Genomic DNA, 56022 nt, shown 5'->3' on the forward strand with positions numbered 1-56022 from the left:
GTTCCCGGTCCTGCTCGCCCCCGGGGCGACCTGGAACTCGGACGCGGTGGCCGACTGCGCCCAGGAGTTCTTCGCCGCCAAGGGGCCGGCGGTGACCGCTGCGCTGCTCGCCCAGGTGACCGACGTCGCGTCGATGGCCCGCTACCTCCGCCGGTCGGTCCGGCACTTCTTGGTGGATTGCGCGCGCGACACCGACCTCGGAGCGATCCGCCGCAAGATCGAAGATCTCCTCTCGGCGACGGAGGCGTTCACCCGGGTCCCGCTGGGTGCTCCGGGCGCCGGGTGGTGGCAGCTCGCCGGTGACCCGCTGCCGCCCTACGGCGGAGACCTGCAGCCCCTCGTCGCCGCGGCGTACGCGGTGCCCGACGTGCAGGCCGTCCGCTGGTCGGGGCCCCGACGGAGCCCGCTGGCCAGCGACGCCTCCCTGGTGGAAATCCTCCGGGCCGTCCTGAGCGCGGCCGCCGGCTCGTTGGAGGTGGCCCAGCTGACCGCCGTGCTGGTGCGGCGCTTCCCCGCCGCGGTCGAGTACGCCGACGCCAGCCTCGAGGAGCAGACGTTCGAGGCGGCCGTCGCGCGGCTCGAGGACCGCCCCGACGTGATGCTCGAGGTCAGCGACAGAGCCCAGGAGGTCTACGCCCAACTGGCGCCGGCGCAGCGCGCGCTGCTGCCGCACCTCGACAAGCCGATCGGCGAGCAGGCGCAGATTCTGGGCCTGGGCCGCAGCCAGACCTACGCCGCGAGCGGCAAGCTCAAGGCGGTACTGGTCGAGCTGGTGCCCGATGACTGTCTGCGCGCTGAGGTGACGCTTGAGCTGTACCGGCTCTGCGTGGTGAACCCGTGAACGGCCGCCCGGACGATCGGCGCGGGTTCGGCGTCAACCGAGGTGCGGCCCCTTGGCCGCGCGTACCGGAAGAGGAGGCCGCCGTGATGCCCGCCGAGAGCGGCGCTGTGCCGCAGGAGCTGCTGGCGCTGGCCGAGAAGGCCGCCGCGCCACAGTTGAAGGAGACGGCGCTGGACCGGCGCTTCGGGCCACGGTCCAGCTGGGTTCCGGCTGCAGGTCAGCTGTGGCGAGCCGTCCGCGAGGACGTCACCGCGCTGGTGGTGCTCATCGCTGTCGACGTCGAGTCGGTGACCGCGGTGCCCGCGTCGGTCGACAGCGGAGGCGAGGAAGCCGATGCCGACGCGCTGGTTCTGGACGACACGGTGCTGGGCGTGCCCGTCACCGTCTGGGTCGGGTTGCGCCGCGCCTTGCCGGTGAGCGTGCTGGACCGGCCTGTGGACGACCTGGGTGCCGCGGTGCTGAGCCGCATTGCCGATCGGGCCCGCGCGGCCAAAACCGCGAGCACCGCCCTACTCGACGTCGAGGTTCGTGCTGAGCTCGCCGACGACCTCGATCTGCTGGCCGAGCCGGCGGTCCACACCGCTCCCGTCCCGGCAGACGCCGACGACGCCCCCGCCGGTGCCCCGGCCGCGATCGACCTCGCCGCCGTGGATCCCGCAGATCTGGACGAGGCCGCCGCGCGCCTCGGGCTACCCCTGCCCGTCGTCCTGGACCTCATCGACGGCAAGCGGCCCCCGACACCGGCCGAGGCTGACGTGCTCCGCGAGGTGCTGGGCGCCGCACCGGAAGCCGCACCGCCACCCCTGGCCCTGGTCGTGGAGCTGGCTCAACCACGGTGGCGAAGCCTGGTTCGCCAACATCGCCGCCGCCGCGAGCTGACCGAGACCGCGGCGCGCACGGCCCTGGCCTACGACATCGGCGCGATGGCGGCCCGCCAGACGGGCGAGCGAGAGCCCTCCTGGTCCGACCGCATCCGCCTCTGGGCACAGGGCGAGCAGCTGGACCCGGACGCCGACGCATGAACGTGATCCGGGTCGACGTCGTCAAGCAGGCGCGGCTGATGCTGGAGCGGCTCGAGGCCGCCCATCCGGGCGTTGCCCAGCGGCTGCACACCGACGCCCTCATCGAGCTGGAGAGCTGGACCGAGGTGCAGGTGCGCAGGGTGCCCGACGCCGAGGCGCAGGCGCGGTGCTCGGTGGCCGGCGGCTACGTGCACTCCACAGTCCCGCCGACGCTGACGGTCACCCAGTCGTTGAGTCCCCGCCGGCGGCAGTTCACCGCCCTGCACGAGCTCGGCCATCACCTACAGAAGCACGACTCCCGGCTCGCGATCGCCGTCCGTCGTCAGCCGGCGGACAGGGAGGCGTTCGAGGACGCCGCCTGCGACATGTTCGCGTCCTTCGTCCTCATTCCCGACGAGGTGCTCTCCCCACGGGCCGATGGCCGCTCCCCGAGTGCCGCCGATGTCGTGGGCCTCTTCGAGCGGACTCAGGCCTCCCGCGCCGCCTGCTGCGTCCGGATCGCCGAGCAGCTGGGCACCCACGGCGTCGTCACGGTCCTCGACTCCGGCGGCACGGTATCCTTCGCGGCCGCCCACGGTGACGAGGTCTTCCCGCCGGCTCGAGGCACCAGCCAAGCCCACACCCCGCTGGTCGCCGCCGCGCTCCGCCAGGGACGAAGCGCCCGAGTCGACGACACGTACGTGCAGTACCGCGGCGAGCACAAGAGCGACTTGCTCTACGGCGACGCCGCCTGGGCCGGCGAGCACCTGATCACCATCACCGTGCTCGACCGGCCCGGATGGAAGGCCTTCGCGCCGCCGCGCACCGGCACCCGGCAGTTCGTGCCGCGCACCTGGACGTGCGAGATGTGCGAGGAGGAGTTCACGCCGGACGGGGCCTGCGCCAAGTGCGGCACCCCGCGCTGCAGCAGTGGCCACTGCGCCTGCACATCAGCCGCCGAGCGCACGTGCCAGCGGTGCTGGTCGGTCCTGGCCCCCAGCCGGTTCCCGAGCCGGACCGCGAAGATCTGCCGGGACTGCGCCGGCTGACCGGACGGCTCGGCGAGGTTCGGCGTCATACCGGTGTGAGAGGGCGACCACCGCCCGCAACACACCTGGAGGACCGGCCATGGGCCACACCGACGACTACCTGAACACCATCCGCGGCAAGATCGCGGCCGACGACACCGTGCTGGCCGAGGCCCGCGACCGTCTCGCGCTCGTCCGCGAGATCGCCATGGACTTCCCCGGCGCGCTGCGCACCTACCCCTCCGGCTCCCTCGCCCAGTTCACCGTGAACCACCCGGTGACCGACGGCGACGGCGGCCTGGTCCTCAACCGGGTTCACTACCCCGACCTCGGACCCGAGGGCGGCGGGAAGACGCCCAACGACATCGCCGACGAGCTGTGCGCGCTGCTCGGTCCGGAGATCCGCCAGACCTACCCCCGCGCGCGCTGCGGCAAGTCCAAGCGCGGGCCGAAGATCACCTTCGGCGAGCCGATCAAAGGGCAGGACCCCTCGGTGGACCTCGTCGTCGCGCTCACCCGCCGCGAGGGCAGCGGCCTGTGGATCCCGAACCTGGACATGCGCCGCTGGGAGGCCTCCGACCCGGAGCAGCATGTGGCGCTGCTCAACGGCGGCACGGAGTCCCTGCGGCGCACCCGGCGGCGGGCCATCCGCCTGCTGAAGGCCTGGAACAAGCAGTGGTCGAGCCCGGCGTTCTCCAGCTTCCACGTCTCGGCCATGGCGCTGGAGTACATCGTGGCCGGCATGGGTCTCGCCGCCGCCCTGCACGCCGTCTTCGACGGCGGGGCGACGTTCCTCGCCACCGGCTGCAACACCCCCGACCCGGCCGGGGTCTCTAAGCCGCTGAAGCTGGTCGACGGCATCTCCCGCGAGGTGGCCGTCCAGCGGCTGCGCGGCGCGGCCACCGCCATGGCCGAGGCGATCGAGCACGACGACGACGAGATCAAGGTGCAGTCGGCCCTCCACCGCGTCTTCCGGGACTACGTCGACACCCCTATGGCGGCCAAGCTCGCCTCGGCGGTCGCCGTGCTGCGCACCGGCCGGCCGGTCACCACCGTGGCGCTCGGCCTCGGCGGGACCGCGGCCGCGGTCCCGGCGACCCGGGCCTACGGCGGTCCCCGGCCGCAGTGACCCGCCGACCCGCCCACCGGCACCCCGCCTGGTTCGACCGGCCCGCCAACCGCCTGCGGCTCATCGCCGAGCTGCAGGCGGTCGGCGCGGACGTCGCCGTCATCCGGCCGGGACGTCGTCGCCGTGGCGGCTTCGCCGTGCGGATCGTTCTGACCCCGGCCGGTCTTGAGCCGCAGCGCGTGACCATCGAGTTCGGCCCGAACACCCCGGACACCCCGGCCATCTACGTGCCCGGCCCGGGCTCCAAGCACCGCTACGACGACGGCAGCCTGTGCATCTGGTACCCCTACGACCCGCCGGAGCGGCGGTGGACCTGGCGCGACGGCGGCGCCGTCCTCGCCGGGCACATCTGCGCCCACCTCATCCGCGAGGCCTGGTGGCGTCAGACCGGCGAGTGGCCCGGGGAGGAAGCACCGCACGACCCGCCAGACCCGCCCATCGCTCCCCGAGCCGCACGAAGGACGTCCCCGTGACGAGCCCCACGCCGACGCCGGCCGCGCCGGCCTCGCCGACGGACCCGATCCCCTCGCTGGTCCCGCCGGCGGCGACGACGACCAGCACCACACCCACCCCGGCGCCGGCGACCAACGACGCGCCGGCAGGCTCGGGTGGCGGGCTCACCACCGCGGTGCTGTCGGCGGCGGTCGTCGCAGCCATCGTCAGCGGCTCGATCACCACCGCCCTGGCCCGGCGCGCCACCCGCCTCGAGGAGCGGGCCCGCGTTCGCACCACTCTCGCCGAGGCGTACCAGGCCTACGCCGACTACAAGGAGTTCCCCTACGCCATCCGGCGGCGTCGTGACGACCTGGACGCCGAGGAGCGGATCCGCCTGTCCGAGGAGGTGCGCCGGGTGCAGTCCCGCCTGTCCTTCTTCCAGGCATGGACCCGGGCGGAGGACCCGACGACCGGCGCCGCCTACAACGACCTCGTCGGCCAGCTCCGCAGGGTCGCCGGCGCCTCGATGCGCGCAGCGTGGCTCGAGCCACCTCTGGACAACGACGCCGGCATGAATATCGGCCCGGACCGCGTCGACCTGAGCGAGCTCCGGACGGCCGAGGAGGCGTTCCTCAAGGCCGCTGAGAACCACGTCCAGGCCCTCACGAGGCCCTGGTGGCGCCGGAGCCCGAAGCCGGCCACCGCAGGCCCGCAAGAGTAGTCAATGCACTGGGCAGGTAAGCGGCGCGGGCGTCATGCTGGCGACGGATCGCTTGCCGAGTCGCGAAAGCGAGCGATCTGTAAGTCCACCGAGCTCTCGGAGGGAGGGACCCGAGGCGTATTCGTAGACGATTGTCAGCGCTTGGGCAGGGCCCTGAGACCCCGTCCGCAGTGCCGACATCTGCCACATGTGCCTCGGGCTGTGGCGCGCCACAGCTCCCTGGAGAAGTCACGATCGACGACCGCCACACGTCTTGCATCTGAGGTAGCGGGACTCGTTGTGACGGATCGGCGAGCAGCCGCTGCAACCGGTTCACCCGGCCCTCGTCCGCTCCGTCCCCCGTCGCCGCGTTCCTGTACCAGCAAGCTGCCGATGTCCGCGACGCCCAGATTGCCCGCGCCATCGTCGCCATGCTCAGCGCGGCCACGAGTCACCCACCGACGATCTGGAACTCTCTGGACTGCAGCTGTAGGACGCGATAGGGCACGTGTGTCAGGAGCAGACCTCCAGGGAGCGCAAAGGCGGCTGACCGGCAGAGACCGATCCGACCTTTCAAGCTGGCCATGCCGGTTCGATCCCGGTCACTCGCTCCACGCGGAAACCGCAGGTCAAGTGGCCTGTTAGGTGTGCTGGAGGAGTGCTGCAGGACTCAGTGGAAGACCCGATATGACCAATGTTGACCCCTGTTCTCCGCTGCGTGGGTCATGAATGGGTCACGCCCGGCGGCTGGATACGGCCGGCTGAAGGCCCTGATCGCTCCACCGAATCGCCTCCCGGTGGCCACGGCTGGTCACGCGGTGAGCGTGAGGCCCTGCCGAACGGCGATCCGCCCAGCGGTCTCCTGGAACGGGACCTTGATGCGCCCGGCTGCGGCACGGCCGTAGATGACGACGGCGAGGACGGCGTACTGCCACAATGGTGTCTGCCACCAGCTGGCGTCACTGGCAAGATCCGGCTGCAGGCCGCCGCGCATGCAGGCGGCGGCGTAGAGCGCGTACTGGCTTTGCGCTGCTCGATCCGGCCTCGGAACGTCACCTCGGGCCGTCACCGGGGCCTGCCGCCTGGGAAAGTGGAAGGCCGCACGCTGGAGCGATAAACGGTCCAAGACTCGCGCCCTTGCGATGGGCCGACCCAAGCGCGAGAGCCAACACATACCAAAGAGCATCAATCCGCGACGGTAGGAATGGTGCCCTTTACGAAGCGTCCCGGATCCTCCTCAGCTGTCTGGGCAACGTTGGCCGAAAATTGAATAACCTGATCCTCCAGGTAACCAGGAAGGTGCTGGTAGTTAACGACGTCGATCTCGAAGCGGCCCTTGATTGTCTTGGTCTCGAGTTGTCGGATCACTTTGCCCCATGGGACTTCCGCTATGGAGGACTCGGGGTGTGTTGCGTCGACACGGTAGAGGGGGGCGCTGGTCACTACCACCGGGAAGTGTAAAGCGACATTGTTCCAACTGTCGTTGCGTCGCGCTGGGGTCGGCCAGTCTGCTGACGCGTATTGCTTCTGCGCTGCCCTCAAAGCTTTGGCCAGCGGGAACACGAGCGAGTTAAAGATGCCGGAGTTGTTGGCAGTCCAATTCTTGCCGCGATCAAGGCGCACCAGTTGTGATGCTCGGAAGACTTCCAGGGATGGACTGCCAGGTGTCTTGTCTAGGCCGAGCTTGCTCCAGGCTGGCGCGTAGCGGATGCTCTCGCCCGTACCTGGGAGACTGTTCTGAGCGATCAGATTGTTATATCGGAGGGTGTGCTGTGCGGGGTGGCGCTTGCGCAGCCACTCCTCGTGCTCACGGCCTATCAAGACATAGGGAGTGCCGCTCTGCTTACACTCCGCCAATACGCGCGCGGAGACCGTCAAACGGTGCTCATCGCTGTGGAAGAACCTTCTGTAACCCATCACGTCAACTTCGCGCGAGTTGGTGGCGTCATCAGGGTCCTCGTAAGCCCAGCCGAGTTGCGTCTTGAGACGCAGTTCCTCCATCGCCCTGGCCGTGTCCTGCTCCAAGAGCCATCCAGCGTCTCGAACTGCCGTCAAGATCTCATCTGGTGTCGGCTGGCTCACTGTGACGTCCACCTTCGTAGTTCCCGTAACCACACAACCAGACCCCTAAGCCGGGCAGCCTCAGGCCAGCCGCCTCATCTGTATCGTCGCGTCGAGCGGCAGCGGACCTCCTGGCACAAGGGAGCCACCGCTGGTGAACGACGACAGGAAACCGCCAGCGTCGATCGCCTGCTGAACTTCGCCCATGACCTTCATCAGCTCGCGGCGGTCGCACGCCACCGCCTCGCCCGAGAGCCATCTCTCGGCGAGATCCCCGACCTCAGCAACGACCAATTGGGACGCGATCTGACCAGGACTAATGCCCTGGAAGCGGAAATCGCGGACTCGAACACGCGCGACGAGGTAGCGGTTCTCGGCGACAGCCACATAGGCGTGCGCCTGAACCATCCCGTTGGCCTTGACGGCCGTTGTCCAGGTATCAGGCAGCGCCGTTGGAAGCCGCCTCGCGTTGTAATGCGCCCAAAGCCGGTCGATTGCGTCAGTGTCGAAGGCGTAGAAGCTTGAGCGGCCGTCATCGTCCTGAACGATCACGCTCTCGATCATGAACGGCTCGTCCCAGGGCACGTGCCCAGCCTGCTGGGCCGCGTAGAAACCCTCGGACATGTAGAAGGCATCAACGAGGTAGCTGAGCACCCGCCAGCGCCCGCGCCGGTGTGTGAAGTCGCTCGTGATACGCGCGAGGGGCAGACCTGCCCCTTCGCACAACGCGTCCTTCATGCGATCTCGCTCGCGCTGGCGCGCGTCGTTCCAGTGCTGAGCGCCGTCAAGCTCCACAGCGAAGCGAGGAATGGATGTCTCGGCTTCAACCATCAAGAAGTCAAAGTGAGCACTCAGCGCATAGCCCTTGAGCCTACCGGTCAGGTGATCGACGTTTAGGACGTCAGCGACTCGGACCTTGGTCAGCAAACGATCACCGTTGTCGGCGGCCTCCGATGTCAGCAGACGGTCCGTCACCTTCTCGTAGTGGTTGACGAGAACCGGCTTCACGCCCCCGCCTTTGCTCACCACGGCACAAGTCCTATCAGGGGCCGCTGACATCCCCGCCCGCGCACCGCTCAGCGTGACCGGGCACCGGGCACCGGGCACCGGGCACCGGGCACCGGGCACCGGGCACCGGGTTCCCACATGCGCGCGCCTGGAGCAGGGGCCGGTCCGCCCATCGGGCATCCTGATCGATGCCGAGCCGACCTGCACCTTGATCTCCACCCGGTCGCATGCGCTCTCGTCTGCTTACGATGGTTCCGCCGTTCCGCGCACGCCTCGTGAGCGCTCGAGGCGGTGGCTTCACCCGAGCCAGAAGTCCAGGATCCGCGTGAGGCGTGGACGGCGAAACGGATGCGAGGGATGCTCGACACATGGCCAGGACCTTCCGGCCCACGCCCAGCGGCCATTCCCGCCAGCTCGCGGAGGCGTTCGACCGCAGCCAGCGGGTCGGGGATGTCGTCATCCAAGATCGATGACACTTGACGGGCGACGACGGCCTTGGCTACCCAGAGCTTCGACCAGGTCGACGGAGGACGCACGAAACGAGTACGTGGTCAGCCCGACGGCGGGCACGCGGACCAAGTACGACCCCTCGACCGCTCTGATCTAGACCGGGGGCCTCAAAGCTAATCCGGCCCAGGTCGACAAGACACTGATGCCTTCGGGTCGGACCAAAAGAGCGATGCGGCGCGAGAGGACCAAGAACACAACGAGCGCGAACAGCGAGATGCTGCAGGTTCCGGTACCCAGCCCCCGGGACGGCGCACTTCTCTGCTCCGGTCACCGCGGCCTCTCGGCTGTCCATCAAGGTCAGCGACGTCGTCGAGTGACCTCGCCCGCCGCCGCGAGAGCAGCGACGAGGGCGATCAGAGCGCGAACGACGTCAGGGACCGAGTCGGCCTTTCTCGTGACGAGGATGACGGTGATCAGGACACCGGCGACCATCACGGCGAGGGCGCACGTGGTCACCACCGGCCTCCAGTCACTCGACCGTGCGGGTGGCCTGTGGGCCTCGGAAGTTGACTTGCTTGTCGTAGCGGGCATCCTGAAGTCCTCCGGGCTGGGGCCGTGTTCGCATCCGCGTCCACGGCTCTCTGCATCGACACGGAGACCAGGACGGCCCGGCGTCGCGAGCGCCGGGTCGTCTGCTGTCCGCAGCCCGACTACGCCGTCCTGTTCCCCGTGACGAGCATGCAGATGTCACGGCCTGCGCGGTAGTGACCCCGGGGTCAGTAAACCTCCTTTGACCTGGGTCAATGCACTGGAATGCACTCAGCCCGTGTACGCACTGACCTCCGTGTACCGAAGGCCTAAAGCCCGGCGCAGCGGTCGATGACGTGCACGAAAGAAACTTGCGACACGCCGGGCCGACACGCCGTACGTACGACCGCCGGGCTACTCGTCGGGTGTCTCAGCGGCTCCGGCGGCCAGCGCATGCGTACCTCGCTGGCCCGCCGCCCACCCGGACCCGGCGTGCGCACGCAGACGGTCACCGACGCCTTGCCCACATCCAGCCCGGCGACCCGCTTGGAACAGCACCTCCATGGCCGATCCCCTCCCACTGTCGACACCAATAGGCGTCGCCCGGAGGGCCCTCTGCCAGGACACAGACCCACGTGCTCGCAGCAACAATCACAGGCACCGGAGGACCCCGAGCCATACACCTCAACGGGCTCACCCGCGCCAGTGTGTGTCGACGTCGCCGGACGACCCGACCATTCTCATCAGCACGGGCGGCGATCAAGATCGCAAGCGGTTACACCTCCTGCATCTAGGGTCTGGGAGCTGGTGGTGACGGGTTACAGGAGGATTGGCAGCAAACTGAGGGCATGGGAACCAGCGGCACCCCTGAGTACCGGCCACGACGGCGGGCAGGTGAGCAACAACGCCGTCAGCGCCACCAGGAGACCGCAGTGAAGCGCCCCCGTCGGGACCCGGCCGGCCCTGCGGCGGACGGGCCCCAACGCCGGACCGCCGCGACGACCTGCGGATGGTGCGGCGGACCGATCACCCCGCGCAGGCGCGGACCGATCCCGAAGTGGTGCTCGGCCACCTGCCGGCATCGAGCTTGGGAACAGAGCCGCGCAGCGACCTCCGGCCGGACGGCAGTGCAGGTGGTCGAGCGGCGGGTCGAGATCCGTGTACCCCTCGAGCCGACCCGTCGAGACTGGCCGCGGTTGCTCGGCGAGCTGGCCGCTCAATTGGATGACGGCCGCGTTTACGACCGGGACCTGCCTGCGCTCGGCCGGGCACTGGACCCGGTCCTGCGGTCCTACCGGCGACGGGCGCGCTGGAGCGGCGTACCTGACCTCCCCTGAGCGCCCGGAGGCGGAGCTCTCTTATTGCTCCTGTCGGGCACCGGCGTCGACGGTGACGTCGGGACAGTTGTCGTGGAGCGGGAGCCAACCGGGGTGACGTAGGTGACGGGGCGGTGACGACCCGACCGGCCCGACGTCACCCCAACCGGCCGGCCGCTGGCCCTCGCTGCGACGTGACTCCCGGCCCTGCGGGACGGCAGGGCCCTCTCGCCGGGCAGCACGCCCCCGCCGCGCGGCGCACCGATCCCGTGGGAGGGGTAGCGCGCGCCGGTGACGCCCGCGCGGTATGCCGCTCGGGAGCTGAGCGCCCCTCTGTCACCCCGTCGTCGGTTACTCGTCACAACGGATTGCGCAGTCCTGGATGCATAAGGTGTGTCGGCTCGTGATCTTGTCCGATCGGGCAGCGGAGAGGGTGCCGCGGGCGAAACTCGACCAAGCAGCCGGGGGTCGACGGTGCGGCGCTGGTGAGTCTCATGACAGGCCTCAGATTGCGCTGCCGCGGGCGCGACTTCGCCGAGGACGTGTCAGGACCTTGGACCAGGACGTGTCCGAGGCGCCCGACCGGTCGACGACACCCCCGGGGCTCGTGGACGCCGGACCCCGTCCGCGTGGCCCCGGAACGAGCGCGGGTCCGCCGCTATTGAAGACGGCGGATACGCAGCAGGCCGCGCTGCGCGACGGTGACCGTGCCGGCGAGCGTGGTCAGGTCGTGACCGGCGACCACCTCCGCGAGCGCAGCGGCCACGGTCCGCGCCGACTGGTCAGACGGGCGCAGCACCAGGATGCCGGCATGGCTACCCGGCGGGTACGCCCGGATGTCGCCCAGTCCGCGATCGAGGGTGATCAACAATCTTCCGTCAGCGGCTGCAGCGGCCACGACCTGCGGATCCGACGCACCGCCAAGGTCCTCGTCGACGACGGTGTCGACATCGTGTCCGGCGGCGATAAGCACCTGGCGAGCTGAACGAGGGATGTTCTCGTCGAGCTTGACCCTCACTCGGGGCCCAGCGGGACCAGTTCCTCACGGGCCAGCAGCGCCCCGTACGCGGCGGCCGCCTGCACGCCTTCCGAGGTCAGGGTCGGATACTCCGCCACGATCTCTGCGGGGCTCATTCCGGCGGCAATGCAGTCGAGCACCACGCTGACGGGCACGCGGGTGCCGGCGATCACCGCCTGGCCGCTCAGCACGGCCGGATCGGTGGTGATCAACGCCAGGCGGTCGGAACTCATGCGCCCAGTCTGCCCGTGCCCGCCAACCAAGCTCAGCACGCCGAGCCCCGGACCGCGCGGACCTCGTCGAGCACGACGCCGTCGATGCCTCCGCTGCGAACGGCGAACCGGCTCAACTCGCTGCGACCGCGTGACACCGCCCGGAGCCGTCGCCGTACTGGACGAAAACCGGAGACGCGCCGGAGCAGGTCAGGAGGCCGAGCAACTCGACGGACGTCGGCCCCAGGAGATCAGGAGCTCGTACAGCAGGGACTGGAGACAATCAGGAATTTCGCCGGGCACTGTCACGAACCGGCCGGAAATGGCGCCTTCTCCAGGTGGGCGTGCGGCGCCGGACGCCGGCGCACGAGGCCACACGACGAGGAGGGCGAGATGAGCGACGCGCAGCGACCTCAGGAGCCGGTGCCCGGTGACCCGCTGCTGCTCACACCGGAGGAGGCCGCCACGGTGCTCCGCCTCGGGCGCACGACGGTCTACGCGCTGATGAAGGCCGGCGACCTGCGCCCCGTCCACATCGGCCGGAGCTGCCGCCTCTCCCGCAGCGAGCTCGAACGTTACGTTCGCGGCCTGGAAGCTCCCCGCACCGCTCCTCGTGCGCTGCGCCGAGCCGGGACCACCACGGACCCGCGCGGACTCTTCGAGCTCGGCCCGACGTCGCCCGATGCCGCGTGAGTCCACAACCGCTCCGCCGGGGTCGGACCGCTCGGCCAGACTGAACCTCCAGCCCACGACCCAGGGGTGACCGATGGCGGGACGCGCCTCGAACGGCGAGTCGACGATCTACCAGGGCGCCGACGGCCGCTGGCACGGCTACGTCTCCGTCGGGTTTACGCTCGACGGCAAGCTGGACCGCCGGCACGTCAGCAGCAAGAGCCGCGGCGTCGTGGTCGCGAAGGTCAGGGAACTCGAACGCAAGCGCGACTCCGGGACGGTCGGCGAGACGTCGACCCCGACCGTCGCCTGGTGGCTCGAGCACTGGCTGACCACCATCGCCCCGCGCCGGGTGCGACAGCGGACCCTGGAGAGCTATGAGTCGGCGGTCCGCAGGCACCTGATCCCCGGTATCGGCCGCCACCGGATGGACCGGCTGCGCCCCGAGCACCTCGACCAGCTCTACACCGCGCTCCTCGACGCCGGCTACTCCCCCGCCACCGTGCTGCGCCACCACCGCATCCTGTCCCGGGCCCTGACCGTCGCCGTCCAGCGCGGCCACGTCCCCCGCAACGTCGCCGCGCTCGTCGACCCGCCCGCGCAGCGGCCGAGCGACATCGCCACCGCCCTCGACCTCGGCGAGGCCCGCGCTGTGCTGCACGCGGCGACCGGCGTCCGAAACTCCGCTCGCTGGACCGTCGCCCTGGCCCTCGGCCTACGGCAGTCCGAGGCCCTGGCACTGCAGTGGAAGGACGTCGATCTGCTCAGCAACACGCTGACCGTGCGGCGCAGCATCCACCGGGTCCGCGGTGGCGGGCTGATCTACGAGGAACCCAAGACCCGCCGCAGCCAGCGCACCCTCGCGCTGCCGATGCCCCTCGTCGCCGAGCTGCACCGGCACAAGGCCGTCCAGCTCGGCGAGCGGATGCTGGCCGGCTCCGAATGGCACGACGAGGACCTGGTCTTCGCCCAGCCCAACGGCCGCCCGATCGACAAGAAGACCGACTACGACGACTGGACGCGCCTTCTGCAGAAGGCCGGCGTCCGCCACGTCCGCCTGCACGACGGCCGGCACACCGCCGCCACGCTCTTGCTGACCGAGAACGTCCACCCGCGGGTCGTCATGGAGCTGCTCGGCCACAGCCAGATGCGCACGACGATGGACATCTACAGCCACGTCATGCCGGCCCTGGCCCGCGAGGCGGCCGACAGGATGGGCACCCTGCTGCTGCCAGGTAAGGGCAGGCAAACTGCAACCACAACTGCAACCAGAGACGACACAGGCCGCCCTCCAGAAGGAGAACGGCCTGGTCATCGGGGTGGAGCTGAGGGGACTCGAACCCCTGACCCCCACACTGCCAGTGTGGTGCGCTACCAGCTGCGCCACAGCCCCGTGCCCGGCCCGGTCTGGTGCGTCCGAGCCGGGAGCAACTGTACAGGCCGGATGGAGCACGGCCGCGCAGGGGTGGCGACGCCGCACGTCGCGCCGCCACACCCCGACGGTGGTCTCAGGTCTGCTTCATCTGGGCGATGCGGATGTGGTTGCCGAACGGGTCGCGTAGGCCGAAGTCGATGCCGTAGGGCTGGTCGACCGGCTCCTCGTCGATCTCGACTCCCGTGGCCTTGAGCTCGGCGTGGGTCTTGTAGGCGTCGTCGCAGGCGAAGAACAGGTGCCCGCCGGCGACCCCCTTGGCGATCGCCTCGCGCACCTGCGCGGCGGTCTCCTCGCTCATCGACGGCGCACCCGGCTTCTCGAGCAGGACGGCGCGGTCGGGCTGGCCGGGGAGGTTGACGGTCAGCCACCGCATGGGGCCGAAGTTCATGTCGGACTGGACCTCGAAACCGAGCTTTCCGACGTAGAAGTCGAGCGCCTGGTCCTGGTCGGGGACGTAGATCTGGGTGATGGTGATGGCGGTCAGCATGGGCCGAACGCTAGGGAGGGTCACTCCCCCGCTGCTTCTCCAGAACTGCTCGATCTGGCGGAACCGCCCGGGCGGGCCCAGGCCATCGCGAAGCAGGTCGGCACCGGCGGCAACGGGCCCCGTCGCCGGTACACCGACGGCGGCTCGCCCACGATGTCGCGGAACACCCGGCTGAACGTGCCGAGGCTGCTGAAGCCCACGTCCATGCAGATGTCGGTGACGCTCCGCTCCCCCGAGCGCAGCAGGAACATGGCGCGTTCCACCCTGCGCCGCTGCAGGTAGCGGTTGGGCGTCTCGCCGAACGTGGCACGGAACGTCCGGATGAAGTGCGCTTCGGAGACGTGCGCGATGCGGGCCAGGGTCGGCACGTCCAGGGGCTCGGCATACCGGCGGTCCATCGCATCGCGCGCCCGGAGCATCCGCCGGTTCGAGTCCTCCGCGGTCCTGCTCATGCCGGGATCAGATCACGCCCGCCGGCGGAGGGTCAGACCTGGACGCCGCGCTCGGCCAGCCAGGTGACCGGGTTGATCCGTGGCCCGTCCTCGCCGCCCTGGTGCACCTCGAAGTGCAGGTGGGGGCCGGTCGACTGCCCGCGGTTGCCCAGCAGCGCGATGGTCTGGCCGGCGTCCACGTACTCCCCCGGCTCGACGAGGATGGAGTCCATGTGGCCGTAGACGGTGACGTCGCCGTTCTCGTGGAGGATGTAGACGGCGAGGCCGAAACCGCTCGCGGGGCCGGCCCGCAGCACGACGCCGTCACCTGCCGCGTACTCCGGCGTGCGCATAGGCGCCGCGAGGTCGATGCCGTAGTGGAAGGTGCCCCACCGGCTGCCGTAGCCACTGGTGAGGCGGGCACCGTCCACCGGCAGGACGAACTTGGGGCGGGCGGCCTCGCGCGCGGCGGCCTCCGCCTCGGCGCGGGCGGCACGCGAGGCGGCGACCTCCTGCAGCCGGGCCTGTGCCTCCGCGACCGTGACCGACGCACGGGGCATGACCTCGAGGCCCTCGTCACTGGCCAGCAGCGCCTGGTGGGCCTCCAGCACCGAGGTCGGCTCCGCCGACGCGGCCGGGGCTCCGTGCAGGCCGAGGACTGCGGCGACCACTCCACCGGTCAGCAGCGCACTGAGCAGGAGGGCCGGCCGGCGGGTGCTCGCGGGCGTCGCGCGGCGGGCGTGCCGGGACACTCCGGAACGGGCATGAGGACGAACCGTCGTCAGGAGGTCGGTGGGGGCCTCCTGGCCGATACGTGCGCGCATGCACCTGCCCGATCGTTGGTTCGCGAGAGGCCGAAGGGGGAGTCCGACCGCTCGCCATCCAAACACTCCGTGACCCTCTCGTGACCGGGCGTCCGGCGCGTCGCCCGGGACACGCCGCGCGACCTGCCTCACACGTCCCACGAGTCGCACCCTCTACTGACAGCGGTGTAACTCTGCCGGCGCCTCGGCGCGACACCGGACCGTTTCGCCGGAAGCCAGATCGGGCATGATGGCCCTTCCGGCGCCGTCCCCGGCCCGGGCCCCTACGCCTGTCAACGTGTCACCGGGGATGTGGCGGAGCACGCCGGAACGTCGGTCGTCCCGCAGGTCGTCGCCGGCTCCCATACTGGCCGGCCTGCGATTCGTCGCACCTGAACACGAGAAGAGGATGCGTTGACGCCGTACGGATGCCTGCGAGTCATTGTCGCCGGAACCTCGCAGTGAGGATTGTCTACTACACCTTCCGCGGCCAGTTCGCCGACAGCCCTCGGGCTCTCTACCGAGCTCTCGCGACGCGCCTCGGGCCGGACATCCGCCACACCTGGCTGTGCACCGCCGAGACGGAGCACACCTTTCCCACCACGGTCGAGACCGTTCCCATGCGCACCCCCGAGGCGGTCGCCGCCCTCGAGTCGGCCGACGTGGTGATCGCGAACGACTGCATCTCCATGCCGTGGAGGAAGCGACCCGGCACGGTCTACCTGCAGACCTGGCACGGCACTCCGCTCAAGCGCATCCACCACGACGTCGCCGACGCGCCCGAGGGATGGCTCACGCAGGCCGATCTGGACGTGGCGCGGTGGGACCACCTCCTGTCCCCCAACATCGTCACCTCCGAGCGGTTGCGACGCGCCTTCGGTTATCGCGGCCCGGTGCACGAGACCGGCCTGCCGCGGAACGACCTCTTGAACGGCACTGAACGAGCGAGCGTCCGCGCCAGGGTCCGCGCCGCTCTCGGGATCGCCGACCATCAGACGGCCGTCCTCTACACCCCGACCTGGCGGGACGATCTCGTCTTCCACCGCTCCGAGGGCCGCGACTTCGAGCTGGCCATCGACCTGGAGGACTTCCACGAGCGACTGGGGTCCGACCACGTCCTGCTGCTGCGCCTGCACCACATGGTGTCCGACCGGTTGTCCGCTGCAGAGTCGACGATCGCCCGCGACGTGTCCCGCCATCCGGACGTCGGCGAGCTCTACCTGGCCGCCGACATCATGGTCACCGACTACTCGTCGACCATGTTCGACTTCGCCGTCACCGGAAAGCCGTTGCTGCTCTACACCTACGACTACGAGCGATTCCGGGACCAACTCCGCGGCTTCTACTTCGACCTCGAAGCAGTCGCCCCCACCCCACTCCTCGGGTCGAGCAAGGAGCTGATCGACGCGATCGTCGACATCGAGACGATCACGGCGCAGCACGAGGAGCGCTATGCGCGCTTCCGCGAGACGTTCTGCCACCTCGAGGACGGCGGCGCGACGGAGCGCGCGCTCGGACTGCTGTTCCCCTCCGGGTTCCCCGCGCGATCGGGAAACTCCGGCTCGACCGACCGCCCTGTGCACACTGCGACATCCGAGGGAGATGAGAACCGTGCGGACCTCTGATCGTGTTCTGACCACCGTCCTGCGCGGCCGGTCGCCCGCGCGCTCCACCCGGCTGCACACCGCGCAGCCGCCGCTGCAGGTGGTCATCCTGGCCGCCGGGATGGGCACGCGCCTCGGCCGCGACCACCCGAAGCCGCTCACGCCCCTCACCGACGGCCGCAGCATTCTGCGGCGCCAACTCGACGGGCTGCGCGCCGTCCTCGGCGACGACGTGCCGATCACCGCCGTGGTCGGCTTCCGGAGCGAGATGATCATGCAGGCGGCCCCGGAGCTGACGTTCGCCTACAACCCGGACTTCGCCACGACCAACACGTCCAAGAGCCTGCTGCGCGGGCTGCGCAACTCCCGCGAGGGCGGCGTGCTGTGGCTCAACGGCGACGTGGTCTTCGATCCCGCGGTGCTCGAGCTGGCCCTTCCCTGCCTGCGGAGCGACCAGAGCTTCGTCTGCGTCGACACCAGCACGGTGGCCGACGAGGAGGTCAAGTACACCCTCGACGACGAGGGCTACGTCCGGGAGCTGTCCAAGACGGTGGTCGGCGGCCTCGGAGAGGCCGTGGGCATCAACTTCGTGTCCGCCGCCGACAAGCCCGCGCTGATCGAGCACCTGAGCGCCTGCGGAGCCCAGGACTACTTCGAGCGCGGCATGGAGACGGCCATCGAGGAGCAGGGGCTGCGGTTCCGCCCGGTCGACATCTCCGAGTTCGCCGCGGTTGAGGTCGACTTCGAGACCGACCTGCAGCGGGCCAACACGCTCCTCCCCGGGACGCTCAACCACGTCGTCGACGAGGTCGCCGAGGTCGGCTGATGCCGCCGGCCGGTTCCCGTCAGCCGACGGGAACCGGCCGCTCCGGGACGGCGCCGTCGTGCGGCGCCACCTCACGGAAACGGCGGACCGCCGCGATGCCGCCGGCGACGAAGCCGACACCGAGGGCCAGCAGCAGGCCCACGGCCACCCGTGCGGCGGCCTGTGGCCCGTCGGTCAGCACGTTCGCCGACCACAGGACGTCGACGTCGGGCAGCCCCTGCACCAGCATCAGCCAGCCCAGCACCACGGCCAGCAGGCCGGTCATCGCACCCCGCCCGCGGCGGGCCGCCCGGAAGCCGAGGCTCGCGACGAGGGCAGCGGTCAGCGCGGGCAGCAGCGCCGAGACGACGGCTCCCGCGTGCGAGGAGATGCTCACCGGCGGCTCGGGCGTCGTCGCGGCGTGCCAGACGGCGGCCGCGGCGCCCACGAGCAGCAGCGCGCCCAGCGGACGCGGCGTGCGGGCCAGGAGGCCGGCGGCCAGAGCCACGAGCACCAGCGCCAGGTGGACCGGCCACACCAGCCAGGGAGCAGGCGGCGGGCTCCAGGTGAGCACCCCGGCCACCTCGACCTCGGTGTCGCCGTGGACCAGCGGCACGGTCCAGCCGAAGACGGTGTGCGCGCTGCCGGGATCGGCGGCGACGGCGGGCGGCAGCACGTCCTCGCTCATCCAGTGCGTGCGGTGGTCGTGCCAGACGTAGTGCGGCTGGGTCGAGACCTGCACCCAGTCGGGCTCGGCCCCCCGCACGGCGTTGTCGGGCAGGTCGACCTGGGCGTACCGGTCGAGGTTGACGTAGGTGGCCGGGCTGTTGGCGTTGCGCCAGACGCCGTCCGGGCCGATGCGCAGGTAGGGCTCGTCGCTGTAGCCGGGGACGACCACCTCGGTGCCGGTGTCGTTGACCAGTTCGAGCTCGTCCCCGAACTGCAGGACGCGCACGGTCAGCCCGGGGACGTGCGGGGTCACCGACACCACCCGGGCGTCGAAGTCGCTCCCCGCCGCCTCGCCGCCCACGTGCGCCGCGGCCGGCCCGGCCACCGCCAGGCTCGTGAGCACTCCGAGCAGGACCACCAGCAGCCGGGCCACCGGCCGGCTCACGTGCCCTCCGCGACCAGACGCAGGTCCGCAGCGATGTCCCGGGCGGTGTTACCGGTGTTGAAGGCGACGTCCGCTTCGTCATCGCTTCCGTACAGCAGCAGCATCGACGAGTGCAGCCGCCCCTGGTCCTCGGCCAGGGGCACCCCGGTGGACAGCTGCGCCTGGTCGATCACCGCCTGGTCGCCGGTGAGGCCGATGAACGACACGGGGAGGTCGGCGTCGAACCGGTCGAGGTACTCGCCCAGGACCTCCGGCGTGTCGGTCGCCGGGTCGGTGGTCACGAACACCACCTGCAGGTCCTCGGGGACGGCGTCCAGCCCGCGCAGCGCCACCGCCACGTCGGCCATGGTCGTCGGGCAGATGTCGGGGCAGTTCGTGTAGCCGAAGAACAGCAGCGTCGGGCGCCCCGTCGTCATCGCCTCGAAGTCGAACGATGCCCCGGTGGTGTCGGTGAGCGTGAACGACGGCCGGCGGTAGGGCTCGGGGAGGTCGATACCGGCGTACCGGTCCTCCGGCCCCTCGACGGTGGCAGGGGCACCCGAGTGGTCGTGACCGCCCTCGGCCTGCCCTTCTGCCGTCGCCTCGCCGCCGCAGCCGGCCAGGGCCACGAGCACGGACAGCATGATGGCGATCAGGGGCACGGCCGCCGGCGCCGGGCGCAGGCGGCCGCCGACGGCGGAGCTCACGACGACACGGTACGTCGGTTCGCCCGCCAGCCGAGGACGACGCCGCCGATGCCGGCGAGCAGCGCCAGGATGGAGAGGAAGAGCGCCAGCCCGGCCGGCTCGTTCTCCGCCTCGCCGTGGGCGTGGTCGGCGTCTTCTCCCGCGGCGGCCGTCGCCGTCGTCGTCGCCGCGCCTGCCTCCTCCCCCTCTGTGGAGGCGGCGGTGAGGCTCAGCACCGGCGCGGGGCGCTCGGGCTCCTCCTGACCGTCGACCGACGGCTCGATCCAGGCCGACTCGCTACCGTCGCTGTAGAGCTGCACCGTGGGGAACGCCAGCTGGTCGGTCTCGGGGAACGGCCCGCCGGAGAGGGCGAACTCCTGGAACTGTCCGGGGGCGATGCCGCCGCCGTCGTCCGCGCGGAACTCCACCACCGAGACGTAGGAGCTGATCTCCTGGCCGTGGTTCTCCAGCGGCTCGTCGAGGTCGGCCGTGGTGAGGGTCGCCGTCCAGCCGGGCACCGGCTGGACGCGCAACGAGGCCAGCGCCGCCCCCGGGGGGATCTGGATGCGCAGTCCGACCGTGCTGGCGGTGTCGCTCTCGTTGGGCACGCGGAAGGTGAGCTTCCCATAGCCGCCGGGGACGGCGTCCTGGCTGGAGACGCCCACATGAGCGGACGCGGTGGCCGCGACGACGATCGAGGCGGCGAGCGCGGCCAGGACCGCCGCCGCGAGGACGACGAGCCGGGCGAGGGGGCGGGGCAGGACTATCGAACTCGACAGCATGGAACTCCTGTTCATCGGGGGTCTGGGTGGTCCGGCGACGCTGCTGGGCGTCAGCGGACCGGGAAATCGGTACGGGCGGTGGCGGCGGTGAACTCGTCGAGCCGGACGCTGACGGCCAGCGTCCAGGTGCCGGCCCCCGGGATGTTCATCCCGTCGCCGACGTAGTGGCCCGGGCCGGCGGGCGCCAGCTCCACGTCCAGCGGGCCGATGTCCTGCGACGGCTCGGTGAGGCTCACGGTGATCTCGGCCGGTTGGGTGAGCCGGCCGGTGTCGTCGAAGAGGTAGAGGTGCAGCGTGTTGGGCCCCGGCCGCGCCGGGTCGACCGAGATCTGCACGCTCCCGACCGGTCCGCTGCTGCCCTGCAGGGGCACCAGCACGTCGACCGGCCGGACGACGGCCGAGCGCGCCGGCGGGGTGCCCACCAGCACCGCCGACAGCGCCAGCACCACCGCCGCGACCGCGAACTCCACGAGCACCGACCGGCGCAGGGCCGGCACGTGCTCGACCGCGCCCTCGGACTGCATCCGTACGCGCAGCCCCGCAGCCTCGGCCACCTCCTCGGCCACGCCGTCCGCGGCGAAGGCGTGGGCGGTCAGCGTGCGACGTCCACCCTGCCGCGGTCGCCGGACGCCCAGGCGCTGCTGGACCCACACCCGGGACACCCCGGCCGCGGCGAGGATGAGCAGGACCAGGACGAGCTTGGCCACCAGCACCCAGCCGTAGGTGGTGACGAACAGCGCCGTCGGCGATTCCACCTCGCGAACGGCCTGCACCGTCCCGGTCACCACCAGCGCGGCGACCGCGCCGAACGCGATTCGCGACCACGGCGTGAGCACCCCGGCGAGGTCCGCCGCCGGGACCCCCGGCCGCAGCACCACGGCGAGCAGGGCGGCCAGGCCACCCAGCCAGACGGCCATCCCGGCCGCGTGCACCGCCGCGACGGGCACGGCGAGGCCCGGCCAGGGCCCGGCCACCGGGTGCCCGATGGCCGCGGTGCCCACGACCAGGCCGACCGCCAGGACTCCGGCCACCACCGTCCGGGGGACCGACGGCGGCGAGCCCTGGCGCCAGACCGGCCGGAGGACCAGCGCCAGCACGGCGGCGAGGACCGCCCGGGCGAGCAGCGTCCAGCCGGCCACGGAGGAGGCCGTGGCCGACAGCAGCGACGGGTCGAGGACCGAGCCGGGGCCGGTGGCCGCCGTGTACGGCCCCTGCAGGAGGAAGGTCAGGACGGCCGAGGCGGCGACGGCCCAGGCCCCCCACGTGGCCAGCCGCCGGAGCCTGGTGGACCCCCAGCCGCCGGGCCAGCAGAACAGGACCAGGACGGGAACCCCGATGGCCAGCGCGAGACCGGCGAAGCCCAGCCAGCGGCTCGCCGGGAGGGCAGCGGCCACGACCGGGTCGGTGGCGTCCTCCCCCACCCCTCCGGCGGCCGACACCAGCTCGCCGTCGCCGACGACGAAGGAGTACGCGCCCGCGATCGGGTGCGAGTCGGCCGAGACGACCCGGTAGGTGACGAGGTAGCCGGCGTCGGGCAGGTCCGGCCGCAGGGGGATGGTGAGCACCCGGCCGTCGACGGCCGCGGCGCCGGTGTCCACCCGCTCGCCATCGGCCCCCAGGACGCGGGCGTACCCCGCCCCCAGGGAGACACCCTCGCTGAACTCCAGCGTCACCTCCTCCGGCACGGCGTCCAGGCGCGCGCCCTCGCCCGGGTCGGTGGAGACGAGGGTGGCGTGCGCGGCGGCCGGAGGGGCGGTGACGACGCCGCCGAGCCAGACGGCGACGAGCGCGACCAGCAGGAACCAGGAGCGCCTCACGCGGGCACCCGCCGGCCCGCGAGTGCGCCGACGGCGCGGCGACGGCGCCCCCGCCAGGCCACGGCGCACACCAGGACGGCCCCGGCGAGCAGCAGGAGATGGGCGACCGCCCGCTCGGCGTGCACGTGACCGGCGCCGAGGTCGACCAAGGTCACCGGCAGCAGCAGAGCGGCGAAGGAGCCGAGGAACGGCAACGCCCCGGCGGCCAGCCGCGGGCCGGCCGCGACCGCCAGGAAGGCGGCCGCCAGCGCGAGGTTCCACGCCCCGCTCTCGCGCGCCATGTGCACCGGTGCGCTCATCGCCCCCGCCCCGGACGCCAGCACCGGCCAGGCCAGGCCAGGGCCGCCTGGGCGACCCCGACGGCCACCAGCGCCAGGCGCAGCGCGGAGTCCGCGAGACGGGCACGGGCCGCCGCGGCCGCGCCCGGGAGCTCACGGGGCAGGGCGCTCAGCACCGCGGCGGTCAGGTCGGGCACGGGGGGTGCGGGAACCAGCCGCACCCGGCGGCTCACCCGGGCCGCCTCACCCGCCCACGCCGCGCAGTCGGGGCAGGCGGCGAGGTGGTCGTCCAGCTCGCGGGAGGGCATCTCGAGGGCCTCCCCGTCGATACGCGCGGAGACGGCCTCGCGGAACGGAGTGCACGGCATGGTTCATTAGTCGTTGCCGGACCCCGTACGGTTCCCGACCGGGTGAGAGTTTCTCCGGCCGACATCCCGACGGCACCCCACGACGAAGACAGGGCATGGACGAGCTGGAGCGCATCGCGGTGGACGCCGCCGGGGGCGATCCCCTCGCCGCGGCGGCGCTGGTGCGCGCCACCCAGTCCGACGTCTGGCGGCTGTGCGCCGCCCTCGGCGACGGGCAGAGCGCCGACGACCTCACCCAGGAGACCTACCTGCGGGCCTTCGGGTCGCTGCACCGGTTCCAGCACCGCTCGTCGGTGCGCACCTGGCTGCTGTCCATCGCCCGCCGGGTCTGCGCGGACGCGATCCGCTCGCGCCGACGGTGGCGGCTCACGCTCGTCCGGGACGACGCGGACCTGGAGACCCTCGCGCGCGCATCCGGCGGGGACCCGGTGGCCGAGGGCGCGCTGGTCACCGACCTGCTCGCCCGCCTCGACCACGACCGGCGCGAGGCCTTCGTGCTCACCCAGCTGCTGGGGCTGTCCTACGCCGAGGCCGCGGAGGTCGCCGGCTGCCCCGCCGGGACGATCCGCTCCCGGGTTGCGCGGGCCCGAGCGGACCTCGTGGACTCCCTCGGCGGAGTTGCGGCGGACGGCGCGGGAAGCGACGCGGCCCACGCCTGAGGCGCGCGCCGCACACCGACACCCGGCCGCCACCTATGCTCCCGGACGGCCGAGCGTCGCCACTGGACGACGCCGTCCGCTTCCCCCGATACGGAGCCGACGCGTGTGCCTCAGCCCAGGTCACGGTGAGACAGAGCACCCACGGGCACGGGTGTGACGAGCCCCGACGAGGAGCGCCCGTGATCGGTGAGCGGAGCGAGCCGGTCGCCCTGGGCACCGCCCCGGGCCGGTGGCTGGTGGTCGTCACGGTCCTGGCGTCGGGGATGGCGTTCCTCGACGCCACCGCCGTCCAGGTCGCCCTTCCCGCGATCGGGGCCGAGTTCGACGCCTCGCTGTCCGGGCTGCAGTGGACGGTCACCGGCTACACGCTGACGCTGGCCGCGTTGATCCTGCTCGGCGGTTCCCTCGGCGACCGGTTCGGACGACGCCGGATCTTCCTGGTCGGGGTGGTCTGGTTCGCCGTCGCCTCCCTGGTCTGCGGTCTGGCCCAGGACATCGGGCAGCTCGTCGCGGCGCGGGCGCTCCAGGGCGTGGGAGGCGCGCTGCTGACCCCCGGCAGCCTGGCCCTGATCCAGTCCTCCTTCCGGCCCGCCGACCGTGCGCGGGCGATCGGCCTCTGGACCGCGCTGGGCGGTGTCGCCGGGCTGATCGGCCCCTTCCTCGGCGGCGTGCTGGTCGACGCGGTCAGCTGGCGGCTGGTCTTCCTGATCAACGTGCCGGTCGCCGTCGTGATCGTCGTCGTGGCCGGACGGCACGTGCCGGAGAGCCGCGACCCGCGCCACCACGGGCGGTTCGACTACGCCGGTGCGGCGCTGGGCGCCCTCGCCCTGGGCGGTCTGACGTACGGCCTCATCGCCGCGGGCGATGAGCCGGCGAGTGCCGACGTCCTGGCCGCGGCCGCGGTGGGGGTCGCGGCCGGCACCGGTTTCGTCGTCCGCGAGCGGCGGGCCGTCGACCCCATGCTGCCGCCGAGGCTGTTCCGCGACCGGCAGTTCAGCGGCGCCAACGCGGCCACGCTCGCGGTGTACGGCGCGCTCGGCGGCAGCGGGCTCTTCCTCGTGCTGCAGCTGCAGACCGTGCTCGGCTACGACGCCACGGGCGCCGGCGCGGCGATGCTTCCGACGATCCTGGTCATCACCCTGCTCGCCCCCCGGTTCGGAGCCCTGGCGCAGCGGATCGGGCCTCGGCTGCCGATGACGGTCGGCCCGCTGACCGTGGCCGCCGGCACCCTGCTGCTGGCGGGCGTGGACGGCGGAGCGCCCTACGCGGTGGAGGTGCTGCCCGGTTCCCTGCTGCAGGGGCTGGGGATGGCCATCACGGTGGCGCCCCTGACGGCGACCGTTCTCGCGGCCGCCCCCGACGCCATGGCCGGGATCGCCAGCGGCGTGAACAACGCGGTCGCCCGGGCCGCTCAGCTCCTCGCCGTCGCCGCCCTGCCGGTGGTCGTGGGCCTGGAGGGCGACGACTACGCCGATCCGGAGGCCTTCACCGGTGGCTACCGCGCGGCGATGCTCCTGTGCGCGGCGCTGTTCCTGGCCGGGGGTGCGCTGTCCTGGGCCACCATCCGCAACGACGTGCTCGGCACGTCGGAGTCCGGGAGATCCCCCGCTGCCCCCTAAGTCCATCGATCTGGTAGACATAGGACCGTGACCCGGTCGACCGCACTGCTCCTCGTGAGCCGACGCCACGTCGACCTGCTACGTGTCTGCACCGCCGCCTGTCCGGGCTGCTGACCTTCCGCGCCGTACGGCGCGCCCCACTCGTTCCGCCGCTTAGCGCCGCCCTGTCCGCGCGCCCGCGGTCCCGTGACACCCGGAGTCAGCCCCGTGAAGACCCTCGTCCTGCTCGCCCTGGTCGGCCTGGGCGCACAACTCGTCGACGGCAGCCTCGGCATGGCCTACGGCGTCACGTCGACCACCCTGCTGCTCGCCATCGGCACCAACCCGGCCGTCGCCTCGGCCACCATCCACCTCGCCGAGATCGGCACGACGCTCGCGTCCGGCCTCGCGCACTGGAAGTTCGGCAACGTCGACTGGAAGGTCGTCGCCAAGGTCGGCGTCCCCGGTGCCGTCGGCGCCTTCGCCGGTGCGACGTTCCTGTCCAACCTCTCCACCGAGGTCGCGGCCCCGGTCATGTCGCTGATCCTGGTGTCGCTCGGGGTCTACCTCCTCGTCCGCTTCACCCTCCGCGGCATCGACCGGCGCAACCTCGGCAAGCCGACCCGCAAGCGCTTCCTCGGCCCGCTGGGCCTCGTCGCCGGCTTCGTCGACGCCACCGGCGGCGGTGGCTGGGGGCCGGTCGGCACCCCGGCACTGCTGGCCAGCGGCCGGATGGAGCCGCGGAAGGTCATCGGCTCCATCGACACCTCCGAGTTCCTGGTCGCGCTCGCCGCCAGCCTCGGGTTCCTCGTCGCGCTGGGCTCCCAGGGCATCGACCCGATCTGGGTCGCCGGCCTGCTCGGCGGTGGGCTCGTCGCCGCACCGATCGCCGCCTGGCTGGTCCGCCACATCCCGCCGCGCATGCTGGGCTCGCTGGTCGGTGGCGTCATCGTGCTGACCAACACCCGGACGCTGCTGACGAGCGACTGGATCCAGGCCGGGGACACCGTCCGTGCCGCCGTCTACGTGGTGCTCGCCGCCGTCTGGGTCGCCGCGGTGGTGCACTCCTTCCGCCAGTACCGCAAGGACCGGGCAGCGGAGTCCGCCGACGCCGTCGCAGCGGAGGCGAGCCGGAATGCGGAGGCGGCCGAACGCAACATCGTCGCGGACCTGCGCGACGAGACCGTCGTCCGTGCGCACGCCCCGGCCGGCCGATCGAGCGCCCCCCGCGACTGACCCACGGACCCGTGATCAGGGTCCCTGATCGTTCTGGGTCCTCCCTCACCGTCGACCGTGAGGGAGCAACCCTGACGATCAGGGACCCTGGTCATCGACTCGACAGCAGCGTGGCCTCGAGTTCGGGCGGGAGGCCTGGCGCCAGGCGGTTCGCGGGCAGCGGCGGCCGGTCGGACGTCTGCATCCAGGCCCACGTGTCGGCCACGGTCTCCCTCGACGGCCGGGTGGGCAGCCCGAGCCGGCGGGCCCTCGTGTCGTCCACGTCCCAGGCGGTGCGGGCGACGTCGCGCTGCAGCCACAGCGGCAGGTGCACCCACTCCTGAACCCCGGCGGCCAGCAGGTCCTCCTCCGGCACCGGAACCCACTCCGCGTCGCTGCCGGTCACCTCGCGGCACAGCTCGAGGAGGCCGCCGAACGTCGTCATGCCGCGTGGGCCGATGGCATTCACCGCCCCCGAGCGGCCCTGCCCGGCCATCTCGACCAGCCACGCGGCGAGGTCGCGGGCCTCCACCGCGTGGATCTGCTGGTCCAGGGCGTCGGGGACGACGACGCGGCCGCCCCGGGCGATGCGGTCCAGCCACCAGCCCAGCCGGTAGATCGGATCGTGGGGGCCGATGAGGAGACCGGCCCGGGCGGTGAGGAACCGGTCGCCGAGGGCGGTCCCGAGGACCCGCTCCGCCTCGGCCTTGATGGGGCCGTACTCGTCCTCGTCGGTGGTCCAGGTCGGCTCGTCGTCCTCCGGGCCGACGGGGCCCGGGGGCCAGTGGCGGTAGGCGTTCAGGCTGCTGACGAACGCGTATCCGCGCAGCCCGGCGCCGCCGAGGGCCCCTGCCGCGTTGCGCGCGGCAGCCCGGGTCTGGCACGACGTGTCGACGACGAGCTCGGGCGACCACCCGCTCAGCGCCGTCGGCAGGGCGTCGGGATCGTCCCGGTCGCCGTGCAGGGCGCGGGCGCCCTCCGGAGACTCCCCGGACATGCCGCGGGTGAAGGTGGCGACGTCGTGCCCGCGCTCGAGCGCCGCCGTCGCCACGTGCCGGCCGAGGAAACGGGTGCCACCGAGCACGAGGAGCCGCATGCGTCCACTCCAGCGAGCCGCTCCCCCGCCGTCCAGCCGGTTCGCCCTTGGCGTAGGGCTCATCGGCGCCTCTCTCACACCGCGCGGCGGTACTCCGGGACCTGCGGCAGTGGCGTGGAGCGGGCCGCGGCGAGCACCATCTGCGGCGAGCGGGGCAGCCCCCGCCGGGTGCACAGCCGCAGCGCGCGGGCGCCGGTCAGGACGTCGGTCTCCGGCGGCACGACCAGCAGGTCCGCTCTCCGGGTGCCGCCGGGCCACGTCAGGCAGACGACGCCGGAGTCCATGCTGCGGAAACCGCCGGTGCGCACGATGCGGCCCTGCACCTCGATCTTGCGCGCCACCGGGGACCAGGCCTCGAGGGCGTAGGTGAACCGCTCGACCCGGAGGCCGCGCCGGCCCAACTCCGCGATCAGCTCCGGCAGCTCGACGGCGAGGTCGCGCCCACGGGGGAACCAGGCGCCGTCGAAGGCCGAGGCCCCGTCGCCGGCGCCGTCCCGAAGACTCACCCGGACATCGATCCCGCCTCGGAAACCAGCATCCGGAGCCGTTCGGGTGATCGCCGCCATCAGCGCTCGGCCGCCTTTCGTCGCTCGCCCGGTCCGCGGCACACGGACCCGAGACGAACGTACGTCCGCCGACACCGGCGCCCTGCTCAGGTGGCGGCGGGCGGGTCGGCGTCCCCCGGCCCGTCGTCACGACCCGTGCCCGCCCGAGCACGCCCCCGAACGGCACTTATGGCCATAATTGCCGTTCGGGGCACCGTTCAGACGGGCTTGGGCTTGCGGTTCTTGGCCTTGCCGCGCTCGGTCTGGTCAAGCACGACCTTGCGGATGCGCACCGTCGCCGGGGTGACCTCGACGCACTCGTCCTCGGCGCAGAACTCCAGCGCCTGCTCCAGGTTCAGGATGCGCGGCGGGATCAGCCGCTCCAGCTCCTCGGAGGTGGACTTGCGCATGTTGGTGAGCTTCTTCTCCTTGGTGATGTTCACGTCCATGTCGTCCGGACGGGAGTTCTCACCCACGATCATGCCCTCGTAGACCTCGGTGCCCGGCTGCACCATGAGCGAGCCGCGCTCCTGCAGCGAGAACATCGAGTAGGTGGTCGCGACGCCCTGGCGGTCGGCGACCAGCGATCCGGTCGGGCGGGCGCGCATGTCGCCCAGCCACGGCTCGTAGCCCTCGAGGTTGTGGTTGAGGACGCCGGTGCCACGGGTCTCGGTCAGGAACTCGGTGCGGAACCCGATGAGGCCACGCGACGGGACGATGTACTCCATCCGCGCCCAGCCGGTGTCGTGGTGCACCAGGTTCTCCAGCCGGCCGCGACGGACGGCGAGGGCCTGGGTCAGCGTGCCGACGTACTCGCCCGGGGTGTCGATGGTGACCCGCTCGACCGGCTCGTGCAGCTTGCCGTCGATCTCCTTGGTGACGACGGTGGGCCGGCCGACGGTCAGCTCGAACTCCTCGCGGCGCAACTGCTCGACGAGGATGGCCAGCGCCAGCTCGCCGCGGCCCTGCATCTCCCAGGTGTCGGGGCGGTCGGTGGGCAGCATGCGCACCGAGACGTTGCCGACCAGCTCCTGGTCGAGGCGGTTCTTGATCAGGCGGGCGGTGAGCTTCTTGCCCGACTTGCCCGACAGCGGCGCGGTGTTGATCCCGATGGTGATCGAGATCGAGGGCTCGTCGACGGTCAGCGGGGGCAGCGGGCGCGGGTCGCTCGGGTCGGCGAGGGTGTCGCCGATCATGACGTCCTCGATGCCGGCGATCGCCACCAGCTCGCCGGGGCCGGCGCTGTCGGCCGGCGTGCGGGTGAGGCCCTCGGTGACCAGCAGCTCGGTGATCTTGACGTTCTTGATCGTGCCGTCGGTGCGGCACCAGGCGACCTGCTGGCCGTTCTTCATCGTGCCGGAGTGGATGCGCAGCAGCGCCAGCCGGCCGAGGTAGGGCGACGCGTCGAGGTTGGTGACCTGCGCGCGCAGCGGCTCCTCGGCGTCGTAGACCGGCGCCGGGATGGTGTCGAGGAGCGTCTTGACCAGCGGCCCCAGGTCGGGGCTGTCGGGCGACTCACCGTCGGCGGGCCGGGTGAGCGAGGCCTGCCCGGTCTTGCCGTTGCTGTAGACGATCGGGAAGTCGAGGTTGTCGACGTCCATGCCGGAGTCCTCGAGCAGCTCCATGAACAGCTCGTAGGTCTCGTCGACGACCTCGCCGATGCGCGCGTCGGAACGGTCGGTCTTGTTGACCACGAGGATGACCGGCAGGCCCTTGCCCAGCGCCTTGCGGAGCACGAAGCGGGTCTGCGGGAGCGGGCCCTCGGAGGAGTCCACCAGGAGGACGACGCCGTCGACCATCGACAGACCGCGCTCGACCTCGCCCCCGAAGTCGGCGTGGCCCGGGGTGTCGACGATGTTGACGACGACGGGGTTGCCGTTCTCGTCGGCCAGGTGGATGGCGGTGTTCTTGGCGAGGATGGTGATGCCGCGCTCGCGCTCGAGGTCCATCGAGTCCATCACGCGGTCCTGCGTGGAGTCGTTGTCCGTCCCCTCGCCCTTGGCGCGCCCGAGAGCGCCGGCCTGGCGGAGGAGGGCGTCGACCAGGGTGGTCTTGCCGTGGTCGACGTGGGCGATGATCGCCACGTTGCGCAGGTCGTCGCGAGTGGGCATGCGGAAGGGCACCTCAGAAGGATTCGGGGATTCCACGGCGTCGGCGCGCGGCATCTCGTGCAACAGCCGCCTGGGCGGCGACCTTCCCATGGTAGTCGCTCAGCGAGCGGCGTTCCGCGCCCGAGAGGCGTCGGCCACCCCGAACGTCACCCCGGCGGCGGTCAGGGTGACCAGACTCACCGCCAGCCAGGCCGGCAGCCCGACGCCGATCGCCAGCACGTGGGCCAGGACGAAGGAGCCGACGTAGAGCGCGGCGAGCGCGACGGCGGGACCCGGTCCCCGCCGGCGCACCCACAGGACGCCGGCCGCGAGGCCCGCAGCGGCGAAGACCGCACCCCCGAGCGCGCGGATCCCGGTGCCCTGCGCGACGCCGAAACCGGCGGCCAGGCCGACGGCGACCAGGACGGCGGAGGGGAACCGGGTGCGGGCGAGGGTCGACATCGACATGTCGACCAGTCTCCCCTCCTCCCCCACGATCACGGCGCCGTGACCGCCGGCCAAGAGCGTTACGGCCGCATGAACGTGCGTCGAGGTCGAGTGGGCGGCACCCCATCGGGTAGGAGCCGATCGATCCTGCGTCGGTGGAAGGTCTGCCCGGCGCGACCCCCAACGCATCGAGGAGTTGTCGACATGCCTCTGTCCTACGCGACCCTGCCCGGCGACATCGACCACCTGATCGCCGACGACCACGCGATCGTCGAGCGGCAGTTCCAGCACCTGGAGGCCGGCCGCGGCAACCGCCGGGTCCTGGTCGACCAGATCACCGCCGAGCTGTCGATGCACGCGTTCGCCGAGGAGACGGTGATCTACCCGATCTGGAAGGAGGTCGGGATGAAGGCGGAGCTGGACGACGCCACGCAGGAGCACCAGAAGATGAAGGAGCTGCTCGTCGTCCTCGGCCGCACCGAGCCCGGCGAGGCCGAGTTCGAGCAGTCGCTCACCGAGCTCATCGCCGAGGTGCGCCACCACGTCCAGGACGAGGAGAACGACGAGCTGCCCGAGTTCCGGCAGAAGGTCGGGGCCGAGCGGATGGCGACTCTGGGCAAGGACTTCATCACCGCCAAGCGCCGCGGTCCGACGCGGCCGCACCCGAAGGCGCCGTCCGGCGGCATCAAGGAGAAGGTCGCCGGCGCACTCGCCGCCCCTCTCGACCTCGCGCGCGACGCCGTGTCGGGCACGAACAAGGAGCTGGCCACCGACCCGAGCGGGCTGCTCGACCCGCAGGCGCAGGCCATCGTCGACGCCCACTCCTCCCTCGGCCCGCTGCCGTTCGAGACCCTGACGCCCACCGAGGCGCGCAAGCAGCCCGGCCCCAAGGACGCGGTCCAGAAGGTGATGGCCGAGCGCGGCATCGAGGGCCCGGAGCCGGTCGGCTCGGTGGAGGACCTGGAGATCCCCGACGCCGCCGGCGGCACGATGCGGCTGCGGGTCTACAAGCCCGCGAACGCCGGTACGGGTCCGCTGCCGGTCATCATGTGGATCCACGGCGGCGGCTGGGTGCTGTTCACCATCGACGACCACTACGACGCGTCCTGCCGCGGCCTGACCAACAAGACCGGCGCGATCGTCGTCTCCCCCGACTACCGCCGGGCACCCGAGGCGGTCTTCCCCGCCTCGCACGACGACGTCCTCACCGCGTACCACTACGTGCTCCAGAACGCCGCGTCCTTCGGGGGTGACGCCTCCCGGATCGGGATCGGCGGGGAGTCCGTCGGCGGCAACATGGCGCCGGCCACCTGTCTGCAGCTGGCCGCCAACGGCCAGCCGATGCCGGCGGCCCAGGTGTGCGTCTACCCCGTCACCACCGGCGAGCAGTTCGGCGAGTCCATGGAGGACGCCGCCGACGGCCGACCGCTGAACCGGGCGCTGCTGAGCTGGATGGCCATGCACGCCTTCGAGGGCAAGCCGGACGCCGCCAAGGACCCGCGGATCGACCTGCTCGGCTGGTCGACCGACCAGCTGGCGGGCATGCCGCCGACGCTGGTCATCACCGACGAGCGCGACCCGCTCCGCAGCCAGGGCCAGCAGTTCGCGAAGAACCTCGAGGCGGCGGGCGTGCCCACCACGCACCGGTACTACGAGGGTGTGATGCACGAGTTCTTCGGCGCCTCCGCCGTCCTCGACAAGGCCGAGCAGGCCCAGCAGGAGGCTGCGCGGCACTTCACCCAGGCCTTCGCGGCAACGCTCTGACCGAGCCCCACGACAACGAAGGAGCACTGCCATGAAGGCCGTCGTCTACAAGGGCACGAAGAACGTCGCCGTCGAAGAGGTCCCCGACCCGACGATCCAGTCACCGACCGACGCGATCGTCCGCATCACCACGACCAACATCTGCGGCTCGGACCTGCACATGTACGAGGGCCGGACCAGCGTCGAGGAGGGCAAGGTCCTCGGCCACGAGAACATGGGCGTCGTCGAGGAGGTCGGCTCCGGCGTCGACCGGCTCCAGGTCGGCGACCGGGTGGTCCTGCCGTTCAACATCGCCTGCGGCACCTGCCGCAACTGCACCCAGGGCTGGACGTCGTTCTGCCTGCGCTCGAATCCGACCGAGGGCATGGACGGCGCGGCCTACGGCTACGCCAACATGGGCCCGTACGACGGCGGGCAGGCGGAGTTCCTGCGGGTGCCGTGGGCGGACTTCAACGCGCTGCACCTGCCGCCGGGCACCGAGCACGAGAACGACTTCACGATGCTGTCGGACATCTTCCCGACCGGCTGGCACGGGGTGGAGCTCTCGGGGATGCAGCCGGGTGACCGGGTGGCCGTGTTCGGCGCCGGGCCGGTCGGGCTCATGGCCGCGCACAGCGCCATGCTGCGTGGCGCCTCGCAGGTCTTCGTCGTCGACAAGGAGCCCGACCGGCTGGCGCTGGCGGAGAAGTTCGGCGCCACCGGCATCGACTTCAGCACGGGCGACCCGGTCGAGCAGCTGATGGACGCCACCCACGGTGTCGGCGTCGACCGCGGGGTGGAAGCCGTCGGTTACCAGGCGCACGACCCGTCCGGCGAGGAACACCCGGAACTGGTCCTGGACAACCTCGTGCAGGTCGTGCGGGCCACCGGCGGGATCGGCGTCGTCGGCGTCTACGTGCCCCAGGATCCGGGGGCGAACAGCGAGCTGGCGAAGGAGGGACGCATCCCCTTCCAGTACGGCCAGTTCTTCACCAAGGGCCAGTCGATGGGCACCGGCCAGGCGCCGGTCAAGCGGTACAACCGGCAGCTTCGGGACCTGATCATCACCGGACGCGCCAACCCGGGCCTGATCGTGTCCCACGAGCTGACCCTGGACGAGGCGGTCGACGGCTACGAGCGGTTCGACAACCGCGAGGACGGCTGGACCAAGGTCCTGCTCCGCCCGGGGACGCTCGGATGAGCGAGCTCGCACGCGACGAACCGATCGGCGAGCTCGAGCTCGTGCACGCATTCACCGGGCCGATGCCGACCGGCGTGAGCGTCTCGCACACCGGCCGGATCTTCGTCAACTTTCCCCAGTGGGGTGACGATCCCCCGGCCACCGTGGTGGAACTACGCGACGGGCAGGAGGTGCCGTTCCCCGACGAGGCGTGGAACTCCCCGTCGGGAAAGGACGACGCGGGCGCCTTCGTCTCGGTGCAGAGCATCGTCGTCGACCCGGCCGACCGGCTGTGGGTGCTCGACACCGGCAGCCCGATGTTCGAGCCGACCGAGCCCGGCGGGCCGAAGCTGGTCCGCGTCGACCTGGACACCGACTCGGTGGCCCAGGTGATCACCTTCGACCCGTCGGTGGCGCTGGAGACGACGTACCTCAACGACGTCCGCTTCGACCTGCGGCGGGGCGAGGCAGGCGTCGCCTATATCACCGACTCGGCCGACTCCGGCCCCAACGGGATCATCGTCGTCGACCTCGCCACCGGGGAGTCGTGGCGGCGGTTGCACGACCATCCGTCGACCAAGGCCCTCCAGCCGCCGGACCTGCGGATGGTCGTGGAGGGCCGGGAGTTCCTGGAGCGGGACGAGGACGGCGGGACCTCGCCGGTGACGATGGGCGCCGACGGCATCGCGATCTCGGCCGACGGCGCGCGGCTCTTCTACTGCCCGCTGGCCTCGCGCCGCTGGTACAGCGTCGCCACCGATGCCCTGACCGACCGGTCGGTGCCGGACGACGAGGTGTCGGCCACCGTCGTCGACGAGGGCGACAAGGGGTCGGCGGGCGACGGGATGGAGACCGACGACGCCGGCCGCCTGTACGTGACCGACGGCGAGCACAACGCCGTCCACCGCCGGCTGCCGGACGGCAGCTGGGAGACCGTGCTGCACGACGACCGGCTGCTCTGGCCCGACACGATGTCGGTCGCCGCCGACGGGCATCTCTACGTCACGGCCAACCAGCTGTACCGGCAGTCGAAGTACCAGGGCGGCCAGGACGTGCGGCGCAAGCCCTACGAGCTCTTCCGCACCGCCATCGACGCGGGCCCGGTGCGGCTGCGGTGAGCGTGCTCGAACGGCTCGCCGGCCGCGCGCGACCCGGGCCACGCGGCTCGGTGCGAGTGGTCGACCCGAGCCCCCTGAACTGGCTCTACATCACCTACAACACGGTGGAAGAGCCCGTTCGGGTCACTCGGCGGGGCAAGGTCCGTCCCGCCGCCATGAGCCGATACCGGTGGCGGGACGGGACGACGCTGGAGATCAGGGTCCGCGACGGCAATCGGTTCGCCGACGGCACCGCGGTGACCGCCGAGTCGGTGCGCCGGGCCGCTGAGGAGCAGTTCCGCTGGCAGTCGCCGCACCCGCCCGGCACCCACTTCAACATCGACCGGCGGACCCGGGTCGCCGTCGTCGACGACCGGACGGTGCGGCTGCACCTGCCGGCCGTGGACGGGTTGGCTCTCGGCAAGCTGCGGGCGACGCACGTCATGAGCGAGCGGTTCTGGCGGGACCTCGGCTTCGGGTACGCCCGGGACTCCTCCGGCGAGGGCCACTGGTAGGTGATCGATGCGCCGGGGCCGTGGGCCTCGGGAGCCTTCACCCTCGTCGAGGGCCGATCACTGATCGAGACGGAGGCGGTGGTCACCGACGGCGAGGACCGCACCTGGCTGCAGACCGAGCACCGCTCGCCCACCGTCCGGCTGCGCGCCAACCCGCACTACTGGGACCGGAAGCGCGGCCCACGCCTGGCCGAGGTGGAGTTCCGCAACGACCTCGACGCAGGCACCGCTCTGGACCTGGTCTGCGACTCCGTCGGTGAGGTCGACATCGTCACCGAGGTGCCGCACGCATCGGCCGCGCGGGTGCGCGGCTCGCGGCACGCTCGCTTGGTGACCGTCGACGCGGTGCGTGCCCTGGCCGGTGTCATCGACCGGGACGCGGACGGCCTGCCGCTGTCCGACGTCCGGGCCCGTCGGGCGCTGAACCTCGCCATCGACCGGGCGGGGCTCGTCCGGGACGTGTTCGGCGGACTGGCGCGGCCGCTGGCGGGGCTGACCCCTCCGACCCCCCTGACCGTGGCCCACCGGGCACCGGACCGGCTTCTCCCCTACCGCCACGACGCGGCGGAGGCGGCACGGCTGTGGCAGGCGGCCGGTGGCGCGGAGCGGCCGCTCCGCCTGGCCGCGTTCGAAGCCTGGGGAGCAGTCGCCGCCGTGGTCGCCGAGCAGTGGCGGCTGACCCTGGGCGTGACCGTGGAGGTGTCGGTGCTGCGGAGGGACGACGAGCGGGAGACGCGGCGGGCGCTCGCCGGCAAGGGACCACGGAACTGGGACGTCCTGCTGCTCGAGCAGGGCAGCCAGTCCGTGGACGTGCCCCCGCTGGAACTGCACCGTGGATTCGTCGGGCGGTCGGGTGAGTTCCGGGCCGGGCCGGTGGATCCCGTGTTCGAGCGGCTGTTCGCCGACCTGGTCGCGCAGACCTCGCAGCTGCGCCAGGTGGTGGCCGCCAATCGCATCGACCGGTACGTCACCGAGCAGGCCCTGGCGTTGTTCCTGGTCGCCCCGAAGGTGCTGTACGCGGTCAACCGCGAGGTCGACTTCCGTCCCTACGCGACGAGCTTCGAACTGGCCGACACGTCGGTTCGCGACGGCCACTGGTCGCTCGCCGAGCCCCTGCCGTTGCTCGACGATCAGGTTCCCTGATCGTCGAGCGTCCTCCCTCACGTTCTGCCGTGAGGGAGGACACCGCACGATCAGGGAACCTGATCATCGGCGGGGCGGCGTGTGCGGATCAGACGGTGCGGAGCACGGCCTCGATCTCGAGCTCGACGGTGATCTTGTCGCCGACGACGACGCCACCGCCGTCCATCGGCATGTCGATGTCGACGCCGTACGCCTTGCGGGAGATCTCGGTCGTGGCCGAGAACCCGGCGCGCGTGCCGCCGTAGGCGTCCGGGCCGAAGCCGTTGAGCTCCAGCTCGAGGGTGACCGGCTTGGTGATGCCCTTGATGGTCAGGTCACCGGTGACGGTCCAGTCGGCGCCGTCGGTGGCCACCGCGGTCGAGCGGAACGTCATCTCGGTGTGGTTGCCCACGTCGAAGAAGTCGGCGGAGCGGATGTGCGCGTCACGCTGCTCCTGCCGGGTGTCGATCGAGTCCATGTTGATGCGGGCGGTGACGCTGGACTGCGCGGGGTCCTCTGCCGTGACGATCTCGCCGGAGAAGTCGCGGAAGTAGCCGCGGACCTTGCTGACCATCATGTGACGGACGGAGAAGCCGACGGTCGAGTGGCTGGCGTCGATGTCCCACGTGCCGACGACGTAGCCGGGGATCTGGGTGGTGGTGGAGCTGGTCATGGAAAGAACCTCCGAGTCGTTGAGCGTTTGACCTTCTGCTGGACCGTAGCGTAGTTGAAGGCTCATCTATTCCGCTAGTACGCTGTGCACATGACCGCGCACGTGTCGTCCGCACCCACCGACGGCCCCGACGTCCCGCCGCCGGGTGATCCCCGGTGGCTCGACGCCGACGAGCAGCGGGCCTGGCGGGCCTGGCTCTACAGCGCCCAGCTGCTGCTGGACCGGCTGGACCGGGAGCTCACGCACGAGACGGGGGTCTCCCATGCGTACTACGAGATCCTCGTGGCGCTGTCGGAGACCGAAGGCCGGATGCTGCGGATGAGCCAGCTCGCCGACCGCTGCCTCTCCTCCCGCAGCCGGCTGTCCCACGCGGTCTCCCGCCTGGAGGAACGCGGTTGGGTGCGCCGGCAGGTGTGCCCCGACGACGGGCGCGGTCAGCTCGCCGTCCTCACCGACGACGGCTTCGCCGCGCTCGAGGCGGCCGCGCCCGTGCACGTCGAGGGCGTCCGCATCCACCTGTTCGACCAGCTGAGCCGGCAGCAGGTCGAGAACATGCGCGACGTCGGCGAGACCCTGCTGCGCCACCTCGATGCCAAGACACCGTGACGCTCCGCGCCACACCGCGACCAGGTGCCGTCCCCCTGCTGCGCTGAGCTCCGCCGTGCCCCGCGCCGGGAGGCCTCCGGCCCCCGCGCCACGGGCCACCCCGCTCGGCCGGGCTTCATTCACCGGAAGTACTTGTCGGGCGTGATCGGCAGGTCGCGGATGCGCAGGCCGGTCGCGTGCCAGTAGCCGTTGGCGACGGCGGCCGCGGCGCCGGTGATGCCGATCTCGCCGATGCCCTTGAGCCCGATCGGGTTGGCCAGCTGGTCGTCGACGTCCAGCCAGGAGATGTCGATCTCGCCGATGTCGGCGTTGGTGGCCACGTGGTACTCAGCCAGGTCGTGGTTGACGTAGTGGCCGTACCGCTCGTCGGTGACCGACTCCTCGTGCAGGGCCATCGAGACGCCCATGCAGAAGCCGCCGAGCAGCTGGGAGCGCGCGGTCTTGGCGTTCACGATCACCCCGGCGTCGAACACGCTGGTCGCCCGGGGAACCCGCACCTCGCCGGTGTCCCGGTCCACCCGCACCTCCACGAAGTGCGCCCCGTAGGCGTGCAGCGAGTGCGTCTTCGCCGCGGGTGACTCGCCCGCCAGCTCCCCCTCGACCGTGACGCCGTCGGCCGGCAGCTGCCCGCCGTACTCCTCGTCCAGCCGGGTCCGCAGGTCGCGGGCGGTGAACACGATCGCCGTCCCCCAGGAGGCCAGGCCGGTCGATCCACCCGCCCCGCCGGCGAACGGCAGCCGGCTGTCCCCGATCCGCAGCTCGACCGAGCCGAGGTCGGTGCGCAGGGCGTCGGCGGCGATCTGCGACAGGGCCGTCCACGCGCCGGTGCCGATGTCGGAGCCGTCGATCTCGACGGTGTACCGCCCCGCTCCGTCGACCGAGATCCGGCACTGCGCCTTCCGCCGCCGGGTCGGGTAGGTGGCCGACGCGACGCCGGTGCCGACGAGCCAGCGGCCGTCGGTGCGGATCCCGGGCCGCAGGTCGCGGCCGGCCCAGCCGAAGCGCTCCACCCCGGTGCGCAGGCACTCCACGAGGTTGCGGGTGGACCAGGGCACGTCCCGCTCCGGGTCGCGCTCCGGCTCGTTGCGGAGGCGCAGCTCGACCGGGTCCAGCCCCAGGGCGACGGCCAGCTCGTCCATCGCCGACTCGAGCGCGAACATGCCCGGGGTCTCCCCCGGCGCACGCATGATCGTCGGCGGCGGGACGTCGAGCCGGGCCAGGCGGTGCGTCGTCCGCCGGTGGGGTGCGGCGTACAGGACGCGGGTCGGGGTGGCGGTCTGCTCGGCGAACTCGCTGATCCGCGAGGTGTGCTCCACGACCTCGTGGCTGATCGCGGACAGCCGGCCCTCGGGATCGGCTCCCAGCCGCAGCCGCTGGATCGTCGGCGTCCGGTGCCCCACCAACGAGAACATCTGCTGCCGGCTCAGCTCGAAGACCACCGTCCGGCCCACCACCCGGGCCGCCATCGCGGCGAGCATCTGGTTGGGATGGGTGAAGGCCTTCGAGCCGAACGCCCCACCGACGTAGGGCGAGATCACCCGCACCTGCCCGGCCTCGATGCCGAACCCGGTGGCCAGGTCGTTGACGATGTTGTGCGGGCCCTGGTTGGCGTCCCAGAGCGTCAGCGAGTCGCCGTCCCAGCGGGCCATCGAGGTGTGCATCTCGATCGGGTTGTTGTGCTGGGTCGGCGTCTCGTAGGTCGCGTCGATGCTGACCGCGGCGGCCGCCAGCGCACCGTCGACGTCGCCGATCACCGAGTCGGTGGCGAACCCGGCCATGAGCTTCGGCGGCGCGTAGAGGTCGGGGCGGTCGGTGCTCAGCGCGACGTCGGGCGGCTCCGCGGCGTACTCGACGACGACCGCCCCGACCGCCGCCGTGGCGATCTCCGACGTCTCGGCGACGACGGCGGCGACCACCTGCCCCTGGTAGTGCACGTCGAGCGACTGCAGCACCGGCAGATCCGACGCCAGCCCCTCCCCCAGCCGCGGCGCGTTCGCCGGCGTGAGGACGGCGAGAACACCGGTCATGCCCTCGGCGGCGGTGGGGTCCATCCGGCTGATCCGGCCCCGGTTGACGGTGCTCTGCACGACCGCGAGGTGCGCGATGGGCTCCCCCGGGTCGTGCTCGTAGGCGTAGGGCGCGGTGCCGCGCACCTTCGCCGGCCCGTCGATCCGGTCGATGCCGGCACCGACGAGACGGTCCACCGTGGTCATCGGAGCGCCTCCGACAGGTCCAGCAGGGTGCGGACGACGAGGTTGCGGGCCATCGGCACCTTGAAGCCGTTGTCCCGCAGCGGGGTGGCCTCCTCGAGCTCCGACTCCGCGGCTGCGGCGAAGGAGGCCTCGGTGGCCGGCAGGCCGCGCAGCACGTATTCGGCGGCGGTGGCCCGCCATGGCCTGTGCGCCACTCCTCCGAGGGCGAGCCGCACGTCGCGGACGACGCCGTCCTCGACCCGGAGCGCCGCGGCGATGCTCACCAGCGCGAAGGCGAAGGACGCCCGGTCGCGCACCTTGCGGTAGCGCGAGGGCATGCCCAGGGCCGGCAGGTCGATCGCGGTGATCAGCTCTCCGTGCCGCAGCGTGGTGTCCCGCGAGGGGTCGTCGCCCGGCAGCCGGTGCAGGCCGGCGAGCGGGAGGCTGCGCTCGCCGTCGGGCCCGAGCACCCGGACGACGGCGTCCAGCGCCACCATGGCCACCGCCATGTCGGACGGATGGGTGGCGACGCAGGTCGCGGGACCGGCGGAGCCGGCGATCGTCTGGCCGAGGATCGCGTGGTTGCGGTGCACGCCCTCCAACGCGCCGCACCCGCTGCCGGGTGACCGCTTGTTGCACGGCTTGGTGACGTCGGTGAAGTAGCCGCACCGGGTGCGCTGGAGGAGGTTGCCGCCGGTGGTGGCCCGGTTGCGCAGCTGCCCGGAGGCGCCGGCGAGCAGCGCCTGGGCCAGCACGGGGAAGCGCTCCCGGACCCGCCGGTCCGCGGCGAGGTCGGCGTTCGGGACGCCGGCGCCGATCCGCAGGCCGCCGTCGGGGAGCTCGGTGATCTCGCGGGACACCAGCTCGCGGACGTCGACCAGCACGTCGGGGGTGGCGACGCCCAGTTTCATCAGGTCGACCAGGTTGGTGCCGCCGCCCAGGAAAGCGCCCTCGGGCGCGCCGGCCAGGAGCGCCACGGCACCGGCGACGTCGGGAGCGCGCTCGTAGCGGAACTCCCTCACCGCCGCACCCCCGACGACTCGGCGACGGCGGCCACGGCCGGGACGATGTTGGCGTAGGCGGCGCAGCGGCAGAGGTTGCCGCTCATGCGCTCGCGGATCTCGGCATCGCTGAGCTCGACGTCGCCGGCCGCCAGGTCCGCGGTGACCGCGCTCGGCCACCCCGCACGCGCCTCGGCGAGGACACCGGCGGCCGAGCAGACCTGCCCCGGCGTGCAGTAGCCGCACTGGAAGGCGTCGTGCTCGACGAAGGACCGGTGCAGGGCGTGCGGCCGGCCGCCCTCGGCCAGCCCGTCCGACGTCGTCACCTCGGCGTCCCCGACGGTGACGGCCAGGACCAGGCAGCTGTTGACCCGGCGGCCGTCGAGCAGCACCGTGCAGGCACCGCACTGGCCGTGGTCGCAGCCCTTCTTCGGGCTGGTGTTGCGCAGCCGCTCCCGGAGCGCGTCCAGGAGCGTCGTCCGGGTGTCGACGGTCAGCGGCTGCGCCGCCCCGTCCACCCGCAGCGTGATCTGGGTGTCCACGTCGCGCTCCTGCCCCAGCAGGGGCTGGGGACAAACCGGGATCGGAGCCGCGGGACGGCCCAGGCCCACCCGCTGCGGGACGCATTTCCCGGATCACCCGGGAGTGCGTGCCCTGCCGCCCGGGAGTTCCCGAGCCGGACGGTGGTCGCACCACAGCCACCGCCGACCACGGAGAAGCCCGATGACCACCATGACCACCATGACCACCACCACGGAGAGCATCACGTCGCGACGCGCGCGGACCGGGATGCTGGGCGGGGCCCTCTGGGCACTGATGCCGCTCGCCTTCGGCGCGGCGGAGATGATCGGCGACGACGAGACCGGCACGCTGGGCGCCGTCGCCGTCGCTGCATCCGACTGGATCTTCCTGGTGCTGCCGCCGGCGCTGATCCTCGTCGGCCTGGATGCACTGCGCCGGGCCCTGGGCTCCGACGCAGGACGGGTCGGCTCCGTCGGCATGGCCCTGACGGCTGTCGGCCTCGCCGCCATGGCGGTCGGCAACGGCATCGAGGTCGCGTCGCTCACCACCGGCGGCGGGGAGGTCCCCGTCGGTCACGCCATGTTCCTGATCGGGTTCCTTGTGTCCGTCGTGGGCTCGCTCCTGCTGGGCATCGTGGTTCTGCGCCGGCGCCGCGACAGGCTGGCCCGGGCCGCCGGGCTGGTGCTCGCCCTCGCCCTGCCGCTGGGCATCGCCATCGGCATGCTCGGGTCGACGGTCGGCTCCGAGAACGACGCCTGGTTCTTCGCCTCCATCAGCGTTCCGACCGGCATCGCCTGGGTGCTGCTCGGCCGCTCGCTGGCCCAGGTCCGGCGCATTGCCGACCGCGAGCCGGTGACCGCGTCCTGACCGCCCCCGGAGGGCCGTGCCGTCGCGGCGCGGCCCTCCGTTGACGACCGCCCGCGCGGCGCGCATCGTGCGGACGCCGGGAGGAGGTGACCAGGTGACGACCGAGGTGACAGCGGCGCCTCCCCTGCCCGCTCCGGGGAAGACAGGGGCGCAGTCGACCGGCGACGCCGGCCTGCTGCCTCGGGTGTGCGCGTGGGCGGTGGTGCCGCTCTACGTCGCCGGCGTCGTCGCCTACGTCCTGCTCGACCGGGCGCTCGCGGGTCCCGCCCTCGACCCTGGCGAGGGCCTGCCCATCTTCGTCGGTTTCACCCTCTTCGCTGCCATGGGCGCGCTGCTGCTGGCCAGGAGGCCGCACAACGCCGTCGGCTGGGTGCTGGCCGCCGCCCCGGTCGTACTGGTTCTCGGTGCGGTCGGCGACATGTACGCCGCCTGGGTGATGACCACGGAGGGACGGCCGGACGCAGTCGCCGTCGTCGGGGCCTGGCTGCAGAGCTGGTACTGGTTCGTGGTCCTCGGCCTGGTGTTCGTGGCGCTGGTGCTGCTGTTCCCCGACGGCCGGCTGCCGTCGCGTCGGTGGTGGCCGGTAGCGGCGCTCGCCGTCGTGTCCGTCACGACGTCGTGCCTGCTCGGGATGCTGCGCGAGACATTCACCGGGCAGGAGGTCGACTACCGCATCGACAACCCGATCGGCATCGACGGGCTGGCGGCGGTCGAGGAGCTGCCTGTCTTCGGCCTGCTGAGCGGCCTGCTCGCCATCGCCCTGATCGGCGCGGTCGCCTCGGTCGTCGTCCGCTTCCGCAGGTCGCGCGGCGACGAGCGGCAGCAGATCAAGTGGTTCCTGTTCGCCGTGGCACCGGCCGTGCTCTCACCCCTGGACGGCGTGCTGCCATGGCTCGGCAACGTCGTCTTCTTCTGGCTGCTGATCGCCGTGCCGGTCGCCGTCGCCGCCGCCGTCCTGAAGTACCGGCTGGACGGCATCGACGTCGTCATCAACCGCACGCTCGTGTACGCCGCGCTGACCGTGCTCGTGGTCGGCGTCTACGTGCTCGTCGTCGGCTACCTCGGTGCGCTGCTGCGCCGCGAGGACGACCTGGTGGTCTCCGTCATCGCCACCGGGCTGGTCGCGGTGCTGTTCGCTCCCGCGCGGGACCGGCTGCAGCGAGCCGTCGACCGGCTGCTCTACGGACGACGGGACGAGCCCTACACCGCCCTCGCGGAGCTCGGCGAGCGGCTGGAGAGGACGCTCGCCCCGGACGCGGTGCTGCCGACGATCGTGTCGGCGGTGCGGGAGGCGTTGCGGCTGCCCTACACCGCGATCCGCCTGGACGACGGAGCCCCGCCGGTCGCCGCCGGCGAGCCGGTTCCCGAGACGGTCGCCCTGCCGCTGCTGCATCACGGCGCGACCGTGGGCTCGCTCGTCCTCGGCCTGCGCTCCGGCGAGACGACCTTCACCCCGGCCGACCGGCGGCTGCTCGCCGACCTCGCGCGGCAGGCCGGCGTGGCCGTCTCCGCCGTCCGGCTCACGGCCGACCTGCAGCGCTCCCGTGAGCGGCTGGTGGCCGCGCGGGAGGAGGAGCGGCGGCGGCTGCGCCGCGACCTCCACGACGGGCTCGGCGCCCAGCTGGCCGGGCTCACCGTCCAGACGGGCGTGCTGCGCGGCCTGATCACCACCGATCCCGCGTCCGCCGAGGTCCTGGCCGGTGAACTGCGCGGCGAGCTGAAGAACGCGATCGCCGACATCCGCCGGCTCGTCCACGGACTGCGCCCTCCGGCGCTCGACGAGCTGGGGCTGGTCGGCGCACTCCAGCGCCTGGCCGACACCGTGGGCGCCGAGAAGGGCGGGCCGCGGATCACGGTGGACGTGCCGGCCCGGCTGCCCGCACTGCCGGCCGCCATCGAGGTGGCTGCCTACCGCGTGGCCCAGGAGGCGCTGACCAACGTCGTCCGGCACGCACGGGCATCGGCCTGCACCGCGCGGCTGACCACGGAGCCGGAGCTGCTCGTGGTCGAGGTCGCCGACGACGGCCGGGGTCTGCCGGAAGAGCTGATCCCGGGGGTGGGACTGGCGTCCATGCGGGAGCGCGCGGCGGAGATGGGCGGAACGTGCGTGGTGGAGGACATACCGGAGGGCGGCACGCGCGTGCTCGTCCACCTGCCGCTGCCGGGAGGTGCGCGACCGTGACGCCGCTGCGGGTGCTCGTCGTCGAGGACCACCCCCTCTTCCGCAAGGGCGTCGTCGCGCTGCTGGAGGCGACCGCCGACTTCTCGGTCGCCGGGGTGGCGGTCTCCGGCGAGGACGCCGTCTCGCGGGCTCGGGAGCTGCGACCGGACGTCGTCCTCATGGATCTGCAGCTGCCCGGGATCAGCGGCATCGAGGCGACGCGCGAGATCGTGGCGGCCGAGACAGGCGTGCGCGTCCTGGTGCTCAGCCTGTTCGAGGACGAGGAGTCGGTGTTCCTCGCGCTGTGCGCCGGCGCCCGCGGCTACGTGCTCAAGGACGCCGACGAGGACGAGCTGCTCGGTGCGATCCGAGCGGTGGCACGGGGGGAGGCGATCTTCAGCCAGGCGGTCGCCGGGCGGGTGCTGGCGTTCTTCGCCCAGTCCCGCCCGGCGCCGAAGGCCTTCCCGGAGCTCACCGACCGCGAGCGGGAGATCCTCGGGCTGATCGCGCACGGCCACCCGAACCCATCCATCGCCCGGAAGCTGTCGTTGAGCCCGAAGACCGTGGCCAACTACGTGTCGGCGATCTTCGCGAAGCTGCAGGTCGCCGACCGCGCCGAGGCGATGACCCGCGCCCGCGAAGCCGGTCTCGGCAGCTGACACGCGGGGTCAGGACGACGCAACGACATCGTCCGGCGGGGCGGGCCAGCGTGGGATGCCGGCGACGGCGCCGTCGTCGAGCCGGGCGGGGAACCGCGGCGGGCGCTTCTCCAGGAAGGCCGCGACCCCCTCCGCCGGGTCGGGGCCCTCCCCCAGCTCGACCAGCGCCCTCGATTCCGCGCGGTGGGCGTCCCACGGCGACGAGGCGCCGAGCATCGACCAGAGCAGCTGGCGCGCCGCGGCCACGGCGACCCCGCTGGTGGTGGTGACGATCTCGCGGGCGAGCGCGTAGGCGGTCGGGAGCAGCTCGGTGTCGGGCACCACCCGGGAGACCAGCCGGCCGCGCAGCGCCTCGGCCGCGTCGAAGACCCGACCGGTGGCGACCCACTCCATGGCCTGGCTGATGCCGACGACCCGGGGCAGGAACCACGACGACGCCGCCTCGGGCACGATGCCGACCCGGCCGAACACGAACCCGAACCGGGCGGACTCGGCCGCGATCCGGATGTCCATCGGCAGGGTCAACGTCGCCCCGATGCCGACGGCGGGCCCGTTGACCGCGGCGATCACCGGCTTGCGCAGCGCCGCGAAGGGCAGCGACGCCACCCCGCCGGCGTCCCGCGGAACGCCGTCGATGTCCTGGCTCAGCGGCCCCGGCGGCCGTACGCGCGTGCGACGGCCGCCGAACGTGTCCGGTCCGCCGCCCAGGTCGGCCCCGGCGCAGAACGCCCGTCCCGAGCCGGTCACGACCACGACCCGGACGTCGTCGTCGGCGTCCGCGGCGGCCGCCACGGTGGCCAGCTCGTCGGCCATGGTCAGGGTGAAGGCGTTCAGCCGCTCGGGGCGATGGAGCCGCACGGTCGCGACTCCGCCGGACACCTCGTAGCGGAGCTCGGTGAGTTCCGTCGTCGTCCTCCTGTCGTTGGTGCGTTTATGGCCATAAACGCACCGGTCATCACCCGCCGAGGGCTCCGGCCACGGCGATCCGGGCGACGGCGTCGAGGTGCTCGGCCTCGTCGCCCAGCAGCAGCCGGTCCACCTTCGCGCGCCGCCAGAACAGGTGCGCGTCGTGCTCCCACGTGAAGCCGATGCCGCCGTGCACCTGGATCAGCGTCCCGGCGGCCTGCTCGAACACGCTGGCGGCGCACGCCTTGGCGGCCGCGGCGGCCAGCGGGAGCTCGGCGGGGTTCGCGTCGGCCGCCCAGGCCGCCCACCAGACCAGCGAGCGCAGCTGCTCGACGCCGACCCAGGCGTCGACGAGCATGTGCTTCACGGCCTGGTACGAGCCGATCTTCCGGCCGAACGCCTCGCGTTCCTGGGCGTAGGCGACGCCGAGCTGCACGCAGCGGTCGGCGCCGCCGAGGTCCTCGGCGGCCATCACGACCGCGGCCACCCGGCGGGCGCGGGCCCACAGCTCTCCCGCGTCGGCCGCCAATACCCGGCGCGAGGACAGGCGCACCGACGCCAGCCCGCGAGTGGCGTCCAGCGGCCGGCCGGGCACCACCTCCCCCTCCCCCAGCACGAGATCACCGCCGTCCAGGGCGAGGAAGGCGGTCGCGTCGGCGGCGTCGACGGACGGGGCGGATTCGTCCGGGTCGCCGTCGAGCACGGCGAACGCCGTCGACCCGTCGGCCAGCTGCGCCGCCAGCTCCGGCTCGCCGGACAGCAGGACCGCGGCCCGTGCCGCCGTGACCAGCGACGGCGCGGCGAGGACCGCACCGCCCTGCTCCGCGACGACGGCGAGATCCAGCACCGACCGGCCCGCGCCGCCGGACTCGTCCGGCACGGTGATGCCGAGGAAACCGATGTCGGCCAGCGCCTTGCGCCCGGGCTCGAGCCGGCCGCCCTCCAGCCCCGCACGCGCCGCGGCGGGCGACGCCGATCCCCGGTAGAAGTCGCGGGCCCCCGCGGCGATGTCCCGCTGGTCGTCGTCGAGGTCGAAGTTCATCGCCGTCCTCCCGAGAAGGGGGCCGTCTTGTCGCTGCGCGGCTCCGGCGGCAGGCCGAGCACCCGCTCGCCGATGATGTTGCGCAGCACCTGGTCGGTGCCGCCGGCGATGGCGATGCCCGGGATCCAGGACTGGGTGCGCTGCCAGCGGTCGTCGCCGTCACCCGTGGCCGCGTAGACGGCGTCGTCCCCCAGCAGCCGGACGCCGGCGTCGGCGACCAGCCGGGCGGCCTCCGTGCCGGCGAGCTTGCCGGCGCTGGCCTCGGGTCCGGGGATCCCGCCCTGGCTGAGCACGGTCAGCCGCCGGTAACCGGTGTAGCGGGCACCGAGCGCGGCGACCACCGCCCGGCCGACCGCCTGCCGGGCGAGCACCTGGCGCTCGGGATCGAGGGCGGGCAGCCGCTCGCGGGCGTGCTGCACGAACGCCTCGACCGGCAGGCCGATGGTGCCCCCCGCGCCGCCGATGGCGACCCGCTCGTTCATGAGCGTGGTCAGGGCGACCCGCCAGCCCTCGCCGGGCTCGCCGAGCCGCTCGCTGTCGGGGATGCGGACGTCGTCGAAGAACACCTCGTTGAAGTCCGACTGCCCGCCCATCTGGCGCAGCGGCCGGACGGTGACGCCCGGTGCGTGCAGATCGACGACGAACATCGTCAGGCCGGCGTGCTTCGGGCGCTCCGGGTCGGTGCGGGTCAGCAGGATCCCGTGGTCGGCGACGTGGGCGAGCGTCGTCCAGACCTTCTGGCCGTTCACCACCCAGTCGTCGCCGTCGCGCACCGCCGTCGTGCGCAGCGCCGCCAGGTCCGACCCCGACGCCGGTTCGCTGAACAGCTGGCACCAGACGTCGTCCGCGCGCAGCAGCCGGGCGAGATAGCGGTCGCGCTGGTCCTGGCTGCCGTGCGCGATGACCGTCGGGCCGCACATCCCGATGCCGATGTGGTTGATCAGCGCCGGCACCCGCGCCCGGGCCAGCTCCTGCGAGACGATCGCCTGCTGCACGAGCGTCCCGCCCTGGCCGCCGTACTCCCGCGGCCAGGTGACGCCGACCAGTCCCACCTCGGCCAGCACCCGCTGGGTCCGCCGCATCTCCGCCTCGTGGGTGCGGGCGTCGACGCCCTCTTGACCGGCCTCCAGGTGCAGCAGGTCCGCCGCGTGCCGCTCGAGCAGGTCCCGGACCCGCGCGCGGTACTCGGCCTCGTCGGGGCTGTCGTCGAAGTCCATGCAGGCGCACCTCTCGCCGAGAACCTGGTGCGGCACTTATGGCCATAAGCGCCACGGGAGCGGGACGGGCGCAGCGTGACAGCCGCCACCCGTAACGGTCAACGGTGACTGTTGCGGGCCGCCGTGTCGGCCTACGCTTCGCCGGATGACCGCCGAGCCCGTGCCCCAGGACGCCGTCCCGGGTCCCCGCTCACGCTCGGAGCGGACCGCCGACAGCCGGCTGCTGATCCTCGACGCCGCCGTCGCCTGCCTGGTCGAGGAGGGCTACGCCGGCGCCTCGACCCTGGCCGTCCAGGCCCGCGCCGGGGTGTCCCGCGGCCGACTGCTGCACCACTTCCCGTCCCGGGCCGAGCTGCTGGTCGCCGCGGCCGAGCACCTGGCGACGACGCAGCTGGAGGAGGTCCGGCGCCGGGCCGCGTCCCTCATGGACGACGGGCCCACCGGACGGGAACGGGTCGACCGGGCCATCGACCTGATGTGGACGACCTTCCAGGAGCCCCCGTTCTGGGCGGCCATGGAGCTGTGGACGGCGGCCCGCACCGACCCGGCCCTGCGGGCGGCACTCCGGGGCGAGGAACGGCGACTGCGCGCGGCGATCGCGGCGGTGGCCCACGGGATCTGGGGTGCCGAGATCGCCGGCGCCCCGCTCTACACCGACCTCACCGAACTGCTGTTCACCAGCATGCGAGGCGTCGCACTGGTCTACGCGTTCGAGGACCGGCCCGCCGCCACGGACCCGCATCTGGCGCTGTGGAAGCGGCTCGCCGTCCGGATGCTGGCCCTCGACGCGCCTGAGGGGCGTTTATGGCCATAAACGCCCCTCAGGCGGTCAGGGTTGACCGGCCGCGGCCGGCCCGGACAGCATGACGCCGGTCACATCCGAGTCCGGCGAGGAGTTCCCGTGATCGTCCCCATTCCGCCTCTGCAGGGCCGGGGCATGACCATGAGCGACCAGCTGGCCCGGCACGCGCGGAAACAGCCGGACGTGCCGGCGCTGCGGTTCGAGGGCACCGGCCGCAGCTACGCGGAGCTCGACGAGCGCGTGACCCGGCTGGCCCGAGCCCTGCAGGAGCGCGGGGTCGGAGGTGGCGACCGGATCGCCGTGCTGGCGCTCAACGGCATGGAGGCCTGGGAGGCCTACCTCGCGGGCGTGCGGCTGGGCGCGATCGTCGTCCCGGTCAACTTCCGGCTGGTCGCCGACGAGGTCGCCTACGTGCTCACCGACTGCGGCGCCGTCGCCCTGGTCGTGGACGCACCGCTGGCCGAGACGGCCACGAAGGCCTGCGAGCAGGCGCCCTCGGTCACGACCACGCTGGTGATCGGTGCGGACTACGAGGAGGCGCTCGCCGCGGCCGGGGACGAGCCCCTCGACGTCGTGGTGGACGAGACCGAGCCGGCCTTCATCATGTACACGTCGGGGACGACCGGCCGACCCAAGGGCGCGGTGCTCACCCACCGCAACCTGCTGATGCACGTCTTCAGCCAGATCACCACCCTCGGCTGGGACCCCGACGACCGGGTCGGCGTGCCGGGGGCGCCACTGTTCCACATCGCCGGCCTCGCCGGGGGTCTGCCGCCGCTGCTGCTGGGCGGCACCAACGTGATCATGCGGTCGGGCGCCTTCGACCCGGCCGAGACCCTCGACATGATGGAGCGGGAGAAGGTCTCGAGCATCTTCCTGGTGCCCGCGATGTGGGCCGCCGTGCTCGCCGTCCCCGACCTCGCGTCCCGCGACCTCTCGCACCTGCGCCGGGTGTCCTGGGGTGCCGCCCCCGCCTCCACCACGCTGCTGCGCTCGCTCATCGACGCGTTCCCCCAGGCCGAGGTGGTCACCGCGTTCGGGCAGACCGAGTGCAGCCCGGTCACCTGCCTCCTGCGCGGCGAGGACTCGGTCCGCAAGATCGGCTCGGTGGGCACCCCGATCCTCAACGTGGAGGTCCGCGTGGTGGACGACGCGATGGACGACGTCCCACCGGGCGAGGTGGGCGAGATCGTCTACCGGAGCCCGATGGTCATGAAGGAGTACTGGAACAAGCCGGAGGAGACGGCGGAAGCCTTCGCCGGCGGCTGGTTCCACTCCGGCGACCTCGTGCGCCAGGACGAGGACGGCTACCTCTACGTCGTCGACCGCAAGAAGGACATGATCATCTCCGGCGGGGAGAACATCTACTGCGCCGAGGTGGAGAACGTCCTCGCCGCGCACCCGAAGGTCGGCGAGGTGGCGCTGATCGGCGTCCCCGACAGCCGGTACGGGGAGGCCCCGCTGGCGGTGGTCGCGCCGCGCGACCCGGCCGACCCACCGACGTCCGAGGAGTTGGCGGCGTACTGCCGGGAGAAGCTGGCCCGCTACAAGAACCCGCGCGAGTACTCGGTCGTCGCGGCCCTTCCCCGCAACCCCAGCGGCAAGGTGCTCAAGACCGCACTCCGCCAGGAGCACTCCGCCGGCTCCCTGGTCGCCGAGCCGGCGGTCTAGCGGCTCAGGCCACGGCGTCCTCTGCCCGTGCCAGGAAGAGGTCACGCGCGAGGTCGCCGGTGTCGGCGTGGTCGACGATCAGCCCGTCCACCCCGGCCTCCCAGAACCGCAGCTGCTCGGTGATCGCCTGCCCGAAGTCCTCCGGCCGCACCCCCTCCCGGAGGTCGGCCGGGAGGGAGGCGTTCTCGTTGCGGAACGTCCAGACGTGCACGAGCAGCCCCGCGGCATGGGCGTCGGCGACGAACGAGGTGGGCACCGCCGGCCTCCCGTCCCCCGGGTCCGCGATCACCCAGCCCTTGTCCGGGCCGACCACGTCGGCGTACTCGGCGAGGACAGCCAGGCCCTCCGGGGTGGCCAGGTCGGCGTAGGTCCGCGGGTCACCGGCCATCACAAGGTCGTAGGGGGCACCCCCGCCCGCCACGAGCTGCATGAGCGGCACGTCGGCCGCCTCGGCGTGCAGTTCGCGCAGCGCCGTCGTCTCGAACGACGCGACGACGACCGGAGAGCCCGGCGCGTCCAGCCCGGCCGACCCGAGCGCGGCCAGGAGCGGTTCCTGCAGGGAGCGGCCGATGCCGTCGAAGTAGCTGGGGTGCTTGAGCTCGACGTAGACCCCGATCTCCCGGCCGGTGGTCCGGCTGAGCGTCTCCCGCAGCTCGAGCACCTCGCCGAAGGTCGGCACGAGGAAGAGGCCGTCGTAGAGCGCGTTCTCCTCGCGCAGGTCGGGCAGCCGCTCCACGGCCCGGAGGGTGCGCAGTTCGGCGAGCGTGAAGTCCTCGGTGAACCACCCGGTGACGGCGACCCCGTTGATGCTCTTCGTCGTGCGGCGCGCGGCGAACTCCGGGTGCTCCGCGACGTCGGTGGTGCCGGTCAGCTCGTTCTCGTGCCGGGCCACCAGTGCGCCGTCCGCCGTGGGAACCAGGTCGGTCTCGATGTAGTCCGCGCCCATGTGCACGGCGAGCTCGTAGGCGGCCAGGGTGTTCTCGGGCCGGTAGCCCGAGGCCCCCCGGTGCCCGATGACCAGCAGCGGGGGCGCGGCGGCCGGCTCCTCCGGTGCCGCGGCCGGCGTGGAGACATGAGGCCCCGGGGCCCCCTCTGACGGCGGCGCCGACGACAGCGTGCCGATGACGAGCACCGGGGTCACGACCACGACGGCGAGGAGGAGGCGGGAGGGGCGGACCTGCGACACGGGCGCTCCACGGGCCGGGCGGCGTCCGTCGCCACCGGGGGCGCGTATCCCACCGTGATGCAGCTCACCCGTGGCGCGATCGCCTCACAAGTTCACCCGTCAGCCGGGCCACTCCCGTCGGGCCGTCACGCCGGGTGACTGCGGTCGTCACCATTCGCAGTGGAGCGTGGAGAGCGGTCCGGGAACCGCCTCAGGGCCGGCCCGGCCGCACCAGACCGGACTCGTACGCGACCACCACGGCCTGCACCCGGTCCCGGACGCCGAGCTTGGCCAGCACGCGGGCGACGTGCGTCTTCACCGTGCCCTCGCCGAGGACGAGACCGGCGGCGATCTCGGCGTTGGACAGGCCCCGGGCGACCAGCCGCAGGACCTCCTCCTCGCGCGGGGTGAGCTGGTCGATGCCGGGGGCGGGCCGCGGTCTCGCATCGGCGCGGCCGACGAAGTCGTCGAGCAGCCGGCGGAGGAGGGTGGGTGCGAGCAGCGAGTCCCCGCTGACGGCGGTCCGGACGGCGGCGACCAGCTGCTCGCGCGGCATCGACTTCAGCAGGAACCCAGTGGCGCCGGCACGGAGCGCCTCGACCACGTGCTCGTCGGCGTCGAACGTCGTGAGCATGACGACGGCGGTGCGGTTGCCGGCGTCCGCCGTGATCCGCCGGGCCGCCTGGATGCCGTCGAGCTTCGGCATGCGGATGTCGACGAGTGCGACATCGGGACGCAGCTCGCGGCACATGGTCAGCGCGTCCACGCCGTCGGCCGCCTCGCCCACCACCTCCAGGCCGGGTTCGGCCTCGAGGATCATCCGGAGCCCGGCCCGCACGAGCGCCTCGTCGTCGGCCAGCAGGATCCGCACCGTCATGCCGGGGCCGGTTCCGGTGCGGGGACCGGCAGGACGGCGGAGGTGCGCCAGCCGGGTCCGTCGTCGCGCGGCCCGGCGCTGACGCGGCCGTCGAACAGCGCGACGCGCTCCCGGATGCCGGCCAGACCGAAGCCGCGGCCCCGCGCTCCGCCGGAGCTGCCGCCCCCGTCGTCGGTCACCTCCACCTCCACCGCCTGCTCGCCGTAGTGCACCCGGACGCGGATCCGTCCGCCGGGCGCGTGCTTCAGCGCGTTGGTGATCGACTCCTGGACCACCCGGTAGGCGGTGGCCTCCACCGCCGCCGGCAGCGGCCGCACCCGGCCGTCCACGGTCACCGCCACGTCCCGGCCGCCGGACGCCGCCCCCTCGGCCAGGCCCGCGACCGCGGCGAGACTGCACGGCTCCCCGCCCGGGGGATCGCCGCCGGAGTCCCGCAGGACGCGCAGGAGACGCTGCAGGTCCGCCAGGGCCGTCCGCCCGGCGGCGAGGACGACGTCCAGCGCCTGCGCCGTCGCCGGCTCACGACCACCGAGGCTCGCCTGGGCCGCGTCGGTGTGCAGCAGCATCAGAGTCACGCCGTGACCGACGACGTCGTGCATTTCGCGGGCGATCCGTCGACGTTCCGCGGCGAGCGCGGCCTCCCGGGCCAGCTCCCCCTCGCGCACCCGGGTCCGTGCGGCCACCGCCTCCCTCTCCGCCCGGACCGCCCGGTCGAGCCGCTCCCGGGCCAGCCGGGCGAACACCCACACGATGATCGGGATGGCCACGTTGCCGATCTCGTCGCCGATGCTCACGTCCTCGACCACGAAGGGGTAGAGCTCGATCGCGGCCACGATCGCGAGCAGTCCCAGGAGCGCGTCGCGCCGCCGGTCGGCGTACTGGGCGACCGAGTACGTGATCATCAGCAGCGCGACGAACCCGGCGACCACCGGCGCGTCGCCCAGCACCGTCTGGAACGCCAGCCCCACCGCGACGACGACCGCTGCGGCGACGGCGCGCGCCCGTCGGATCACCAGGCTCGCCGTCATCACGGCGAACGCGAGGTGCTGCAACACCAGCGGCCCGCTCACCTCGTCGGCCAGCAGCACGAGCTCGATCTGCCCGACGGCGGTCACGACCGACGCGAGCACCCCGTCGCGCGCCCACAGCGGCAGCCCCTGCCACCACGCCCGGATCCCTGACATGGCGGGGAGCGTAGGACGGCGGCGGCCCGGTGAGGTCCCCCGCGCGAGAGACGGTCGATCTGCCGGAGGACAGACCCCGCATGAGCTCCGCTGTCCAGGAGAAGGGCCGCGGGACAGACGAGGTCCGGTCGCCCTCCGGCCAGCGTGGACGTCAACCGGCGTGACCGTCGCGACCGGACGAGGAGGGCACCGACCATGAGCACCACCACGATCGACGACACCACCCACCGGAGCCGGCGGACCGGGTCACCACTGCCCGCGATCGCCGGGCTCGGGGCGCTCGGCGCCTTCGTCGGCGCCGCGGCCTCCTTCGGCGACCCGCTCGGCGCGGCGGACACCCCCGCCCAGGCGGCCGCCGCTCTCCCCGAATCGGCAGCGTCCCTCGCGGCGGTCCTGCTGGGCGCCTATGCGCTGCTGGCCATCGCCGTCACGGGCGCGCTCGCCGCGCGACTGGGGCGCAACGGGGACACCCCGGCGGCCCGACTGCTGCCCATTCTGGGTTCCTGGCACGTCCTGCTGATGACCGTGGCCTTCGCCGCCCCCGCCGCGGCCGTCGCCGTCGGCACCCTGATCTTCGACACGGGCGTGACGCCGACGGGCGTGGAGAGTGCGCTGCTGCTGATGAACGTGGCGCACCCGATGGCGGCCTGGGTGGGCGCCGGCTTCCTGGTCGCGGTGGCACTCGCGACGAGGGCCGCGGGCGCCTCGCGGGTGCTGCTCGGCGTCAGCGCCGTGTTCGCCGTGGGACTGCTCCTGCCGCCGGTCGGCTGGGCGGTCACCTACCTGATGCCGTTCTGGTTCGCCGGCGTCGGCATCTGGCTCTGGCGCCGCAACTGACGTCAGACGTTCCCGCGGGAACGCCGTCAAGGGCTCTGGCTTGACGACGTTCCTGCGGGAACGTCCACCGACCCGCCTCGACCGATGAGATCCGGCAGCGCAACGGGTCACCTACTCGTGAGCGCGGCCGGACGGGCCGCCGCGACGACCTCGGAGGACCACCGTGACGCAGTACCTGCTGTCCATGCCGCACGACTCGGCCGAGGAGCCCACGATGGCGATGATGGACCCGGCCGAGCTGGAGGCCGCGATGGCAGCGGCCGGCACCTTCATCGAAGAACTGACGGCGTCAGGCGCCCTCGTCTTCGCCGGTGGGCTGTACCCGCCGTCGACGGCGGTGACCGTCGACCACACGGGTGACGACCTCGCCCTCGCCGACGGGCCGTACACGCGGGCGCCGGAGTACCTCGGCGGCCTCTGGGTCATCGAGGCGCCGGACCAGGACGCTGCCGTTTCCTGGGCCGCCAAGGCTTCCAAGGCACTCGGCGCCCGGATCGAGGTCCGCGCCTTCCAGGAGGTCCCGGCATAGGGCGTCGCCTCTGGCGAACAGCCCCGCGCCCTGCCGGCCGGGTGACACCCTGGCGACCCGGATCAGCCGGTCCAGACGTCGGCGATGCGTGCCGCCACCGTCGCCGCCTGGGCCCGCCCGGCCGTCGCCGAGGGGGCCCGGGCCGCGGGGTCGAGGACGTTGCGGCCGATCGCCGTCCGGCTGTCGGCGTCCGGCGAGACGACGGTGACCCGCGACACCAGTCCGGTCACCTGGGCGTCGACGCTCGCGAGCGGCCCGATCCCGCGCGGGATGGGCGCGAGGACGACCAGTCGGTCGTAGCCCTGGGCCAGGTCGGCGTTGGCCGCCGAGCGCATCCCGCCGTCGACGTAGCGACGTCCGTCGATGGTCACCGGCGGGTAGACGCCCGGGACGGCGCAGCTGGCGGCGACCGCCTGCAGCAGGGGTACCCCGGAGTCGCGGTCGAAGGTGCGGAACTCGCCGGTCTCCGCGTCGACGGCGGTGATCACCAGCTTCCGCTCCGGCCACCGGGTGCTGACCAGCCGGGAGCCGATCACGTCGAGGCGCTGCTGCTCGGACGGCGTGAGCCCGGCCTTCTCCGCGGCCAGGGCGAGCGCGCCGATCCGGCGGCGGAACTCCACGTCGTTCCGGCGGCTGCGCACCATCGCCCAGGCGTACTGGGCGAGGTTCGAGCGCGTCATGCGCGCGACCTTCTCCTGCGCCGGCGGTTCGAGCTGCCGCCCGTACATCGCCTCCAGCTCGGCGCCGCCGGTCAGCTGCGCGCCGACGACCGAGCCGGCGGAGGTGCCGACGACGAGGTCGGCCCCGCTCAGGTCG

The 56022-nt window shown here is 72.5% G+C and carries 53 protein-coding genes, 1 tRNA gene and 2 pseudogenes (2 of these 56 only partly in view); 26 read left to right on the plus strand and 30 right to left on the minus strand.

What is annotated here, in order from left to right; genetic code table 11:
- From FHU33_RS18740 to FHU33_RS18765, 6 genes are all read left to right on the plus strand, one after another.
- Window positions 1-841 carry the 3' portion of a hypothetical protein gene (locus FHU33_RS18740; protein WP_142026730.1) on the plus strand. 134 nt of this gene lie to the left of the window's left edge, so only the last 841 of its 975 coding nucleotides appear in the window; the start codon falls outside the window, past its left edge; its stop codon occupies window positions 839-841.
- An 86-nt stretch (window positions 842-927) separates the two neighbouring features.
- Window positions 928-1863: a hypothetical protein gene (locus FHU33_RS18745; protein ID WP_142026731.1), complete on the plus strand. Its 936-nt coding sequence runs from the start codon at window positions 928-930 to the stop codon at window positions 1861-1863.
- Window positions 1860-2891, plus strand: coding sequence for an ImmA/IrrE family metallo-endopeptidase (locus tag FHU33_RS18750; protein WP_142026732.1), 1032 nt, complete (start codon window positions 1860-1862; stop codon window positions 2889-2891). The genes FHU33_RS18745 and FHU33_RS18750 overlap by 4 nt, the downstream gene beginning before the upstream one ends.
- A 79-nt stretch (window positions 2892-2970) precedes the next feature.
- Window positions 2971-3999 carry a hypothetical protein gene (locus FHU33_RS18755; RefSeq protein WP_142026733.1) on the plus strand — a complete coding sequence of 343 codons (1029 nt, stop codon included), beginning with the start codon at window positions 2971-2973 and terminating at the stop codon, window positions 3997-3999.
- The gene (locus tag FHU33_RS18760) at window positions 3996-4472 is read left to right on the plus strand and encodes a hypothetical protein (protein WP_142026734.1); all 477 of its coding nucleotides are present in this window, start codon (window positions 3996-3998) and stop codon (window positions 4470-4472) included. The genes FHU33_RS18755 and FHU33_RS18760 overlap by 4 nt, the downstream gene beginning before the upstream one ends.
- Window positions 4469-5155, plus strand: coding sequence for a hypothetical protein (locus FHU33_RS18765; protein ID WP_142026735.1), 687 nt, complete (start codon window positions 4469-4471; stop codon window positions 5153-5155). The genes FHU33_RS18760 and FHU33_RS18765 overlap by 4 nt, the downstream gene beginning before the upstream one ends.
- A gap of 790 nt (window positions 5156-5945) precedes the next feature.
- Here FHU33_RS18765 and FHU33_RS18770 read toward each other — a convergent pair.
- From FHU33_RS18770 to FHU33_RS18800, 5 genes are all read right to left on the minus strand, one after another.
- Window positions 5946-6128 (minus strand): hypothetical protein, encoded by a 183-nt coding sequence (locus tag FHU33_RS18770; RefSeq protein ID WP_142026736.1) that lies wholly within the window; start codon window positions 6126-6128, stop codon window positions 5946-5948.
- Between the two features lie 191 nt (window positions 6129-6319).
- A complete protein-coding gene (locus tag FHU33_RS18775) occupies window positions 6320-7216 on the minus strand; it encodes a hypothetical protein (protein WP_142026737.1) in 897 nt (298 codons plus the stop codon).
- A gap of 60 nt (window positions 7217-7276) precedes the next feature.
- Complete coding sequence (locus FHU33_RS18780; protein ID WP_170182526.1) at window positions 7277-8203, minus strand: DUF2726 domain-containing protein; 927 nt, start codon at window positions 8201-8203, stop codon at window positions 7277-7279.
- Between the two features lie 2952 nt (window positions 8204-11155).
- Window positions 11156-11515, minus strand: coding sequence for a DUF5615 family PIN-like protein (locus FHU33_RS18795; RefSeq protein WP_142026740.1), 360 nt, complete (start codon window positions 11513-11515; stop codon window positions 11156-11158).
- Window positions 11512-11748: a DUF433 domain-containing protein gene (locus tag FHU33_RS18800; protein WP_142026741.1), complete on the minus strand. Its 237-nt coding sequence runs from the start codon at window positions 11746-11748 to the stop codon at window positions 11512-11514. Before FHU33_RS18800 ends, FHU33_RS18795 begins: the two co-directional genes overlap by 4 nt.
- Before the next feature lie 372 nt (window positions 11749-12120).
- On the opposite strand from FHU33_RS18800, the gene FHU33_RS18805 reads away from it, so the two are divergent.
- Together FHU33_RS18805 and FHU33_RS26510 are read left to right on the plus strand one after the other, a co-directional pair.
- On the plus strand, window positions 12121-12420 hold the full coding sequence (locus FHU33_RS18805; RefSeq protein ID WP_142026742.1) for a helix-turn-helix domain-containing protein: 300 nt from the start codon (window positions 12121-12123) through the stop codon (window positions 12418-12420).
- Between the two features lie 73 nt (window positions 12421-12493).
- A pseudogene (locus tag FHU33_RS26510) lies at window positions 12494-13519 on the plus strand (tyrosine-type recombinase/integrase); the annotation flags it as partial.
- Window positions 13520-13719: 200 nt separating this feature from the next.
- Here FHU33_RS26510 and FHU33_RS18820 read toward each other — a convergent pair.
- The 4 genes from FHU33_RS18820 to FHU33_RS18835 all read right to left on the minus strand — a co-directional run bounded on the left by FHU33_RS18820 (window position 13720) and on the right by FHU33_RS18835 (window position 15576).
- Window positions 13720-13792, minus strand: a tRNA-Ala gene (locus FHU33_RS18820).
- A 115-nt stretch (window positions 13793-13907) separates the two neighbouring features.
- Window positions 13908-14321 carry a VOC family protein gene (locus FHU33_RS18825; RefSeq protein WP_142026744.1) on the minus strand — a complete coding sequence of 138 codons (414 nt, stop codon included), beginning with the start codon at window positions 14319-14321 and terminating at the stop codon, window positions 13908-13910.
- Window positions 14322-14341: 20 nt separating this feature from the next.
- Window positions 14342-14773: a helix-turn-helix domain-containing protein gene (locus FHU33_RS18830; protein ID WP_142026745.1), complete on the minus strand. Its 432-nt coding sequence runs from the start codon at window positions 14771-14773 to the stop codon at window positions 14342-14344.
- Between the two features lie 32 nt (window positions 14774-14805).
- Window positions 14806-15576, minus strand: coding sequence for a M23 family metallopeptidase (locus FHU33_RS18835; RefSeq protein ID WP_142026746.1), 771 nt, complete (start codon window positions 15574-15576; stop codon window positions 14806-14808).
- Window positions 15577-16016: 440 nt separating this feature from the next.
- Here FHU33_RS18835 and FHU33_RS18840 point away from each other — a divergent pair, with 440 nt between their 5' ends.
- Both FHU33_RS18840 and FHU33_RS18845 read left to right on the plus strand, forming a co-directional pair.
- Window positions 16017-17180: a CDP-glycerol glycerophosphotransferase family protein gene (locus tag FHU33_RS18840; protein WP_142026747.1), complete on the plus strand. Its 1164-nt coding sequence runs from the start codon at window positions 16017-16019 to the stop codon at window positions 17178-17180.
- Window positions 17167-17985 carry a phosphocholine cytidylyltransferase family protein gene (locus FHU33_RS18845; RefSeq protein ID WP_246063843.1) on the plus strand — a complete coding sequence of 273 codons (819 nt, stop codon included), beginning with the start codon at window positions 17167-17169 and terminating at the stop codon, window positions 17983-17985. The genes FHU33_RS18840 and FHU33_RS18845 overlap by 14 nt, the downstream gene beginning before the upstream one ends.
- Window positions 17986-18004: 19 nt before the next feature.
- Here FHU33_RS18845 and FHU33_RS18850 read toward each other — a convergent pair whose 3' ends face one another.
- From FHU33_RS18850 to FHU33_RS25985, 6 genes are read right to left on the minus strand one after another with little or no spacing between them, the layout of a single operon-like run.
- Window positions 18005-19078 carry a hypothetical protein gene (locus FHU33_RS18850; protein ID WP_142026749.1) on the minus strand — a complete coding sequence of 358 codons (1074 nt, stop codon included), beginning with the start codon at window positions 19076-19078 and terminating at the stop codon, window positions 18005-18007.
- Window positions 19075-19764, minus strand: a complete 690-nt coding sequence (locus tag FHU33_RS18855) for an SCO family protein (RefSeq protein WP_246063846.1) — start codon at window positions 19762-19764, stop codon at window positions 19075-19077. The genes FHU33_RS18850 and FHU33_RS18855 overlap by 4 nt, the downstream gene beginning before the upstream one ends.
- Window positions 19761-20525: a YcnI family copper-binding membrane protein gene (locus FHU33_RS18860; RefSeq protein WP_142026750.1), complete on the minus strand. Its 765-nt coding sequence runs from the start codon at window positions 20523-20525 to the stop codon at window positions 19761-19763. Before FHU33_RS18860 ends, FHU33_RS18855 begins: the two co-directional genes overlap by 4 nt.
- A 50-nt stretch (window positions 20526-20575) precedes the next feature.
- Complete coding sequence (locus FHU33_RS18865) at window positions 20576-22342, minus strand: copper resistance CopC/CopD family protein (RefSeq protein ID WP_142026751.1); 1767 nt, start codon at window positions 22340-22342, stop codon at window positions 20576-20578.
- Complete coding sequence (locus FHU33_RS25980) at window positions 22339-22641, minus strand: hypothetical protein (RefSeq protein ID WP_246063847.1); 303 nt, start codon at window positions 22639-22641, stop codon at window positions 22339-22341. Before FHU33_RS25980 ends, FHU33_RS18865 begins: the two co-directional genes overlap by 4 nt.
- Window positions 22638-22988, minus strand: a complete 351-nt coding sequence (locus FHU33_RS25985; RefSeq protein WP_246063849.1) for a zf-HC2 domain-containing protein — start codon at window positions 22986-22988, stop codon at window positions 22638-22640. The genes FHU33_RS25980 and FHU33_RS25985 overlap by 4 nt, the downstream gene beginning before the upstream one ends.
- A 95-nt stretch (window positions 22989-23083) precedes the next feature.
- On the opposite strand from FHU33_RS25985, the gene FHU33_RS18875 reads away from it, so the two are divergent.
- From FHU33_RS18875 to FHU33_RS18885, 3 genes are all read left to right on the plus strand, one after another.
- Window positions 23084-23647: a sigma-70 family RNA polymerase sigma factor gene (locus FHU33_RS18875; protein ID WP_142026752.1), complete on the plus strand. Its 564-nt coding sequence runs from the start codon at window positions 23084-23086 to the stop codon at window positions 23645-23647.
- Window positions 23648-23826: 179 nt separating this feature from the next.
- A complete protein-coding gene (locus FHU33_RS18880; protein ID WP_246063851.1) occupies window positions 23827-25266 on the plus strand; it encodes an MFS transporter in 1440 nt (479 codons plus the stop codon).
- A gap of 207 nt (window positions 25267-25473) precedes the next feature.
- Window positions 25474-26481, plus strand: a complete 1008-nt coding sequence (locus tag FHU33_RS18885) for a sulfite exporter TauE/SafE family protein (RefSeq protein ID WP_142026754.1) — start codon at window positions 25474-25476, stop codon at window positions 26479-26481.
- A 91-nt stretch (window positions 26482-26572) separates the two neighbouring features.
- Here FHU33_RS18885 and FHU33_RS18890 read toward each other — a convergent pair whose 3' ends face one another.
- The 4 genes from FHU33_RS18890 to FHU33_RS18905 form a co-directional block, all read right to left on the minus strand.
- On the minus strand, window positions 26573-27556 hold the full coding sequence (locus tag FHU33_RS18890; RefSeq protein ID WP_142026755.1) for an NAD-dependent epimerase/dehydratase family protein: 984 nt from the start codon (window positions 27554-27556) through the stop codon (window positions 26573-26575).
- A 74-nt stretch (window positions 27557-27630) separates the two neighbouring features.
- Window positions 27631-28062, minus strand: coding sequence for a DUF5994 family protein (locus FHU33_RS18895; RefSeq protein ID WP_246063853.1), 432 nt, complete (start codon window positions 28060-28062; stop codon window positions 27631-27633).
- Window positions 28063-28319: 257 nt separating this feature from the next.
- Complete coding sequence (gene typA, locus FHU33_RS18900) at window positions 28320-30212, minus strand: translational GTPase TypA (RefSeq protein ID WP_142026757.1); 1893 nt, start codon at window positions 30210-30212, stop codon at window positions 28320-28322.
- A 99-nt stretch (window positions 30213-30311) separates the two neighbouring features.
- On the minus strand, window positions 30312-30659 hold the full coding sequence (locus FHU33_RS18905; RefSeq protein ID WP_142026758.1) for a hypothetical protein: 348 nt from the start codon (window positions 30657-30659) through the stop codon (window positions 30312-30314).
- Window positions 30660-30842: 183 nt separating this feature from the next.
- Here FHU33_RS18905 and FHU33_RS18910 point away from each other — a divergent pair, with 183 nt between their 5' ends.
- The 5 genes from FHU33_RS18910 to FHU33_RS18930 are packed head-to-tail and all read left to right on the plus strand — an operon-like array spanning window position 30843 to window position 36316.
- The gene (locus FHU33_RS18910) at window positions 30843-32402 is read left to right on the plus strand and encodes an alpha/beta hydrolase fold domain-containing protein (protein ID WP_142026759.1); all 1560 of its coding nucleotides are present in this window, start codon (window positions 30843-30845) and stop codon (window positions 32400-32402) included.
- A gap of 31 nt (window positions 32403-32433) precedes the next feature.
- On the plus strand, window positions 32434-33582 hold the full coding sequence (locus FHU33_RS18915) for a glutathione-independent formaldehyde dehydrogenase (RefSeq protein WP_142026760.1): 1149 nt from the start codon (window positions 32434-32436) through the stop codon (window positions 33580-33582).
- Complete coding sequence (locus FHU33_RS18920; RefSeq protein WP_142026761.1) at window positions 33579-34679, plus strand: L-dopachrome tautomerase-related protein; 1101 nt, start codon at window positions 33579-33581, stop codon at window positions 34677-34679. The genes FHU33_RS18915 and FHU33_RS18920 overlap by 4 nt, the downstream gene beginning before the upstream one ends.
- A complete protein-coding gene (locus FHU33_RS18925) occupies window positions 34676-35173 on the plus strand; it encodes an ABC transporter substrate-binding protein (RefSeq protein ID WP_142026762.1) in 498 nt (165 codons plus the stop codon). Before FHU33_RS18920 ends, FHU33_RS18925 begins: the two co-directional genes overlap by 4 nt.
- Window positions 35174-36316, plus strand: coding sequence for an ABC transporter substrate-binding protein (locus FHU33_RS18930; protein WP_142026763.1), 1143 nt, complete (start codon window positions 35174-35176; stop codon window positions 36314-36316).
- A gap of 88 nt (window positions 36317-36404) precedes the next feature.
- On the opposite strand, the gene FHU33_RS18935 is transcribed toward FHU33_RS18930, so the two are convergent.
- Entirely contained in the window at window positions 36405-36968 is a 564-nt protein-coding gene (locus FHU33_RS18935; RefSeq protein WP_142026764.1) for a YceI family protein, read from the minus strand.
- Between the two features lie 90 nt (window positions 36969-37058).
- On the opposite strand from FHU33_RS18935, the gene FHU33_RS18940 reads away from it, so the two are divergent.
- The gene (locus FHU33_RS18940) at window positions 37059-37574 is read left to right on the plus strand and encodes a MarR family winged helix-turn-helix transcriptional regulator (RefSeq protein ID WP_142026765.1); all 516 of its coding nucleotides are present in this window, start codon (window positions 37059-37061) and stop codon (window positions 37572-37574) included.
- Window positions 37575-37693: 119 nt separating this feature from the next.
- Here FHU33_RS18940 and FHU33_RS18945 read toward each other — a convergent pair whose 3' ends face one another.
- Genes FHU33_RS18945 through FHU33_RS18955 form a run of 3 tightly spaced genes read right to left on the minus strand, consistent with a single transcriptional unit; the run spans window position 37694 to window position 41309 of the window.
- Window positions 37694-39787 carry a xanthine dehydrogenase family protein molybdopterin-binding subunit gene (locus tag FHU33_RS18945; protein ID WP_142026766.1) on the minus strand — a complete coding sequence of 698 codons (2094 nt, stop codon included), beginning with the start codon at window positions 39785-39787 and terminating at the stop codon, window positions 37694-37696.
- Window positions 39784-40788, minus strand: coding sequence for an FAD binding domain-containing protein (locus FHU33_RS18950; protein WP_142026767.1), 1005 nt, complete (start codon window positions 40786-40788; stop codon window positions 39784-39786). The genes FHU33_RS18945 and FHU33_RS18950 overlap by 4 nt, the downstream gene beginning before the upstream one ends.
- Complete coding sequence (locus FHU33_RS18955) at window positions 40785-41309, minus strand: (2Fe-2S)-binding protein (RefSeq protein WP_142026768.1); 525 nt, start codon at window positions 41307-41309, stop codon at window positions 40785-40787. The genes FHU33_RS18950 and FHU33_RS18955 overlap by 4 nt, the downstream gene beginning before the upstream one ends.
- 181 nt (window positions 41310-41490) lie before the next feature.
- Between FHU33_RS18955 and FHU33_RS18960 the strand changes: the two genes are divergently transcribed.
- The 3 genes from FHU33_RS18960 to FHU33_RS18970 all read left to right on the plus strand — a co-directional run bounded on the left by FHU33_RS18960 (window position 41491) and on the right by FHU33_RS18970 (window position 44976).
- Window positions 41491-42156 (plus strand): hypothetical protein, encoded by a 666-nt coding sequence (locus tag FHU33_RS18960; RefSeq protein WP_142026769.1) that lies wholly within the window; start codon window positions 41491-41493, stop codon window positions 42154-42156.
- A gap of 94 nt (window positions 42157-42250) precedes the next feature.
- Complete coding sequence (locus tag FHU33_RS18965) at window positions 42251-44338, plus strand: GAF domain-containing sensor histidine kinase (protein WP_142026770.1); 2088 nt, start codon at window positions 42251-42253, stop codon at window positions 44336-44338.
- Window positions 44335-44976 (plus strand): response regulator, encoded by a 642-nt coding sequence (locus FHU33_RS18970; RefSeq protein ID WP_246063854.1) that lies wholly within the window; start codon window positions 44335-44337, stop codon window positions 44974-44976. The genes FHU33_RS18965 and FHU33_RS18970 overlap by 4 nt, the downstream gene beginning before the upstream one ends.
- A 9-nt stretch (window positions 44977-44985) precedes the next feature.
- Here the strand turns inward: FHU33_RS18970 and FHU33_RS18975 are convergent.
- The 3 genes and pseudogenes from FHU33_RS18975 to FHU33_RS18985 all read right to left on the minus strand — a co-directional run.
- Window positions 44986-45864: pseudogene (locus FHU33_RS18975) on the minus strand (enoyl-CoA hydratase-related protein); the annotation flags it as partial.
- A 67-nt stretch (window positions 45865-45931) separates the two neighbouring features.
- Window positions 45932-46924 carry an acyl-CoA dehydrogenase family protein gene (locus FHU33_RS18980; RefSeq protein ID WP_142026772.1) on the minus strand — a complete coding sequence of 331 codons (993 nt, stop codon included), beginning with the start codon at window positions 46922-46924 and terminating at the stop codon, window positions 45932-45934.
- Window positions 46921-48141, minus strand: coding sequence for an acyl-CoA dehydrogenase family protein (locus tag FHU33_RS18985; protein WP_142026773.1), 1221 nt, complete (start codon window positions 48139-48141; stop codon window positions 46921-46923). The genes FHU33_RS18980 and FHU33_RS18985 overlap by 4 nt, the downstream gene beginning before the upstream one ends.
- Window positions 48142-48286: 145 nt before the next feature.
- On the opposite strand from FHU33_RS18985, the gene FHU33_RS18990 reads away from it, so the two are divergent.
- Together FHU33_RS18990 and FHU33_RS18995 are read left to right on the plus strand one after the other, a co-directional pair.
- Window positions 48287-48955, plus strand: coding sequence for a TetR/AcrR family transcriptional regulator (locus FHU33_RS18990; protein WP_142026774.1), 669 nt, complete (start codon window positions 48287-48289; stop codon window positions 48953-48955).
- Window positions 48956-49042: 87 nt separating this feature from the next.
- A complete protein-coding gene (locus FHU33_RS18995; RefSeq protein WP_142026775.1) occupies window positions 49043-50614 on the plus strand; it encodes a long-chain-fatty-acid--CoA ligase in 1572 nt (523 codons plus the stop codon).
- 4 nt (window positions 50615-50618) lie between these two features.
- On the opposite strand, the gene FHU33_RS19000 is transcribed toward FHU33_RS18995, so the two are convergent.
- The 3 genes from FHU33_RS19000 to FHU33_RS19010 all read right to left on the minus strand — a co-directional run bounded on the left by FHU33_RS19000 (window position 50619) and on the right by FHU33_RS19010 (window position 53840).
- Window positions 50619-51800, minus strand: coding sequence for a glycerophosphodiester phosphodiesterase family protein (locus FHU33_RS19000; protein WP_142026776.1), 1182 nt, complete (start codon window positions 51798-51800; stop codon window positions 50619-50621).
- A gap of 190 nt (window positions 51801-51990) precedes the next feature.
- Window positions 51991-52656 (minus strand): response regulator, encoded by a 666-nt coding sequence (locus tag FHU33_RS19005; RefSeq protein WP_142026777.1) that lies wholly within the window; start codon window positions 52654-52656, stop codon window positions 51991-51993.
- Window positions 52653-53840 carry a sensor histidine kinase gene (locus FHU33_RS19010; protein ID WP_142026778.1) on the minus strand — a complete coding sequence of 396 codons (1188 nt, stop codon included), beginning with the start codon at window positions 53838-53840 and terminating at the stop codon, window positions 52653-52655. Before FHU33_RS19010 ends, FHU33_RS19005 begins: the two co-directional genes overlap by 4 nt.
- A gap of 195 nt (window positions 53841-54035) precedes the next feature.
- On the opposite strand from FHU33_RS19010, the gene FHU33_RS19015 reads away from it, so the two are divergent.
- Both FHU33_RS19015 and FHU33_RS19020 read left to right on the plus strand, forming a co-directional pair.
- Entirely contained in the window at window positions 54036-54677 is a 642-nt protein-coding gene (locus tag FHU33_RS19015; protein ID WP_142026779.1) for a hypothetical protein, read from the plus strand.
- 163 nt (window positions 54678-54840) lie between these two features.
- The gene (locus FHU33_RS19020) at window positions 54841-55206 is read left to right on the plus strand and encodes a YciI family protein (protein WP_142026780.1); all 366 of its coding nucleotides are present in this window, start codon (window positions 54841-54843) and stop codon (window positions 55204-55206) included.
- A gap of 62 nt (window positions 55207-55268) precedes the next feature.
- Here the strand turns inward: FHU33_RS19020 and FHU33_RS19025 are convergent, their stop codons facing one another.
- Window positions 55269-56022, minus strand: partial view of a patatin-like phospholipase family protein gene (locus FHU33_RS19025; protein ID WP_142026781.1) — the 3' portion only. 98 nt of this gene lie beyond the right edge of the window; the window shows 754 of its 852 coding nt (coding positions 99-852); its start codon lies beyond the right edge, outside the window; its stop codon occupies window positions 55269-55271.

Source organism: Blastococcus colisei (assembly GCF_006717095.1).
GTDB lineage: Bacteria > Actinomycetota > Actinomycetes > Mycobacteriales > Geodermatophilaceae > Blastococcus_B > Blastococcus_B colisei.

What these genes read in the sequence shown, in the direction of transcription:
- FHU33_RS18745 (WP_142026731.1), top strand. Translation starts at nt 928, where the DNA reads ATGCCCGCCGAGAGCGGCGCTGTGCCGCAGGAGCTGCTGGCGCTGGCC.
- FHU33_RS18750 (WP_142026732.1), top strand. Translation starts at nt 1,860, where the DNA reads ATGAACGTGATCCGGGTCGACGTCGTCAAGCAGGCGCGGCTGATGCTG.
- FHU33_RS18755 (WP_142026733.1), top strand. Translation starts at nt 2,971, where the DNA reads ATGGGCCACACCGACGACTACCTGAACACCATCCGCGGCAAGATCGCG.
- FHU33_RS18770 (WP_142026736.1), bottom strand. Translation starts at nt 6,128, where the DNA reads ATGCGCGGCGGCCTGCAGCCGGATCTTGCCAGTGACGCCAGCTGGTGG.
- FHU33_RS18800 (WP_142026741.1), bottom strand. Translation starts at nt 11,748, where the DNA reads ATGAGTTCCGACCGCCTGGCGTTGATCACCACCGATCCGGCCGTGCTG.
- FHU33_RS18805 (WP_142026742.1), top strand. Translation starts at nt 12,121, where the DNA reads ATGAGCGACGCGCAGCGACCTCAGGAGCCGGTGCCCGGTGACCCGCTG.
- FHU33_RS18825 (WP_142026744.1), bottom strand. Translation starts at nt 14,321, where the DNA reads ATGCTGACCGCCATCACCATCACCCAGATCTACGTCCCCGACCAGGAC.
- FHU33_RS18830 (WP_142026745.1), bottom strand. Translation starts at nt 14,773, where the DNA reads ATGAGCAGGACCGCGGAGGACTCGAACCGGCGGATGCTCCGGGCGCGC.
- FHU33_RS18835 (WP_142026746.1), bottom strand. Translation starts at nt 15,576, where the DNA reads ATGCGCGCACGTATCGGCCAGGAGGCCCCCACCGACCTCCTGACGACG.
- FHU33_RS18860 (WP_142026750.1), bottom strand. Translation starts at nt 20,525, where the DNA reads ATGCTGTCGAGTTCGATAGTCCTGCCCCGCCCCCTCGCCCGGCTCGTC.
- FHU33_RS25980 (WP_246063847.1), bottom strand. Translation starts at nt 22,641, where the DNA reads ATGAGCGCACCGGTGCACATGGCGCGCGAGAGCGGGGCGTGGAACCTC.
- FHU33_RS25985 (WP_246063849.1), bottom strand. Translation starts at nt 22,988, where the DNA reads ATGCCGTGCACTCCGTTCCGCGAGGCCGTCTCCGCGCGTATCGACGGG.
- FHU33_RS18875 (WP_142026752.1), top strand. Translation starts at nt 23,084, where the DNA reads ATGGACGAGCTGGAGCGCATCGCGGTGGACGCCGCCGGGGGCGATCCC.
- FHU33_RS18890 (WP_142026755.1), bottom strand. Translation starts at nt 27,556, where the DNA reads ATGCGGCTCCTCGTGCTCGGTGGCACCCGTTTCCTCGGCCGGCACGTG.
- typA (WP_142026757.1), bottom strand. Translation starts at nt 30,212, where the DNA reads ATGCCCACTCGCGACGACCTGCGCAACGTGGCGATCATCGCCCACGTC.
- FHU33_RS18905 (WP_142026758.1), bottom strand. Translation starts at nt 30,659, where the DNA reads ATGTCGATGTCGACCCTCGCCCGCACCCGGTTCCCCTCCGCCGTCCTG.
- FHU33_RS18910 (WP_142026759.1), top strand. Translation starts at nt 30,843, where the DNA reads ATGCCTCTGTCCTACGCGACCCTGCCCGGCGACATCGACCACCTGATC.
- FHU33_RS18915 (WP_142026760.1), top strand. Translation starts at nt 32,434, where the DNA reads ATGAAGGCCGTCGTCTACAAGGGCACGAAGAACGTCGCCGTCGAAGAG.
- FHU33_RS18920 (WP_142026761.1), top strand. Translation starts at nt 33,579, where the DNA reads ATGAGCGAGCTCGCACGCGACGAACCGATCGGCGAGCTCGAGCTCGTG.
- FHU33_RS18935 (WP_142026764.1), bottom strand. Translation starts at nt 36,968, where the DNA reads ATGACCAGCTCCACCACCACCCAGATCCCCGGCTACGTCGTCGGCACG.
- FHU33_RS18940 (WP_142026765.1), top strand. Translation starts at nt 37,059, where the DNA reads ATGACCGCGCACGTGTCGTCCGCACCCACCGACGGCCCCGACGTCCCG.
- FHU33_RS18945 (WP_142026766.1), bottom strand. Translation starts at nt 39,787, where the DNA reads ATGACCACGGTGGACCGTCTCGTCGGTGCCGGCATCGACCGGATCGAC.
- FHU33_RS18960 (WP_142026769.1), top strand. Translation starts at nt 41,491, where the DNA reads ATGACCACCATGACCACCATGACCACCACCACGGAGAGCATCACGTCG.
- FHU33_RS18980 (WP_142026772.1), bottom strand. Translation starts at nt 46,924, where the DNA reads ATGAACTTCGACCTCGACGACGACCAGCGGGACATCGCCGCGGGGGCC.
- FHU33_RS18985 (WP_142026773.1), bottom strand. Translation starts at nt 48,141, where the DNA reads ATGGACTTCGACGACAGCCCCGACGAGGCCGAGTACCGCGCGCGGGTC.
- FHU33_RS18990 (WP_142026774.1), top strand. Translation starts at nt 48,287, where the DNA reads ATGACCGCCGAGCCCGTGCCCCAGGACGCCGTCCCGGGTCCCCGCTCA.
- FHU33_RS19005 (WP_142026777.1), bottom strand. Translation starts at nt 52,656, where the DNA reads ATGACGGTGCGGATCCTGCTGGCCGACGACGAGGCGCTCGTGCGGGCC.
- FHU33_RS19010 (WP_142026778.1), bottom strand. Translation starts at nt 53,840, where the DNA reads ATGTCAGGGATCCGGGCGTGGTGGCAGGGGCTGCCGCTGTGGGCGCGC.
- FHU33_RS19015 (WP_142026779.1), top strand. Translation starts at nt 54,036, where the DNA reads ATGAGCACCACCACGATCGACGACACCACCCACCGGAGCCGGCGGACC.